The organism is Massilia sp. Se16.2.3 (assembly GCF_014171595.1).
In the GTDB taxonomy this organism is placed as follows: Bacteria; Pseudomonadota; Gammaproteobacteria; order Burkholderiales; family Burkholderiaceae_D; genus Telluria.
In genome coordinates, this window is the sequence record NZ_CP050451.1 from 3,020,643 (window position 1) to 3,076,987 (window position 56,345).

The window sequence follows — 56,345 nt, forward strand, 5'->3', positions numbered from 1 at the left end:
CAATGCGATGGGCAAGATCGAGAAGATCATCCCGCGCACCCGCAACGACGCGCACCGCCTGATCGAGGAATGCATGCTGGCCGCGAACGTCTGCGCCGCCGACCTCCTGATCCGCCACAAGCATCCGGGCACCTTCCGCATCCACGGCACCCCGACCGAGGAAAAGCTGAACCAGCTGCGCACCTTCCTGCGCCAGGCCGGCCTGAACCTCGGCGGCGGCACCAAGCCGACCGCGGGCGACTACGCCGCCGTCATGCGCGAGATCAAGGACCGTCCGGACGCGGCACTGCTGCAGACCATGCTGCTGCGCTCGATGCAGCAGGCCGTCTACAGCCCCGACAACGTCGGCCACTTCGGCCTGGCCTACGAGGCCTATGCCCACTTCACCAGCCCGATCCGCCGCTACCCGGACCTGCTGACCCACCGCGCCATCAAGGCCATCCTGCTGGGCCGCAGGTACGAGCCGAAAGGCATCGACGTCTCGAAGCTCAACACCACCGTCTCGAACGCCGTGCGCAAGCAGGCCGCGAAAGACAAGGCGGAAGGCAAGTCGAAGGAAGAGAAAGACCTGACCATCTGGGACGCGCTGGGCGTGCACTGCTCGGCCAACGAGCGCCGCGCCGACGAAGCTTCGCGCGACGTCGAGAACTGGCTCAAGTGCTTCTACATGCAGGACAAGCTGGGCGAATCGTTCACCGGTGTCATCGCCGGCGTCACCACCTTCGGCATCTTCGTGCAGCTCGACGAACTGTATGTCGAAGGCCTGGTGCACATCACCGGCCTGGGCCAGGATTATTTCCAGTACGACGAAGCGCGCCACCTGCTGCGCGGCGAACGCACCGGCAGGACTTTCGGCCTGACCGACCGCGTGACCGTGCAGGTCGCGAAAGTCGACCTCGAAGCACGCAAGATCGACCTGGTGCTGGCGGAGGAGGGAGCTGCCGCACCGGCGCAGCCGCAAGGACAGCAGAGCCAGCAGGACGGGCAGAATGCACGCGCCGACGGCGGCCGCGGCAACCGCGGCGGTAACGGGAACGCCAGCAACGGCGGGCGCGGCGGACAGCAGAAGCAGGAAGGCAATCGCGATGGCGGCCGCGAAGGCGGCGGCAAGCGTTCGCGCCGCAACCGCAGGAATGGCGGCGCCGCCAACCTGTCGACGCCTGGCCACCTCGACGAGCCGGCGGTCGACACGCTCGCACTGACCGCCGTGGCGGTGCCGCAGCCGCAGGTCGACGAAGCCGATCCGGACCAGCCGTCCGCGAAACCATCGCGCCGTGCCCGCAAGAACGCCGCGGCCGCGCGCCGCCGTGAGGAAGCGGAGACGGAATCGGCCGCGCAGGCAGCCGCAGCGGTCGTGGCCGCGGAGCCGGTTGCCACACCGGCGGCCGACGCACCCGCCGCAGGGGAGCAAGCCATCGCGCAAGGGACGCAAGAGCGCAACAGCTGATGCCGCCGCGTCGCGCCAGCGCGATGCCGAGGCCGCGGACGAGCCGGCGCCCCAGCCGGCCGCCGAGCCAGCACCTGCACCGGCAGCCGTCGCGGAAACGCCGCCGGCCGTCAAGCGTGCGCGCCGTACCAGGGCGCGCAGGCTGCCGAGGACAGCGTTCCAGGCCCGGTGCCAGCTGCCGCGCCGGCAGCACCTGCGCTTGCCGAACCGGCAGCGGACACGCCAGCGGCCAAGCCGCGCCGAGCCCGTGCGGACAAGGCCGCCTCTCCAGCGTCGGAGGCCCCGGCAAAGAAGAGCACCGCAACAAAGAGCGCCGCGACCAGGACGCCTGCAGTCAAGACCGCGGCGACGAAGAGCACCGCAGCCAAGAGCACCGCAGCGAAGAGCACCGCAGCGAAGAGCACCGAAACCAGGAGCGCCGCCACCAAGAGCGCCGCCACCAAACCCGCCGCGAAGAAGTCGGTCGCGGCAGGCAGCACCACCTCCAAAACGAAGAAGAAGTAAGGCATGAAGAATAAAATGATTTTCGGCTTCCACGCGGTGACCTCGCGGCTGCGCCACGAGGCCCAATCGGTGGAAGAGATCTTTGTCGACGCCGAGCGCAACGACGCCCGCATGAAGGCCCTGATCGCGAACGCGAAAGAGGCCGGCGTGCGCGTCATGCCGGTCGACGCCGCCCGTCTCGACAAGATCGTCGGCACCCGCCGCCACCGGGGCGTGATCGCCTTTGCCAGCCAGCTGGCGCTGGCGCGCAACCTCGACGAGCTGCTCGATGCCATCGACGGCCCGCCGCTGCTGCTCATCCTCGACGGCATCACCGACCCGCACAACCTGGGCGCCTGCCTGCGCGTGGCCGACGGCGTTGGCGCGCATGCGGTCATCGTGCCGAAGGACCGCGCGGTTGGCCTGAACGCCACCGCGGCGAAGGTCGCCAGCGGCGCCGCCGAGACGGTTCCCTACATCACGGTGACGAACCTGGCGCGCACCATGCGCGACCTGAAGGACCGCGGCATCTGGCTGATCGGCACCTCCGACGATGCCGACAAGGGCCTCTACGAAGCCGACTTCACCGGCCCGACCGCGCTCGTCATGGGTTCCGAAGGCGAGGGCATGCGCCGCCTCACCCGCGAAACCTGCGATTTACTGGTGTCCATCCCGATGTTTGGCTCGGTCGAGAGCCTGAACGTGTCGGTGGCGTCGGGCGTCTGCCTGTACGAGGCACGCCGCCAGCGCGGAGCCTGAACGGGCTTGCGGAACCGGACCTTCCCGCGAGGTCCGATGCCTCCGGCAAATGGGCTGTCCGATTCTGTCGGCAGCCCATTTTTCGTTTTGGCGCCGTGAACATGGCATGCGGCCGTGCAAAATGTGGCCGGCACGCTACAGCCTGCTCATGCATGGCAAGTGTTGCGTAGGTGCAATTTGTGCCGCTGCCAGCGACGGATAATGGGTGCGCCTTGCCCCCCATTCCGACCCCGCTGGAGGAAACATGACTTCGCCTTGCTATCGCCCTTCAGGCCGCGTGCCGGCAGTGGCGTATCCGATCGCCTTCATCGTCTCCAGCGCACTGCTTCCGTTTGCGTGGCTGTACGCATGGCTGATCATCCATGCGCCTGTCGTCATCAAGGTGTTCATCGCCTTCGGCATGTCGTTCGCGATCGGCTGGCTGGTGAAATTCCTTGTTGCGCAGGGCAAGGTGCGCAATCCGGCCTGGGCCAGCCGCGCCGGCACCGTCCTGGGCCTGGCAGGCTGGTACCTCGGGTGGTGCGCGTGGGGAGCGCTGACGATGTGCGCACTCGGCCGGGAGGAGCTGGGCGTGATCGCCGGCCAGATATTCGTGAAGCTCGCCACGCAGCCGTGGTTGCTGTTCCGGCTTGCAGCCGACACTGTCCCCACCGGCACGACGAACCTGTCGGGCTGGCCGCTCAGCGGCATCTGGCTGGCCGGCGTCTGGCTGCTCGAACTTGCCATCCACCTGATGCTCCCGCCCTTGTTGGCACGCATGCGCGCGGAGGAGCCGTTCTGCGAAGCGACGAACGCCTGGGCCGAAAGAATCTTGGTCCGGCGCAGGTTCCATCCCGTCGACGCCGCCCGGACCTCGGCCTGGCTGGAAGCCGATCCCCAGGCCATCCGTGCCGTCCTGAGCCCGTCAGCGGCGGATGGGACCAAGAGCCACGCCGAGGTGATTCTTTACCGCGGCGGCGGGCTTGACGCCCATGTCTCGGTCACCAACGTGCATGTCAGTCTTGGCGAGAAAGGCCAGGTGAACAAACGGCGCGAAGCCGTGGTCGAGTACCTGCGCCTGCCGCACACGAACGTCGATGCGCTGGTCGGGGAGTTGCTTGGCCAGGCGCTGGGCGAGTTGGGCAGCGAAGCCGCTGCGGCACTGCCGGTAGCCCCGGGGCTTGCTGCTGCGCTCGCGCACCTGGAAGCGGGACGGCATGCCGAGGCAAGCGAGGCGGCGCTGCCGCATGTGGCCTCCGGCGATGTCGCCGTGCGCTCGGATGCGCGCAGGATCTGCGCGCTGGCCTGCTCGCGCCTCGGTCACTGGACGAGCGCGGCCCGCCATTTCGAGTCCCTGTTCGACGAGGAGCCGAGCGCCCACAATGCCCTGCAGCTGGCGACCACGACGGTCATGGCGGGCAGCTTGCAGGATGGCCTGGAGTGGATCGAGCAGGCCCTGGCGATCAATGCGCAATCCGGCGAATTGCCGCGCATGACGCTGCTGACGAGTTTCGTCACCGCCTTGAAACAGGCCGGACGCGCGGCTGAGGCGATGCCCTACGTCGACCAGATCCGCCTGGCCTACACCGAGCTCGGTTCGACCGACCCGACCGTCCTTTACGCGCGCTCGATGCCCTTCTTCAGCGCCTTCCTGGCCAACAGCCTCGGTTTCGTGCGCGCCGCGCTCGGGCCGGAGCAGGGCAGGCGCTGGTATGCCCACATGCTGCCGAGCCTGGACGCGGCCGGCAGGGCAGAGCTGGACGCATGGCTGGCCAGCGAATTCGGCCCGGCGCTCAGCCAGGCCGAGGACTGCGGCGGCGACGGGCGGCCGCACCGACCCACGCTTGCCCGGGAGGCCGGTGGCGCGCCGAATCGCCGGCGTCGAAATCGGTCCTGTCCAAGCGGCCCCGCGGCGGATAAGCTACCATTGCCGCTGTTTTCATTCTGTCCTCATTATGTTTTACTCGTTGCGCGAAGATATCAACAGCATCATCGAACGCGACCCGGCCGCCCGCAACGGCTGGGAAGTGCTCACCTGCTATCCCGGCCTGCATGCGATCGTCCTGCACCGCTGGGCACACGCATGCTGGCGCATGAACCTGAAATGGCTGGGACGCTTCCTGTCCTACCTGGCGCGCGTCGTTACCGGCATCGAAATCCACCCGGGCGCCACCATCGGCCGGCGCGTCTTCATCGACCACGGCTTCGGCGTCGTCATCGGCGAGACCGCCGTCGTCGGCGACGACTGCACCATCTACCAGGGCGTGACCCGGGCGGCACGACGCTCACCGCCGGCACCAAGCGCCACCCGACGCTCGAGCGCGGCGTGATCGTCGGCGCCGGCGCCCGGTGCTGGGCGCCTTCACGGTGGGCGAATTCGCCAAGATCGGCTCGAATGCCGTCGTCGTGAAACCCCTGCCGGCCGGCGCCACCGCGGTGGGCAACCCGGCCCACATCATCCGCAAGGAAGACCAGTCGAGGAGTGCACGCATGTTCGCCGCCTATGGTGTCACGCCCAACGGCGACGATCCGCTCTCGAAAGCCCTGCGCGGCCTGATCGACCACGTCGCGCGCCAGGACGAGCAGCTCGAACGCCTGACGGCCACCATCCAGGCCGCCGGCATCGCCTGTCCGAACATGCGCGAGGGTGATAAACTCGATTCCGCCGAACTGAACCGGCTGGTCGACTGAGGAAATCCATGACTGACGAATCCATGAGCGCGGCGGCGGGCGATGCCGCCAATGCCGCCAATGCCGGCGCGAACGTGCTGGACCCATTCGAGATCCGCGTGCTCGCGGTGCTGGCCGAGAAAGAGGCGCTCACGCCCGACAACTATCCGATGACGCTCAACGCCATCGTCAACGGCTGCAACCAGCTTTCCAGCCGCGATCCGGTCATGCAGCTGGGCGAAGATACCGTGCAGGACACGCTGCAGCGCCTGACCGAGCGGCGCCTGGTGAACGCCGTGAGCGCGGCCGGCGCGCGCGTCATCAAGTACGAGCACCGCATGCGCATCAAGTGGACGCTCGAGCAGGACAAGGTGGCGGTACTCACCGTGCTGATGCTGCGCGGCCTGCAGACGGCCGGCGAAATCCGCACCCGCAGCGGGCGCCTGCACGAATTCAGGACGGTGGCCGAGGTCGAGGCCACGCTGCAGTTTTGATCGACAAATACCCGCCGCTCGTGGCCAGGCTCGAGCGCGCCCCCGGCACCAAGGAATCGCGCTATGGCCAGCTGCTCGGCGGCGAAATCTCCGCCGCGCGCGACGACTCCGCCTTTGGCGCCGCGGCGCCTGCTGCTGCGCCCGGCAGCCGCATCGGCCAGCTGGAAGCAGAAGTCGCCGGGCTGCGCGGTGAAATCGCCGAGCTCAAGGCACAGTTCGAAGCCTTCCGCCAGCAGTTCCAGTAAGCGGCGCTCCCCGCGTCAGCGCCCGGGGCGCTTGTCGGCCGCGGCCATCACCTTCTCGACGGCGGCGATCACGAGTTCCGGTTCTTCGAGCTCGATATTGTGGCCGCTGCGCGCCGTCAGCACTTGCGAGCCGTCGCTGAACTGGCGCAGGAAGTTTGCGTGCAGGCCCTGCTTGATCGCCACCGCTTGCGGGGCCTGGACGAAGAACTCGGGCTTCTCGGTCTGCTGCACCGAGGTCAGCACCACGGTCGGCACGTCCGGCAGCTTGCCTGCCAGCGCCAGCTTGCCGCTATCGAGCACGGGCTGCAGCAACCTCAATTCCGCCTGAAACCTGGCCGGGACAATGGCTGCGAACTGGCGGTCGTCGTTTGCGGCGCGTTCCGCGTCGAGCTTGCGCAAGGCTGGATTCAATCCCTCGTCGCTCGGGTCGACCAGCACCATGCCCGCCACCTGCTCCGGATGGCGCGCGGCGTAGCTGCGCACCAGCAGGCCGCCGTAGGAGTGGCCGACGAGGATGAAGGGCGGCGCCAGCTTCGCCGCTGCGACCAGCTGTTCCAGTTCCACGCTGTTCTGTTCGATGGTGCGCGGTTCCGGCCGCGCCTCCGAGCCGCCATGGCCGGCGCGCGAATAGGTGAAGACGCGCGCCTTGCCGGCCAGCGCAGGCGCCACCTTGCGCCAGGCGCGCAGGTCGGTGCCGAAGCCGGATTCGAAGATCACGGTGTAGCGGCCGCTGCCCGCGGTGGCGACCTGCGCCACGGTAGCTGGCGCCTGCCGCGGCGACCTGCTGGCTTGACGTCGGCAGCGCCGCCGGCGGCGTGGTCTGGGCCTGCGCCATGCAGGAGCACAAGGCCAGGACGCAAAAAAGCCTGCGATGCATGAATGTCATATCGTCTCGATTGTGTGGGAGGGGAGAGCGGCGGGAGCGCGGCGAGTCGCCGCGGTCCGCCAGGTGCCCCCACCGGATGGGCGGGGGCGGGAAGCGCACATCGCCGGGATGTGCGCGGGGAAGATCAGCCTTCGTCGCGCCAGCGGCGCAGGCGAATCGCACCGGCGATCATCGCCACCCCTGCCACCACGCCCGCCCACAGGTCCGGCTGGGCCAGGGTCTTCCAGGAGTAGGCCAGGATGCCCAGCATGTCCGCGCCATGGTCGCCGCGCGGCAGTGCCGAACCCGCGTCCATCAGCCAGGTGCCCGGCACCAGTCCGAACAGGCAGATCTCGATGACCTGGTCCACCAGCCAGTCGGCGTTGATGGTGGTGCCGGAATACATGCCCAGCAGGTAGTCGAGCCACTTGAGCAGGACCGCCGTCATCAGCGGCACGCCGACCGCCCACAGGAACACCTTCGACTTCGCCCAGCTCGACACCAGCATCAGCCAGCCGGCAGTCGGCAGCGCCCACAGCACGTAGACAGGCACCATCGCCACCAGGTACAGCGGCGTCAGGTAGAGCTTGGGGTTGGTCAGCACGGCGCCGAACAGGTGCAGGCCGTGGTAGCTCGCCGCCAGGCCGGCCAGCAGCAGGATCACGAGCGAGGTCACGACCGCGATGCCGATGCTGATCAGGGGCGCCGCCACCAGCACCGTGGCCAGTTTCGACAGCACGGTCTGGGTGTCCGATATCGGCAGCGACTTCCAGAACAGGATGCTGCGGTCGCGCCGGTCGTCGTAGAGCGCGGCCAGGCAGTAGAAGAAGGCGACCACCGGCAGCACCACCAGGATCGGGGCGCCGACCGCGACGTAATTGCCCGCGGCCGTGTCCGCGATCTGCTCGCGCACGACGGACGTGATGGCCTCGCCGGCGTGCGACCCGTGCACCTTCGCATTGCCAATGGAAATGGTGACGTCGTCCCCGGCCATCTTGCCGCTGGCGATGCCGTAGCCGACGACACCGCCGATCAGCACCACCATGATGATGGCGGCGATGAGCGGCGCCCAGACGAAGCCGCCCTTGTGCTCCCAGAACTCGCGGCGGAGCAGCCATTTCATCGTATTCATGCGTAGGTTCCTTTCATCGTTGCCACAAACAGGTCGGCCACGCTCGGGTTGCGGGTCTCGCCCAGGGCTGCCAGCTGGGCGCGCGACACGCCGCCGGCACGTGCCGAATCGAACAGCATCACCGACTTGCCGAACACGGTGCGCTGGTCCAGCGGCTGCAAGGCGTTGGCGGCGGTGACCTTGTCGGCGGCGACCATCACTTCCACATAGCGCTCGCCGACTTCGTCCATCGAAGCGGCCAGCACGATCTTGCCGTCGCGGATGAAGAGCAGGTCGGTCAGGATGTGCTCGACTTCTTCCACCTGGTGGGTGGTGATGACGATGGTCTTGTTCTCGTCAAAATAGTCCTCGAGCAAGTTCTGGTAGAACTGCTTGCGGTAGATGATGTCCAGTCCAAGCGTCGGTTCGTCGAGCACGAGGAGCTTGGCGTCGATGGCCATGACGAGCGCCAGGTGCAGCTGCACGATCATGCCCTTCGACATTTCCTTGACCTTCATGGTCGGGGTCAGGCGGGTGTTGGCGATATAGCGTTCGGCGCGGGCGCGGTCGAAGCGCGGATGCACGCCGGCCACGAAGTCGATCGCATCCATCACCCGCAGCCAGCGCGGCAGGATGGCCACGTCGGCGATGAAGCAGACGTCCTGCATCAGGGCGTCGCGCTGGGTGCGCGGGTCCAGTCCCATCACCGACAGTTCGCCGTCGAAGGGCACCAGGCCCAGCGCCGCCTTCAGGGTGGTGGTCTTGCCGGAACCGTTGGGGCCGATCAGGCCGACGATGCGCCCGGCCGGGATCTCGAAGTCGATGTTGTCGATGGCGGTGCGCTTGCCGTAGCGCTTGGACAGGCCGCGGGCGGAAATGACGGCGCTCATGCCGATCCTCCCGGCTGCGCAGTGTGCAGCAACTGTTCGATGTTCAGGCCCAGCAGGCGGATGCGTTCCACCATGGCCGGCCATTCTTCGCGCAGGAAGCGCTCGCGTTCGCTTGCAAGCAGTTTCTCGCTCGCTCCTTCAGTGACATACATGCCTATCCCCCTTCGTTTTTCTACTAGGTTTTCGTCCACCAATTCCTGGTATGCCTTGGATACGGTGATCGGGTTCAGTTGGTACTCGGCCGCGACCTGGCGAACCGAGGGCAGGGCGTCGCCTGCCTTCAGGACGCCGTCGAGCATCATGCCGATGACGCGGTCCTTGAGCTGGCGGTAAATGGGTGCGTTGTCGTTCCAGCCGATATTCATCGCCGGTCCTCCTGTCGTCTCGTCCTTGCGGCGTGTAAGCGCATCGCTGTCTCCTGTGGTGGGTATCGCTGTGGTGTTGTAGTGAACTATAACAGCGCCACTCTTTACAGCAGCCGCAACGCGACGAACTGCAGGAAAACGGACATGGACGGTCGAAATTCGCTGCCGGGACGAAACGCAAGCGCTCCTGACAACGCTTTCAATGTCTTGCATCAGGACTCGATCATGTTCCGGATAACAACAAGCCATTATGGTCGATTTTTCCACTGGAAAACTCACCAAGGATTGCATGCCCCGTACAGCGCGCAAATGGCAGCTCATCAATAGAAATATTCAATCGATTTTGCGCGCACGATTGGACACACATTTGTCATTTTTATATTTCTCTTTTACTATTTTTTCCAGTAGGAACAGCGCACGTTGCGCCGTCCGGAAAGCGGAGAAAAGAATGATCATGAAGCGAACAATGAAGCCCATCGAATTTGCAGTCGCCACGGTACTGCTCGGCCTGTTGGGTGGTTGCGGCGGTGGTGGTGGTGGTGGTGGTGGCGGTGGTGGTGGCGGTACGACCCCGCCACCACCGGTCGCGACCGACTTCACCCGGGCGGTACCGTCAGCGGCCTCGACCAGGGCGCCAGCGTGACCCTGGCCAACGGCGGCGAGACCCTGCCGGGCCTCGCCAACGGTATATTCACCTTCCCCACCAAGCTCAAGGCTGGCGCCACGTACAACGTCACGGCGACGCCGCCGGCCGGCTACACCTGCAAGGTCAGCAACGGCGCGGGCACGATGGGCAGCGCCAACAACACCTCGACCGCGGTTGCCTGCGCACCGGTGCAGCTGGCCGGCGCCATCACCGCCCTGCAGGAACCGCAGGGTGTGACCGGCGACGCCAATGGCAACCTGTACGTCGTCGACGGCGGCCCGAACGCGGTCCTGAAGATTGCGCCTAACGGCACCGTGACCACGCTGGCCGGCGGCACCGCCAAGCCTGGCTACGCCGACGGTCCGGGCGCCACCGCGCGCTTCCGCTTCCGCCTCGGCAGCGACGTGCTGGTCGATCCGCAAGGCACCCTGTTCGTCTCCGACGAGTGCAACGGCATGATCCGCAAGATCGCCGCCGACGGCACCGTGTCGACCCTGGCCGGTTCCGGCACGACCCTGTGCAACAACGTCAACCCGGGCGCCATCGGCACCGGCAGCGCCGACGGTGTCGGTACCGCCGCCAAGTTCGAGCGTCCGAACCGCATGGTGTCCGACGGCGCCGGCGGCGTGATCGTGATCGATTCGCTGGCCCGCGCCTCGGTGCGCCTGGTGAACGCGAACGGCACCGTGACCACCCGTAGCTGGCCTGTTCCGGTCGGCCTGAACGCTGCTCCGACCTTCTATGCGCTGGCACGCGGCCTGGACGGCACGCTGTACTTCTCCGACTTTGAAAGCCGCATCTGGAAAGACGTCGGCGGCACCCTGCAACTGTTCGCGGGCGGCGCGGTCGGCATCGGCTCGCAGGACGGTACCGGCGCCGGCGCGCGCTTCTCCGCCATCACCGACATGGTGGTCGCGCCAACCGGCGACCTGTACGTCGGCGACTTCGCGATGGTGCGCAAGGTGACCACGGCCGGGGTCGTCACGACCGTTGCCGGCAGCCCGACGCGCGGCTTCGCCGACGGCCAGGGCACGGCCGCACGCTTCAGCTCGATCCGTTCGATCGGCCTGGACGGCGCCAACCTGATCGTGGTCGACAATGACCAGAACAACCTGCGCCGCGTAGGCATGGACGGCACCGTGACGACCCTGTCGGCAACCCCGGCACTGCGCGGCTCGCAGGACGGCACCGGCGCGGCAGCCCGCTTCAACTGGCACACCTCGCTGGCAGCAGACACGGACCGGCAACGTCTACATGGTCGACAGCATCACCCACGTCGTGCGCAAGACGACGCCGGACGGTGTCGTGAGCACCATCGCCGGCAAGTCGGGCGTGGCAGGCGGCGCGGATGGCGCGGCGGCTAGCGCCACCTTCAACAGCCCGCGTGCCATCGCGGCAGGCAAGGACGGCTCGCTGTGGGTGGCCCAGGCGACGGGCCTGCGCCGTATCCTGAACGGCACGGTCAGCACCGTCGACCCGGCCATCTCGGCAACCAATGTCGCGGTCGACCCGGACGGCAACGCCATCGTCGTCTCGAACGGCCTGGTGCAGCGCGTGACCCCGCTTGGTGCCAAAACCGTGCTGGCAACCGCGGCGCAGGTGGCGACCCTGGTCGGCCAGCCGACCGTCAACTTCGCGCCGCAGGCCGTGGCCGTGAACGCCGCCGGCGACGTCTTCGTCTCCGACACCGGCACCGTGGCTGTCTACCGCATCACCAAGGCTGGCGTGCTGAGCGTGTTCGCCGGCACCCCGCTGAACGAAAAGGGCGATGTCGACGGTCCGGTGGGTACGGGCACGCTGGGCTTCTACGAGGTCGAATACATGACCATCGACGAAGCGGGCAACCTCTACCTGAGCGGCCAGGGCAGCGTGCGCAAGATCAGCCCGGCCGGCGTGCTGTCGACGCCTGACTACGGCTGGGGCAAGACGGTCATCGGTGCCGTCGCCTACTCGGGCGGCAAGCTGTACGGCATGACCCGCTACGCGCTGCTGCAGTCCTACCTGCCGTAATCCTGCAGGGTAAGTAGTCCGGCCTTCGGGGGAGTGGCGTGCAGGCGCCGCTCCCCCGAAGGTTTTTTTTCGCCTGTAGCGCCGGTTTTGATCGGGCGAGCGCAGGCGGCGCCAGGGCCGCTGGCTGCCGGGCTCGCTTTACCGCAAGTCTTGCTCGGGTGGTCTAGAGGGGCGTGCCGTCGACGGCGCGGCGGGTGATGGCGCCGTCGATCCCGACCGCGATCCAGCCGCCGCGCGCCGGGGTGGCGTCGCTCTCCCAGTCGGGCAGCACGTAGCGGCGACGGCTGCCGTGCAGGTGCAGGGCAGGGCGGTGGGTGTGGCCATGGATCAGCACATCGGCGCCGGTGGTGGCGAACACCGTCTCGATCGCTTCAGGCGTGACGTCCATGATGTCGTAGGACTTGGTGGTATGGGCTTCGCGGCTGCCTTCGCGCAGGCCGGCGATGATGGTCTTGCGCTGGGCCAGCGGCATGGCCAGGAACTGCGCCTGCCATGCTCGATTGCGCACCATCTTGCGAAACTCCATGTAGTTCGCGTCCAGCGTGCATTCGGCGTCGCCGTGCACGAGGGCGATGCGCTGGCCTTTGACCTCGACCACGTGCGGCTCGGCCAGCAGCGTCAAGCCCGCGGCCCGTGCAAAATCCGCGCCGACCAGGAAGTCGCGGTTGCCGGCCATCCAGTAGAGTTCGACGCCGGCGTCGGCGAGCGTACGCAGCGCCGCCACCACGCGGGCGTGGAAGGGCGTATCGAGGTCGTCGTCGCCGGCCCAGTATTCGAAGATGTCGCCCAGCAGGTAGAGCTGGCGGGTGTGCGCCGCGTGTTCGTGGAGGAAGCTGAAGAAAGCATCCGCGGTCGCGGCATGCGATTCCTGCAGGTGCAGGTCGGAGATGAAGAGCGCAAGCGTGCGCGCGGGAGTGGACATCGTGGTTCGGCTCCCGCGCGTGCGTGGTTTTACTGTACGACTTCGATTTTCTCGATGATCACCGGTTCGGCCGGCACGTCGGAGTGCATGCCCGAACGCGAGGTCTTGATATTGTTGATCTCGTCGACGACTTCAAGGCCCGAGGTGACCTTGCCGAACACGGCATAGCCCCAGCCGTCCTGGCCCGGGTAGTTCAGGAAGTCGTTGTTCTTGGTGTTGATGAAGAACTGGGCCGATGCCGAGTGCGGCGCCGAGGTGCGGGCCATGGCGATCGTGTACTTGTCGTTCTTCAGGCCGTTCTTGCCTTCGTTCTCGACGGTCGCGTCGGTCGGTTTCTGCTTCATGCCCGGCTCGAAGCCGCCGCCCTGGATCATGAAGTCCTTGATCACGCGGTGGAAGATCGTGTTGCTGAAGTGACCCTTGTTCACGTAGTCCAGGAAGTTGGCAACGGTCTTCGGTGCCTTCTCGGCGTCCAGTTCGACGGTGATGTTGCCCTTGTTGGTGGTCATGAGTACGGAGGTCATTGGGTGTCCTTTTTTGTTGGGATGCGAAATGTGCAACCGTTATTTTACAAGCTTATCGCCAGTGAGGATGGTCGCGGACCGAATCACGATCGGCGTCACCGGCACGTCCTGCATGCCGCGCATGTCGTCGGTGACCACATTCTTGATCTTGTCGACCGTCTCCTGGCCCTTCACCACGCGCCCGAACACGGTGTAACCGTGACCGTCCTGGCCCGGGTAATCGAGGCCGGCATTATCGTTGACGTTGATGAAGAATTGCGAGGTGGCCGAGTTCGGGTCGTTGGTGCGCGCCATCGCCACCGTGTAGGGCTTGTTCGACAGGCCGTTCTTCGCTTCGCTCGGGATGGCTTTCCTCACGCCGGGCTTGTCGACCAGCTTCTCGGTGTAGCCGCCGCCCTGGATCATGAAGTCGTTAATGACGCGGTGGAAGACCGTGCCCTTGTAGAAGCCCGACTTCACGTATTGCAGGAAATTGGCTGTGCTCTTGGGCGCCTTCTCCTGGTCGAGTTCGAGCACGATCTCGCCCATCGTCGTCTTGATCGACACCTGCGGGTGATCGGCCGCCAGGGCGGTGCCGCCCAGGCTGAAGGCACATGCCGCGGCGGCAACATAGGTCAGGAAGGAGCGGCGAATCTGTTTTTGTGCATGCATGGTGCATCTCCTTGGTGGACGTGGCGCAATGCCGTGTCAAGTCTTTTACAGAAAAATAAACCTGAGCCATATGCGGCCAGTCCGGATTTTATCAATGCTATACTTTGTCCAGAACGTCCCATTCTATCAAATAAGAACAACACAGAGGGTCAGGCGATCTCGACGCAAAGATGACTTTCCGGTGCCCGTCCATGCGGCGTAGCGCCTGTCTTCCGTATTGCTATGGGCGTCCGATCCCCTCTCGATTCATCACCACCAATGAGCCAATTAAAGATCTATAACACGCTGGCGCGCGAGAAGCAGGTTTTCGTCCCAATGCAGGCCGGCAAGGTCGGCATGTATGTCTGCGGCATGACCGTCTACGACTACTGCCACGTCGGCCACGCGCGCATGATGATGGCCTTCGACGTCATCTATCGCTGGCTCATGGAATCCGGGTACGAGGTCAAGTACGTGCGCAACATCACGGACATCGAGGACAAGATCATCAAGCGCGCCGCGGAAAACGGCGAAACCATGTCCTCGCTGGTGAACCGCTTCATCCAGTACATGGACGAAGACCTCGCCACGCTGAACATGCTGCCGGCAAGCATCGTGCCGCGTGCCACCGAGCACGTGCCGGGCATGCTGTCGATCATCGAGAAGCTCGAGGCCAAGGGCCTGGCCTACCGCAGCGACGATGGCGACGTGAACTACGCCGTGCGCCAGTTCGAAGGCTACGGCAAGCTGTCGGGCAAGTCGCTCGACGACCTGCGCGCCGGCGAGCGCGTCGACGTCAACACCGGCAAGCGCGATCCGCTCGACTTCGTCCTCTGGAAAGCGGCCAAGGAATCCGAGCCTGACGAAGCGAAATGGGATTCGAAGTGGGGCCGCGGCCGTCCGGGCTGGCACATCGAATGCTCGGCCATGTCCTGCGCCCACCTGGGCGAGCAGTTCGACATCCACGGCGGCGGCCAGGACCTGCAGTTCCCGCACCACGAAAACGAGATCGCCCAGAGCGAAGGCGCCTTCGGCAAGCCGATGGTGAACTACTGGGTCCACAATGGGTTCGTGCGCGTCGATAACGAGAAGATGTCCAAGTCCCTGGGCAACTTCTTCACCATCCGCGACGTCCTCAAGAAATACGACCCGGAAGTGGTGCGCTTCTTCATCGTGCGCTCGCACTACCGCAGCCCGCTGAACTATTCCGACGCCCACATCGACGACGCCAAGGGTGCGCTGACGCGCCTGTACACGGCGCTGGCCGCCGTCGACCTCGGCGACGAGCAGGTGCAGGTGGATTGGGACGAGGCGCATGCCGCGCGTTTCCGCGACGCGATGAACGACGACTTCAACACGCCGCTGGCCGTGGCCGAAATGTTCGACCTGGCCAGCGAAGTCAACCGCAGCAAATCGCTCGCCGCGGCGCGCCAGCTCAAAGCCCGGCCGGCGTGCTCGGCCTGCTGTACCGCGCGCCGCAGGATTTCCTGCGCGGCGGCAGCGGTGATGGCGGCATGGATGCAAGCGCGATCGACGACCTGATCGCCCAGCGCGCCGCCGCCAAGAAGGCACGCAGCTTTGCCGAGGCCGACCGCATCCGCGCCGAGCTGACGGCGGCCGGCATCATCCTCGAAGACAAGCCGGATGGAACGACGGGTTGGCGTCGCGCATGATGGCAGCGGAAAAGGACAACGGCGGCGCAGCCGGGGACGACGCGCCCGGCCTCGAAGTGCCCGCCTACTGGGCCGAGGCCAGGCTGAACTGATGCGGCGCGACCGCATCATGAAGCGCCTCATCCCCAGTTCGGCGACATGCACCTGAAAGGGCATCCCGACCCGTTCACCACGCTGGCACGCTCGATCGTCGGCCAGCAGGTCACGCCAAAGGCGGCCGATGCCGCCTGGACCAAGCTCAACGCGGCCCTGCCCAAGTTGACGCCCAGCGGCGTGATCAAGCTGGGCGCCGAGCAGCTGGGCGCCTGCGGCCTCTCGAAACGCAAGACCGAATACATCCTCGACCTGGCCGACCATTTCAAGGCCAAGCGGGTGCACGCCAACCTCTGGTCCGAAATGGACGACGAGGCGGTGATCGCCGAGCTGGTCCGCATTCGCGGCATCACGCGCTGGACAGCCGAGATGTTTTTGATATTTAATCTGTTGAGGCCCAATGTCCTGCCGCTCGACGACGCAGGCTTGATCCAGGGCATCAGCCAGAATTATTTCTCCGGTGAGCCGGTCTCGCGCAGCGATGCACGCGAGGTCGCGGCGAACTGGGAACCCTGGCGCACCGTCGCGACCTGGTACCTGTGGCGCAGCCTCGACCCGGCCGCCGCGACCGCCACGGCGTCCACCGGCACCGCCGGTACGGTAGAATAACGCCTGATCGCCGCAGGCTGCCGCACGCCGCGGCCACAGAACAACCCGGAGGTACAATGACTAAAACAACTTTCCTCAGCTTCGAGCAGCCTATTGCCGAGCTCGATTCGAAGATCGAAGAACTGCGTTTCGTCCAGGACGATTCGGCCGTCGACATCTCGGAAGAAATCGACCGCCTGGCCAAGAAGAGCCAGCAGCTCACCAAGGACATCTACGCCAAGCTGACGCCCTGGCAAGTCTCGCAGATCGCGCGCCACCCCCAGCGTCCGTACACGATGGACTACGTGAACGAGATCTTCACCGACTTCCATGAACTGCGCGGCGACCGCAGCTTCGCCGACGACCAGTCCATCGTCGGCGGCCTGGCACGCTTCAACGGCCAGGCCTGCATGGTCATCGGCCACCAGAAGGGCCGCGACACGAAAGAGCGCGCGATGCGCAACTTCGGCATGCCCCGTCCGGAAGGCTACCGCAAGGCCATGCGCCTGATGAAGCTCGCCGAAAAGTTCAACCTGCCGATCTTCACCTTTGTCGACACCCCGGGCGCTTTCCCAGGCATCGATGCCGAAGAGCGCGGCCAGTCCGAAGCCATCGGCCACAACCTGTACGTCATGGCCGAACTGAAAGTGCCGCTGATCGCCACCATCATCGGTGAAGGCGGCTCCGGCGGCGCGCTGGCGATTGCCGTGGGCGACGCCGTCCTGATGCTGCAGTACGCCACCTACTCGGTCATCTCGCCGGAAGGCTGCGCCTCGATCCTGTGGAAGACCTCGGAGCGTGCATCCGACGCCGCCGACGCCCTCGGCCTGACGGCGCACCGCCTGAAAGCCATCGGCCTGATCGACAAGATCATCAACGAACCGCTCGGCGGCGCCCACCGCGATCCGAAAGGCATGGCGCAGATGCTCAAGCGCGCGCTGGCCGATACCCTGCGCCAGTTCCACGGCATGAAGACCCGCGACCTGCTCGAAGCCCGTCACCAGAAGCTGATGGCCTACGGCAAGTTCAAGGAAACGACGCCGAGCGAAGAGTAAGCGGTAGCAGCCGTACCGAGAAAGTCGTAACGCGTGAGTCGTCCCCAAGCCGGGTCCGTCCCGGCCACCTTCGCGCGCGCCCTCGCGGCGCTGCGCGCGCAATCCTTCCTTCCTCCATTGCGGTAGGTGCAGCGGCGGCCTCGATTCGATGGTCCTGCTGCGGCTGGCCGCCGATTGGTGCCGCGAGCAGGGCGTCGCGCTGCACGTCTTCCACGTTCACCACGGCCTGAGCCCGAACGCCGATGCCTGGCTCGGCCACGTCGAGTCCGGCGCGGCGGCGCTGGGCCTCGCCTGCGACCATCGCCGGGTGACGGTGGAGAAGGGCGGCGCCGGCGTCGAAGCCGCGGCGCGCAAGCTGCGCTACCGCGCGCTCGGCGAGATGTGCGCGGCGCACGGCGCCACCGTGCTGCTGACCGCGCATCACCTCGACGACCAGGCCGAGACCGTGCTGCTGCAACTGCTGCGCGGCTCCGGGCCGGCAGGCCTGTCGGGCATGGACGGCGCCAATGCCGCCCCGAGCTGCTCGGCAATCCTGACCTCATCATGGCGCGTCCGCTGCTGCCGCACGCGCGCGCCGAGCTCGAAGCCTGTGGACGCCAGCAGGGATTATCCCGGGTCGAGGACGAATCGAACCTGGATGCGCGCTACGCCCGCAACGCCTTGCGCCACACCGTGATGCCGGCGCTGGCGCTGGCCTTTCCGGGCTTTCAAGCCCGCTTTGCCCGTAGCGCGGCGCATGCGCAGTCGGCCCAGCGCCTGCTGGACGAGCTCGCCGCCCGGGACCTGGTCACCTGCCTGATCGATGACGCGCTCGACGTCGCCCGGCTGCGCGCCATGAGCATCGACCGCGTCCATAACCTGCTGCGCCACTGGTTCAAGCAGCGCGCGCTGGCGATGCCCTCGACCGCATGGCTGGAAGAGATGGTGACGCAGCTGTTGGAAGCGCGCGAGGACGCCCAGCTGCTTGTGACCCATCCGGCCTGCCACATCCGGCGCTACCGCGAGCGCCTGTACATCACCTCGAAACTGCCGGCGCTGGCCGGCATGCGCGACCCCGACGACGAGGGCGTCATCGAGAAGCTGGGCGAATCGTTTGTCTGGCGCGGCGAAGCCCGGCTGGCGTTTCCCAGCTATGGCGGCGTGCTGCACTTCGAGCCTGCCGGGCAGGGTTTCGAGGCAGCCTGGCTGCGCAGCCAGCGGCTCGTCATCGACTTCCGCAAGGGCGGCGAGCGCCTCAGCTTGCCGCCAACCGGCCGACGCGCAGCCTGAAGGCGCATTACCAGGCCTGCGACGTGCCAGCCTGGGAGCGTATGCGCCTGCCCATCGTCAGCAGCGGACCGGACCTGCTGTACGCGGCCGGCCTCGGCATGGATTGCCGCCATTTCGGCGCGCCAGGCTTAGCGCTGATCGCTCTGCGCTGGGAATCAAGCGAGGCTTGAGGTCCGCCGGCAGCGGGCGTTCGCCCCGCCGCACCGCCACATTGTTGCGGATCGGGAGCCACTCCCGCGCACGCTCGTGCCCGCTAATATCCGAATAGTTTCTATGCGAAAAACGTATTACCTTATTTTCGTTTCGTATAGCTTTTGGAATTTCCTCTCTTGTGATTTTGCGATGCAACATGTTATTGTAGTTGCTCCCTTTTGATCTTCTACAAGCTGGAAAACATCCTGTTATGGCTTTAATTGTCCACAAATACGGTGGTACGTCGATGGGCTCGACGGACCGTATCAAGAACGTTGCGGCCCGCGTCGCCAAGTGGCATGACGCCGGATACAAGATCGTCGTGGTGCCCTCGGCAATGTCGGGCGAAACGAATCGCCTGATCGGCCTGGCGAAGGAAATCATGGCCGAGCCGGACCCGCGCGAACTGGACATGATCGCCTCCACCGGCGAGCAGGTGTCGGTAGGCCTGCTGGCGATGGCGCTGCTGGCCATCGGCAAGGATGCCGTGTCCTATACCGGCTGGCAGGTCGGCATCCGCACCGATTCGTCGTTTACGAAAGCGCGCATCCAGTCGATCGACGACTCGCGCGTGCGCGCCGATCTCGATGCCGGCAAGATCGTCATCATCACCGGTTTCCAGGGCGTGGATGAGCAGGGCAATATCTCGACGCTGGGCCGCGGCGGTTCGGACACCTCGGCCGTGGCAATCGCCGCCGCGCTGAAAGCCGACGAGTGCCTGATCTACACCGACGTCGATGGCGTGTACACGACCGACCCGCGCATCGTGGACGAAGCGCGCCGGCTGGAAAAGATCACTTTTGAAGAAATGCTGGAACTGGCTTCGCTTGGCTCGAAAGTGCTGCAGACTCGCTCGGTCGAGTTCGCGGGGAACTATCAGGTACCGACACGCGTGCTGTCGTCCCTGACCGACCCGCACATGCCGCTGCAAGAAGAAGCCAACTCCGGCACCCTGATTTCGTTTGAGGAAGAAACCAACATGGAACAAGCCGTCATCTCCGGTATCGCCAACCACCGTGATGAAGCCAAGATCACCGTCATGGGCGTGCCGGACAAGCCAGGCGTCGCCTTTCACATCCTGGGCCCGGTATCGGACGCCAACATCGAAGTGGACATGATCATCCAGAACCAGTCGGTCGACGGCAAGACCGACTTCACCTTCACGGTCTCGCGCAACGACTACCAGCGCGCCATGTCGGTGCTCGAAGCCCAGCGCGAACAGCTCGGCTACACCCGCCTGGTCGGCGACGCGAAAGTGTCGAAGGTCTCGGCCGTCGGCGTGGGCATGCGCAGCCATGTCGGCGTCGCCTCGGAAATGTTCCGCACGCTGGCGGAAGAGGGCATCAACATCATGATGATCTCGACTTCCGAGATCAAGATTTCGGTGCTGATCGACGAGAAATACATGGAACTGGCCGTACGCGCCCTGCATAAAGCGTTTGGCCTGGAGAAAGCTTAACTTTTTCCCATATTTTCCGCCGTGCGCCTTGACCAATCCGGCACCGGCGATTAAGATGCTTGCACTCAGCGCTAGCGCAGTCTGCTGGAGTTGATTGGAGACGTGGCCGAGTGGCCGAAGGCACATCCCTGCTAAGGATGCATATGGCTTATACCCGTATCGTGGGTTCGAATCCCACCGTCTCCGCCAGAGTTTCAAAGATAAAAGCCACCGCAAGGTGGCTTTTTTCTTTCCTGCGGCAGTTATTCTACCCGCCAGCCTCATTCCTTCACCGGCGCCCCCAGCGGCAAATAGCCCTCGAGCTGCCTGGTCGAGAAATCGCGCAGGCACACACGGCCGCAACTGGTCGAGGCCTCGTAAGCCCGGATCGAGCCGTTTCCCGTCGGGCTGAGCGAGACGAACAGTCGCACGTGGCTGCCAGGCTTGTTCATCGCATCTCCGGGCCTGAGTTCCGCGTAGGAGGGAAGTGGGCGGGCTACTTCCTTCAGGCGTGCCGTCGTACGGCGTTTGACATTCCAGGTCTGCGAGACAAAGCCCGAGCAGTCGACCCCGGCGGCGCGGCGGTCGACGCAGTCGCCCTTCCTGCACGTACAGATATTGCCCCCTGCATAGCCCTCGGCGGTGCGCTGCATGAACGCGGCGATTGTGATGTAGCCGCCCCAGTTGTAGGGGATACCGGTAACGCGCTTGCCCAGCTGGCCCTCGAGGTAGGCCGGCCTCAACCAGCGCTTGCCGCGGGCGGGTACGCAGGCGGAGACGGCGTCTGGCCGGTAGTTGGCGGAAGTGACCTGCCACTGCGCGGTGCGGTAGGCTTCCGCGGTCGACAGGATGGCGGCGCGGGTCAGGCCGGCGCCGGTCGACTCCCCGGAGCCGGAGTCGCGCTCGCGGGCGTCACCGCTCGAGCGGATTGGACCCTGCTGGGCGGCGATGCGCCGTATCGTTTCCTCCTGGCGCCGTGCGAACTGCGCGTGCGGGAAGGGGTTGAGCGACCACAGCCGCGTGCGATCGGGGTGCGATTCCATGAAGTACAGCGTGCCCGTGCGCGACAGGGCCAGGTAGCGGTTTGGCACGAGCTCGAGGAATTCGTCGGGAACGTCGTAGCCGCCGTCGAAGCTGCCGTCGCGTGCATAGCGCAATACCCACACCTTCGCCCGGCCCACGCCTTGCTGCTGCGCGAACTGCTCGGCACGCACATAAAAGCGTCCATCCTCATCCGTCCCCAGCAGGGCAACCGAGCCCAGCAGAGCGGGCGCAATGGCGATGGGCAGGCGCGTCATGCGTGGCGGCTCCCCCCTGCGCACTTCCACGCGCACTTTGCCGTCGTCGCCGCGCACGGTGCGGTATTCATCCGGTTGGCCCTCGCCTGACGCGGCGCGCAGCCAGCGCCCGGTGCCGGGTGTGCCGCCGCTGTTTTCCGGGGTGCCGTCGGTCTCGCCGATGCTGTCCTCCGGGACCGCGCCGTTCGCCTCGAACATGGCGGTGGCGGCGGCCGCGGGCGCGGAGCTCGCTTCCGTCGACGCTCGGTCGAGCAGCTTGCCGGCGCCCGTGTCGCTGCCCACATACACGGGCTTGTCTTCCAGCACGTACACGGCCCGCCCCTGGCGGACGATGTCTTGCGCCAGGCTGTGTGGACGCAGCGGCGCGGCCAGTTCGGCCTTGCCCGTGGGCGAGACGCGCAGGACGCGGGCGTTGACTGCGTCCGGGATCAACACGCCCTCGTTCCCGGACTCGACCAGGCCGGTCGGGCCGACCGCCGGCGCCTCCGGCGTGTGCTGGGTAATGCCCAGCTGCTGCGCACCGCTGCCGCGCGGGAAGGTCTTGATCACCGTGCCGCGCGGGTCGCCGGTTGTCGGTGCCGCGGCCGGGGCCGCGCACGCGTCGCCAAGGCAGAGCAGGGCGGACAGGAGCCACAGTGAACGGTTCAGTTGGCTTTTCAGGATGATGTTCAGACAATTCATTTGTCGAGCTCCTCGAGTACTTGCTGCATCCGTTTGACATCGACCGCCGTGTTGTAGAACTTCTCGCCCGCAGTCAGGCGCCGGGTGTATTCGCTCATGGTGATATTCGGGAAGCCCTTCACCTGTACACCGACGACGCGGCCGCTCGCGTCGAACAGGGGCGATCCGGAGCTGCCGCCCGCGGTATGGCAGGTATGCCGCAGGTTCGCGGCCGTCGCTTTGTTGTCCACGGCCTGGCAGTCGCGCGACAGCATCATCGGCAGGCCGCCGGGGTGATGGATGAGCTCGACCTTGACGGGCAGGGCCGCATTGACGTCGGCGAAGCGTGCCACGGGCCGCCCGGCCAGCAGGGGCAGGTCGGCAGGGGCGACCCTGAGCACGGTGATGTCCGGTGTCTTGTAGGTTTTCGCATCCAGGCAGCGCAGCGTCACTGGCGGCCTGGTGTCGCTCAGGTAATCGAGCAGGATGTCGACGTCGGCGCACGACTTTCCGCTGCGGCTGAACGCGGACGACGCTTCGATGCAGTGGTGGTTGGTCATGATCTTGCCCGGCGCCACCAGGAAACCAGTGCAGGAAGACATGTCGGAGGTGAACAGGAGCTTGACCACGCCCCGTGCGCGCTGCTGGGCCGGCGCCGCTTTATCCAAGTCGGCAATGCTGGCCCAGGGCTGGTCGACGGCGCCGATCGACAGCGGCCGCGGATCCCTGCCGCTGTCGGTGAAATAGTCGGACAAGGTGAGCCGCAGCGCGCGCGGCCGCGCCGGCGCTTCGACATATGCGCTGACCTCGCTTGCCTGGAAGCGCATGGTGACCAGCGGCCGCTCGGGATCCACGTCCAGCAAGGACAGGCGTTGCAGTTCATTGCCGGCTTCGTCGCGCACTACGATGAATGCGGTCTCCTTGCGGGGATTGCGCAAGCTTGTGAACTTCAGCCGGATGAAGCTGGCGTCGTTTGCCTTGATGGGCGCGCTGCGCCACCACACGGTGCCGCCGTAGTCGCTGTAGGTGGCCGTCAGACCGAGCGGATGGCGCTGTTCGAAGCTCGGTTCGCGGCCGCTCGCCGTCGTGACAGTCGAGGCCAGCATGAACAGGCAGAGCAGCGCGGCAAGGGTTCTTTTCATGGCAGGAGGTCTCCATCGCAGCCTTTGGTGAAGGAACAAGCCGTGTAGTCCTCGACATCGGCTACGGCCACCTTGGGCAGGCCGGTGAACGAAATGTAGGTGTCGCTGAACATCGCTGCGCTGTAGCGCTTGAGGACCTTGTTCTTGCGCACCACAACCCAGAAGCGCTGCTCTCCGTTCGGCAGCCTGGTGGCCTGCAGGCGCTTCACGTCGCGCATGACCAGCGACAGGCCGTTGACCGTGTTGCCCTGTTCGTCGAGGGCATAGGAAATGTTCACCGAGGTGCTCGGGCTGGCGTCGCCACGCAGTATGCAATTGCCCCTCGGGCAGGTGCCGGGACGCAGGCGCAGCACATCCTGGCTGAAATCGAGTGCCCTGGCAAAGTCGATCCGGCCAAAGCGCATCTTGCTCTCGAGCCCGTCGATGAAGGTGGATGTGAAGAGGATCCGGTGCTTGATCCGCCTGGCGTCGATCTTGGCCGTATCGCGCTCGACGCGCTCGAACAGGAGGGCCGCCAGGGCGGACACGTAGGGCGCGGCGAACGAGGTGCCGGCGTAGCGGGCGTAGCCGCCCCCGAACACGGCGCCGGTGGTATCGCCCACCGCCGCGACGTCGAACTGGATGCCGGAATTGGAAGAGCCGAGCAGCCTGCGCCCGCCGGCATCGAGAGCAACGACACTGATGACCGCATTCGCACCCTCGCCCTCGTTCGACCAGCATGCCGGTATGACCCGGCATGCGACGCCCTGTTTGTTGAAGTCGGTTCCTTCGTTGCCCGCCGCGGCCACGAACACGACCCGGTGGCCATAGCCTTCGACCGGCGAGATCACATGGGCCAGCTGGGTCTTGATGCCGTCCTCCTTCGCTTCATAGGCCTGGCTGATATTGACGACGCGCACGTCAGGCATGCCGATCTTGTCGGCCTCGGTCACGAACAGGTCCTTGTTGAGGTTATCCCCCACATGCTCGACCTGCCAGATCACGGCATCGGGCGCGGCACCGACGACGAAAGGCGGCGTGCTCTTGCCGACGATCAGGCTCGAGACAAAGGTCGCGTGATCGAAGGCGTCGCTCAGAAAATTGCGCAAGCTGCCGCACGTGGGCGAGGACGGTACCTTGCCCATTTTCGATACATCGATCGGCAGGGGCGTGTAGAGGACGATGGCGCTCTGGCCGCCGCGCTTGAACACACAGTGCGCTTTGTCGGCATAGCCATCCCAGACCCCGACGCCAAGGGGCTTATTTGGCATCACGCGCTGCGGGCCGCGCACGTAGTTCATTACCTGCAAGGGGTTGGGCGCAGGGCCCCGCGCCGCTGCCGCTGCCGCTGGGCGCGCGGACGGCGGGGCACTCTGCTGCTTCAGGTGGATGGGCACGGTGGCGCGCATGTCGGAGCTCAAGCCGGACAAGCCGTTGCGCGCGCGAATGGCGTCGACGACAGTGTTGAAGACGTTTTCGATTTCCTTGCGTCTGGCGGGGTTGTCGCGGATGTGGATCTGGATCGACTTCGCCGGGAGCATCATGGTGGTCACGCCGTCCCGCAGTTCCGGCTTGCCGCCGGGATTGAGCCGTTCGATGACGCGCTTGCACCGGGCATCGAAGACGTCGCATCCGCGCAGGTCCCTGGTGACCTTCAGGGGAATGTTGTCGAGCTCGGGGTTCGCGACCACGCGCTTGCCGGCCAGGTAGGACTTGATCGGCACCTCGGGCAGGCAGATGATGTAGCGTGGCAGGCTGGCGTCGTCGCAGCTGAACTCCTCCGGCGAGACCGTGGTCGACCAGGGCAGCTTCTGCATGCGCCAGCTTGCCCGGCCCTTGACGACGGAACAGATGTGGCCGTTGCGCCTGCACAGCGATAGGCTCAACAGGTCGGTGACGACGCCTTTGGGCCAGCCGAGTTCAGCCTCGATGAGTTCGGCGGGATTCTTCGCCGACTTGTTGAGGAAAGCCTCCATGCGCAACAGGCCGCGGTCCACCAGTGCGCCGGTCACTTCCGCGGTGTTCTGCTCGAGGTTGCCACCCTCGAAACGCAGGTTCAGGCGATCGTCGTCGTGGGACGGACCCTGGGCCAGGGCGCCCAGCTGCAGCACAACCGGGGCGAGGGGCGGCGCAGGCCCGGCGCCAGCCGCCTCCACCGAACCCGGAACGACGCGTCGACATACGAGCCACCTCGCCGTTGGCCGTTAACGATGGACCTTGATGGAAATGCTGCCGCCGGCCACGGGCCGGTCCGGGGAACGGAAGGCAGGCCGCCGCCGTTGCGTTCCGGCGTTTCTTCGGTTCCCGAACCGGCACCGCCTGCGCCGGCATTGCGCAGGCTGGCCACGAGTGCCGCCAGCTTCGCCTCGCCGCGCTCGACGATCGGCGCCAGTACGCGCTTGATCCGGTCCCTGTCTTCCGGCGACAGCGGCTTGAGCTTGCCATCGCTGCCGACGAACAGCGCCAGCCCCTGCAGGTTCTTCGCCAGCAGCGCCTGCTCCGCCGGGGTGGGTGCGCCCAACACCAGCCAGTAGATCAGGGCGACCTGTTCGGTTGTCACGGTCGGCTCGCCGATGGCACGGGCGATTGCAAAGCGGTCGGCGGCCGACAGCAGTTCCTCGCCCGTGGTCGAGGCGACAAACCTGGCGGTGCCGACCGACTCGTTGACCAGGCGGCGGATCGTTTGTACCTCGCACAGCTTGTCGTAGTCGCGCAGGATGCCGACCGCCGCGCCATAGCTCATCGCCGTCACCGGCGGCATGGCCGCGCGATAGGTAGTTTGGGCACCCTCGACCAGGTCCTGGATGCCGCTGATGTCGGGCGAAAACAGGAACACGTCCGCATAGGATTCGGTCGAGGCGCTGCCAAACGAGAACATGCTGGACGTAATCGCAATCGCCTTTGCGGAGACCCCGGTCACGCCTTGCAGGCCCGCGACCAGGCCGCCGGTCAGGCCCAGCTCCTTGCGGCCGAAGGCATAGCGCTGCGCGGCCAGGCCAAGGTTGCGGAAATACGCCTTGCACCCGATATCGGCCATGGCCATGCCGGTCTCGATGAAATTGCGCACGACGGTCGCATCCGAACGAGCCGCCTGCGGGGCGGACAGCGCCGCGTTGATGTCTTTCAGGGAGCTGTCGAAGGAGCGCTGCAGTTCGGCCACGGTGCTGGCCGAGATCGTTTCCGCCGGAGGCTGGATCGATGCGCACCCGGGCAAGAACATGAGGGGAAATCCGAACAGGATGGAACAAACGAACCGGTCGCCACGGAGTTTCATCACGCTTCCTTTGCCTCTGGTTGCGTTTCCCGGCTGGCGCCGGGGGCGCAACGCAGCTTGAGCCATCGATGCCGCACTGGCGCTGCTGGCAGGCCGAAGCGGTCCCACAGTCTGTATGCAGTCGAACTGGAAGTACTGGATGCGAAATCCAGTCTAATGTAAATACGGTAAAATTGTAGGACTGCGCCGACAAAATTTCGTCAAGATGTTGTTATTTCGACGTCACTGCCGGTCGCTCCCAAGGACTGCCGGGCGCGGGCGCTGGGAACGGCAAAGGCGCCGGAGATGTACAGGAAGGGCGCGAGCTCAGCGCGGACGGTGCTGGCGCCCGCTCGTCCGCATGCGGCTGGCGCGCCCCGGCAACGGGCGCGCCTGGGCCACCGCGAGATCGGTGGTCAGGCGGTGCAGCGACAGCAGATCGGCGCAGGCGGCCATCGCTGTGCGGCCGAGTTCGGCATCGCCGGCCTCGACGCGGGTTTCGATCGCGTGCAGCGCGCCGAGCAGGAAGGCGTTGTCGGCGCGCCGCGCCTGCAGGCAGTCCAGGCCCAGCATCTCGATAACGGCTTCCTCATGCGCCAGCTCGGCCTCGATGATGGCGACCACCCCCGCGAAGCCGCGCACGAATGCCGCCTCCGGTTGCTGGAAGAGCCCGTGCAGGCGCGCGAACAGCAGCTTGCGTGCACGGCGCAAGGCATGGGCGGCGACATGGGGCGCCGCGGGCATGTGCGGCGAAGGCATCTGGCAGACATGAACCGGCGTGGATCGGAAAGTTTGCGTCGGTCGGTGCAGGCACCTTTGATCTAGATCAAAGGTGCCTGTCGCCAGCAGCGCTCGCCCGCGTGTTCAGGCAAGCGTGGGCGCATCGCGAAACGGGCGCGCATCGATGGGGATGTCGATCAGGAAGGTGGTGCCGCGCTCGCGCGCACTGTCGAGCGCGATGCTGCCGCCATGGCTCTCGGCCACGCCGCGCACATATGGCAGGCCGATGCCCCAGCCTTTCTGCTCGCCGGCCCGGGCCGACTGGGCACGGCGGAACATCTGGAAAATCGATTCCTGGTCCTCGACCGGAATCGGGTTGCCTTCATTGTGGACCGACAGCAGCAGGCGCTCGTCGACGGACCGGACCCTGATGCGGATGGTGGTTCCCGGACTGCCGTATTTCACCGCATTGCCGACCATGTTCTCGAGCGCGCGCTTGAGCGCCGGGCGCGACCACCAGCCGAGCACCGGTTCGCCGTCCGTTTCGATGTGGTGATCGCGGGTGAGGGCGGCATCGCGGCACACTTCGCTCACGACCTCGCCGATGTCGAAGCGTGTCAGCTCCAGCTCGGGGCGTCCGTTACCGTGGAACAGCATCGAGTCGAGCAATTCGCGGATCAGGCCATCGGCGCGCCGGATGTTGCTCAGTACCTTGTCGGCGAATTCGCTGGTCCGCGCGGGGTCGGCGTTGCGTACGATGAGTTCGGCGGCCAGCGCGGCGGCATTGAGCGGATTGCGCAGGTCGTGCGTCAGCGCCGCGAGGAAGCGCTCGCGCAGGGCGCTGTGCACCGGGGTGAAGGCGTTGACCGCATCCTTGATGCCGCCATCGATCGCGTGGTGGATGGCCGCGGTTTCCCTGAGCGTCAGCGTGGCGCCGTCCTCCTGCAGCACCTCGAGGGATGACACTGCGCAGGATCTGGTATTCGCCGATCAGCGCCTCGTGGTCGTAGGCGGACAGGCGTGCGCGCTCGCCGCCATGTTCGGCCGCGATCGTGGCGCCCGCCACCGCGTCCGCGCGCGGATAGCCGGGCGTCACCGCCTCGCAGATGTTGTCGTAGAAGGCCGGCAGCGTATCGACCAGTACCGGATGGCGCAGCGCATCGGCTTCCCCGATGGCGGCGCGCACGCGCTCTTCCCAGCGGGCGAACACCCGGTCGCGCAGTGCGAGCATGCGGCGGGAAGTGGGAGCAAGGTCTTGCTGGTCGGGTTTCTGGTCGCTGGCGAAAGTCATCGATTGGGCAGGACGCCGCCACCTTGCCGGTGGCGCATCTGTTTGATAATTATTGGAAAATTTACCACGGTGCGGCCGGAAGGCGGCGCCCGCCCTGCAGTGTGCGCCCGCCATGGGCAAGCAGCGGGGCCATGCCGGTGCCGGCAGGTACGCATGCCGGGATCGGGACGTGCATTCTTGCTGCTTGTCAACGCCAAGGGCCGGCCGCGATGGGAGCATGGATTTCGGTCCCGGACGCGTGGAGGAGAAATGGATGAGCTGCTACGGTATTTCGAGGAGGAGCTCGGCGTGTTTGGCGGCTACGCGCGCGAGTTCCGCAAGCGCTTCCCGAAGCCGGCAAGCGACCTGCACCTGGCCGGCGAAAGCTACGAAGACCCGAGCGTCGCGCGCCTGATCCAGTCGGTGGCGCTCCTGAGCGCGCGCATTCACAAGCGCCTCGACGACGACTACCCGAAGTTCACCGAGTCGCTGCTCGAGAGCCTGTATCCCCATTACCTGCGCCCGTTGCCCTCCTATTCGGTGGCGCAGCTGCTGGCCCCTGGCGCGGACGCTTTCTCGCTCATCGCGCGGGGAACTTCGCTGCGCAGTCATCCGGTGGGGGGCACGGTCTGCCAGTTCCGTACCGTCTATCCGGTGCTGGCGGGCCCGCTGCGCATCGTGCAGGCGTCCTTCAGCGTCCATGGTGGCGCGGCCGGGGCGCGTCTGCCTCGTGGCGCGAACGCCTTCATCGCCGTCGGCTTCGAGATGAAAGGTTCGCTGCGCGAACTGTGCGCGCGCGGCCTGGCGCCGATACGCGTGTTCGTCGAGGGCGACCCGTCGCTGCGCGCGGACCTGGTCGACACCCTGTGCATGCGCGCCAGCCAGGCCTGGGTGCAAGGCGCGGACGGGCCATGGCTGGCGCTCGATGCGGTACCGCTGCGGCTGGCGGGGTTCGGCCAGGACGAGGCACTGCTGCCATTGCCGCAGCGCTCGCATCCGGCCTTCGGCCTGCTGACCGAATACTTCAGCTATCCCGAAAAATTCAACTTCATCGACATCGACCTGGAACAGGCGGCGCACCTGCTGGCGCCCGGCTGCACGCGCTTCACCGTGCACCTGGCGCTGTCCGGACTGCCCCTCGATTCCGACGCGGCGCGCATGCTGTCGGCGCTGTCGCCTGCCAACCTGCTGCTGGGCTGCACGCCGGTGGTGAACCTGTTCCGCAAGGGCGGCGACCCGATCCAGCTGTCGCATACGCGCGCCGAGTACCCGCTGGCGGCCGATGCGGCGCACGCGGCAGCCTTCGACATCCACAGCATCGACCGGGTTTCCCCGGTGCGCGAACTGCGCGGCGCCAGCATCACGACCGAGTTTGCGCCGCTCTACGCGCTGCGCCATGGCCAGGGAGGCGATCACGGCCACTTCTGGGTCGCCCGGCGCGACGACGAGGCGCTGGCCGGGGTCAGTCCCGGCCACGAGATGCGCCTGGCCCTGCTGGACGCGGATTTCAATCCGGGCGATGCGGCCGGCGCCACCATATCGACCGAGCTGACCTGTACCAACCGCGACCTGCCTTCACAGCTGGCCCACGGCCTGCCCGGCGGCGACCTGGTGGCCGAGGCCGCCTCGGGCAGCCTGCCGCTGCGCCTGTTGCGCAGGCCGACGCCGAGCTACCGTTTCGGCAGCGGCCACGGCGCGCACTGGCGCCTGATTGCCCACCTGTCGCTGAACCACGCGGGCTTGAGCACGGCGAGCCTGCCGGAGCTGCAGCGCATGCTCGCGCTCTACGACCTGGCCCGCTCGCCCGTCGCACGCCGGCAGATCGCCGGCATCGGGGCACTGGAACACGGCACCGTGCGCGCCTGGTTGCCTACCCGTCCCGTGGCATCACTGATGCCGGGCGTGGGGATCCGCATGCGCGTCGACGAACGCGCTTTCGTGGGCAGCGGCCTGTACGTGTTTGCCCGGTAATGGACCGCTATTTCGGCCTGAACCGGCAGCTGAACTGTTTCAGCCGGCTCCAGATCGTCTCGAGCCAGACTGGAGAGGAGATCCTCGCATGCGCCCCGCGCACCGGCGAAACGCTGCGGCCGTGATCGAGCGCCTGCTCGCCGCGCCCCACGAGTTCGAATTCGTGCAGGCCGTGCGCGTGCTGCTGGCCTGGCTGGCGCGGCAAGGCGTGGCGCCCGAGGCCGCCTTGCGCGAGCACCTGCGCTTCGAAAACAGCCTGCGCCCGGGCTTTCCGCCGGCGCAGATCGAGGCCCCGGTATGCGAGTCCGGGACCAGCCTCGTTGGTGTGGACGATGCTGGCGAGCCGGCGCCGCCGCGCCTGCGCATGACGCCTGCCTTCATGGGCCTGCTGGGCACCCAGGGCAGCCTGCCGGCCCATGTAACCGAGCGCATCGCTGCCTGGCAGGCCGGGCACGATGACGAGGCGCCGCGCGCCTTTCTCGACATGCTGTCGGGGCGCATGCTGGCGCTCTTTTACGAGGCCTGGTTCAAGCATCGCATCGAACTGGCGCCTGCGGGCGGCGCGGAGCGCCTGCGGCCCTTGCTGCTGGCACTGGCGGGATTCCCGGACGACAGCCGCGCCCTGGCCGGCAGCGTGCCCGCGCCGGAGGCCGGTGAGAACCGCCGCGCCCGCGGTACCCGCCGACCTGGTGGCGCACTTCGCCGGCCTGCTGCAGGGACCCCCGTGTCGGGTGTGGTGCTCGAGCGGGTGCTGGCGAGTTACTTCGGGGTCGCCATCGCACTCGAGGAAGCCGTGGGCCACTGGAGCCGACTGCTGCCGGCGGAACAAAGCGCGCTGGGGACACACGCGCTGCTGGGCCAGGACACCGCGCTCGGCGAGCGCAGCTGGCGTCCCGACCTGCGCGCGCGCCTGCGCATCGGCCCCTTGCGGCGTGCCGCATTCGAGCGCTTCCTGCCCAGCGGCGAGTCGGCCGCGACGCTGCGGGCGATCCTGCGGGTGCTGGCGCCGCCTTGCGTCGAATTCGAAGTGCAGCTGGTGCTGTGCCGGAGCAGCGTCGGCCCCAGCTTCCTTGGCGCTGGCGGGGACGCGCCGCGTCTCGGCCGCGACAGCTTCCTCCTCACCGGCGCGGTGGCCTGCGACCGCGCCGACATGCGCTACGTCATCGCGCCGATGGCCGCGCTCGCGCCCCTGAGCGGACGGCAGCAAGGCAGCAGGGCCGCCCGGTGAAGCGGCGGCCCCGCTATCGGCCACCGTGCCGGCGGCCATGGCGCTACTGCCCCTACTTCAGGATCAGGTTCGCAAAGTTGATCGACTCGCCGATGAAGGCGACCGCACATCCTTCCGCCGGATACTCGAAGTCGAAAGCGACCTTGCCCGCGGTGTCCACGCCGATCAGCTTGGTGACGGTTCGGCCGGCGGCGACCGAGTAGGTGACGAGGAAGTGGCCGGGCGCGCTTTCATAGACGCTCGAACAGATGTCGGAAAAAATCGCCGGTGTCGGCGAATAGGCCCAGGTCTCGGCGGCCGTGCGCGCCGTTTCATCGATGGTGTAGCGCGAAGGCGTGCTGTAGTCGCGCGTGACGCCCGGCGCGGTACCCGGCGGCTGGTTGGCGCTGCCCAGCCCGTTATTGAACAGCAGCAGCTCGCCGTTCGATGCCATCGACAGCGCGTGCTGCCCGACCGGCGGCTTGCCCGCCTTGAGCTTGAGCGCCAGTGCGCGTAGCGAAGGGTAGTCGACATACCAGTGCTTGCTGGTGTCGCCCAGCAGCCACTTGATGCGCCCGCTGGCGTAATCGAGCTTGACGACGAAGTTTTCGCGGCTGGAGATCAGGAGCGAATCGTCGGCCGGGACATAGACCGCCGAATTCATGTGGAACCAGTCGACGCCGTCGCGCACGAAATTCGACGGATCGTCGCCGCCGGCCTGCATGGTCGAACGGAAGATGGCGTTCAGGTCCCATTCCTTCAGTACCTCGCCGCCCGGGCCGACCTCGGCCAGGATGGACTCGATCTTCCGAATGCCGCCATCCTGCGCGTCGACTTCGGCGAGAAGCCCAAACTTGCCCAGCGCGAGGTCGTGGTGGAAGTTGGTATAGCGCGCGGATGCGAGCCGGGCGGAGGTGTAGGTGCCGTCGAGCCTCAAGCGGAAGAGCTCGGGCGCCGTCTGGCTACCGACGTAGAAGGAATCGGGCTTGAACACCGAGCTCAGGGAGTCGCCCGCGCGCGCGCCGAGCCAGCGCAGGTTGCCGTCGGTGTCGAGCACGGCTGGCGTGGCGAGGCCGTTCTGCAGCATCATGTAGTCGAAGCCAGGCACGGCTGTCGCGCTGCGCGCGGTGCGCACCTGGGGTGTACTGTAGCGCGCCCCCGGTCCCGTGTACGCGGGCGTGGCCACCGCCACCTGCAGGGCGTGGGTGGAATTGTCGTGGAAGGTGGCGGTGATGGAAACGGCGTTCTGGTACCCGGCGTACAGGCCGAACACGGCAAAGGCGAGCCGCTTGTCCGCCGGGCGCCAGGCGCCGTTGCGTTCGAGCCAGGCGCGGGTGTAGGTGACGGCGACCGGCTTCGAGAACGTTCCCGGCTTGGGCGCCACGGTGAATGCAATCCGGTCGAGGTCGTCGAAGTCCTTCATTTTCAGGGCGACGTTGGCGATGAACGGTGTCGGGCCGGCGCTTTGTTCGGCAAGGCCGACTTCGGCCTCTTCGGCCTGGTCTTCATCGAACTTGCTGCAGGCGCTGGCCAGCAGGCAGGCGCCCAAGACCATACAATGGCGCAAATGATGGCGAATAACGGGCTTCATGCATCCTCCAGGTTGACGGCATACGGATGGGTTATCTCTTCGATTTCCGCGGCCTGGCCGCGTTCCCCTGGCCGGCTCGCGATAGCGAATGGCGCAAGAAACCCGGCTGTCTGGCTTGACCTTCCCATCGTGGGAAGGACCAGGCTGGATGGATCGCAAGGAGATTACCTATGGAAAACAACACCCACCAGCATGAGGCTGCCCCTGCGGCAAGCTTTGATATTTCCGGCATGACATGCGCTTCATGTGTCGCGCGTGTCGAAAAAGCCCTGCGCGCGCTGCCGGGCGTGACCGACGCTGCCGTCAACCTGGCGACCGAACGCGCGACCGTGCGTGGCAGCGCCGCACCCGAGGCCGTCCTCGCGGCCGTACGCGCGGCCGGCTACGACGCCACGCCCGCGCCGGCACGCGGTGCTCCTCCGGCCGCAACGGGAGCGGCCGCACCGGTCCGCCATGCTGTTGCGCGGTGGTGGCCCGTCGCCGCGAGCGCGCTGCTGACCCTGCCGCTGCTGCTGCCGATGCTGGGCGGCCTGCTCGACCTCGAGTGGAGCCTGCCCGGCATCCTCCAATGGCTGCTGGCCACGCCTGTGCAGTTCTGGCTGGGCGCGCGTTTCTACCGCGCCGGCTGGAAGGCACTGCGTGCCGGCAGCGGCAACATGGACCTGCTGGTGGCGCTGGGCACCAGCGCCGCGTACGGGCTGTCGGTCTACCTGCTGCTGGCCGATCCACATCCCGGCCATGGCGCCCCGCACCTGTATTTCGAGTCCTCCGCTGTCGTCATCACGCTCGTCCTGCTCGGCAAGTGGCTGGAACGCCGCGCCAAGGGCCAGACGGTCGAGGCCATCCGCGCGCTCGAGGCGCTGCGCCCGCTCCAGGCGATCGTGCGGCGTCCGGGCGGCGACGAGCCCGTTCCCATCGACGCGCTGCGCGTAGGCGACCGGTTGGTGGTGCCCCGGGCGCCCGGATTGCCGCCGACGGCCGCGTGCTCGAAGGCCGCAGCGCCGTCGACGAGTCGCTGCTGACCGGCGAAAGCCTGCCAGTGCCGAAGGCGCCCGGCGACAAGGTAGCGGGCGGCGCGATCAATGCCGACGGCGTGCTGCTGGTCGAGGTGGGCGCCGTCGGTGCCGATACCATGCTGGCGCGGATCATCCGCCAGGTCGAGGATGCCCAGGCGGTCAAGGCGCCGGTGCAGCGCCTGGTGGACCGCGTCAGCGCGGTGTTCGTCCCCATCGTGCTGCTGGTCTCGCTCGTAGCCTTCCTCGGCTGGGGCATGGCCACCGGCGACTGGCAGGCGGCGCTGCTGCACGCGGTGGCGGTGCAGGTGATTGCCTGTCCCTGTGCGCTCGGGCTGGCCACGCCGACCGCGATCATGGTCGGCACCGGCGCCGCCGCCCGCCACGGCATCCTGATCCGCGATGCCGAAGCGCTCGAGCTGGCGCACGCGGTGGACACGGTGGTGTTCGACAAGACCGGCACCTTGACCGGGGGCGGCCGCGCGTGCTCGCCCTCGAAGGCGACGACTCCCGCGCGCCTGCTGGCGCTGGCCTGGGCCGTGCAGCGCCACAGCGAGCATCCGCTGGCGCAGGCGGTGACCGAGCATGCACGCGCGGCGGGTGCGGCATCGCCCGACGCGCTTGAGGCGCAGGCGCTGCCGGGGCGCGGGGTGCGGGCGGAAGTCGAGGGCGCGACCGTCTGGCTGGGCAGCGAACGCCTGATGACCGAGTTGGGCGCGGCGACCGATGGCCTGCGCGATAGCGCCCGCCGGCACGAAGAACTCGGCCGCAGCGTGTCCTGGCTCGCGCGCGCGGACGCCACCGGCAAGGCCGGCGTGCTGGGCCTCATCGCCTTTGGCGACGAGATCAGGGAAGGTGCCGCGCAGGCGGTATCGAGCCTGCAGGCAAAGGGGTGTGCGCGTCATCATGCTAACGGGCGACAATGAGGGCGCGCGCGCGCGGTGGCGGAGGCGCTCGGCATCACGCACTACCAGGCCGGCGTGCTGCCGGAAGAGAAAGCCGAGGCGGTGCGTGCGGCAATGATGCGCGGAGCGACCGTCGCCATGGTCGGCGACGGCATCAACGATGCACCGGCGCTCGCCGCGGCCCATGTCGGCATCGCCATGGGTGGGCTGGACGTGGCCATGCACACGGCCGGCATCACGCTGATGCGTCCCGATCCACGCCTCGTGATGGACGCCATTGTGATGTCGCAGCAGACCTACCGCAAGATCCGCCAGAACCTGGGCTGGGCCTTTGCCTACAATGTCGTCGGCATCCCGCTGGCGGCCTTTGGCCTGCTCAACCCGATGCTGGCCGGCGCCGCCATGGCATTCAGTTCGGTCAGCGTCGTGAGCAACGCCTTGCTGCTGCGCCGCTGGCGCCCGGCCGCCGTCCAGCTACCAGTCACCACGGGGGCCGAAGCGCCCCAAACCAAAGGAGAACAGAGCATGTATGAACTGACCGTCGAAGGCATGAGCTGCGGCCACTGCGTGAGCCGCGTGACGAAAACCGTGCAGGAGATCGACAGCGGGGCGCAGGTCGCGGTCGACCTGCAATCGAAGAAGGTACGCATCGACAGCGCGGCCGACCTGGAGCGCATCGCGGCGGCGATCGACGCGGCCGGCTATCCAGTGACGGCGCGCTCGGCGGCGTAGGGTGGACGGCTCCGTGGTACTGCATGCGCACCTGTACCGGAAGAGCCGTCCACGCGTTCAACACCGGTAAGCAGGCCGCGCGACTCCCGTCACCCGTGGCTGTGCTTCACAGGCTTGCGTACTGACACCGCGCCAGTCGGGGCGGCCTGGCCGTTTCCGGGCGCTTGCGGCGCCGGCGGCAGTTCCCCGGTCCACTCGCGCGCGACGGTCCCGGCGGGATGCTGGTACCAGCCCGGGTCGCGGTAGTCTCCGCGCGCCAGGCCCTGGCGCACCTTCAGCGTCGTGAACATCCCGCCCATTTCCAGGTTGCCGAAGGGCCCGCGCCCGCTCATCATCGGCAGCGTGTTTTCCGGCAGCGGCATCTTCATGTCGCCCATCGAGCCGCCTTTTTCGCCCATCACCATGTAGCCCGGGATCAGGTCGTTGATCTTCTTCGCCACGCCGCGGTGGTCGACGCCGATCAGGTTCGGCACGTCGTGCCCCATGGCGTTCATCGTGTGGTGCGACTTGTGGCAGTGGAAGGCCCAGTCGCCCGGGTTGTCGGCCACGAACTCGATGGCGCGCATCTGGCCGACACCGATGTCCACGCTCACCTCCGGCCAGCGCGCCTCGGGCCGCACCCAGCCGCCGTCGGTGCCGGCGACCTCGAAGCGGTGCCCGTGCAGGTGGATCGGGTGGTTCGTCATCGTCAGGTTGCCGACGCGGATGCGGACCCGCTCGCCCAAAGTGGCCACGAGCGGGTCGATGCCGGGGAAGACACGGCTGTTGAAGGTCCACAGGTTAAAGTCGAGCATGGTGTTGGTGCGTGGCGTGTAGCTGCCCGGCTCGATGTCGTAGGCGCCCAGCAGCATCACGTAATCGCGCCCGACCGCATGCTGGCGGATGTCCTTCGGATGCGTGACCCAGAAACCCATCATCCCCATTGCCATCTGCTGCATTTCATCCGCATGCGGGTGGTACATGAAGGTGCCGGCATGGCGCGCGACGAATTCGTAGACGAAGGTCTTGCCGGGTGCGATGCCGGGCTGGGTGAGACCGGTAACCCCATCCATCCCGCAGGGCAGGATCTGGCCATGCCAGTGGATGCTGGTGTGCTCGGGCAGCTTGTTGGTAACAAAAATGCGCACCCGGTCGCCCTCGACCACTTCGATCGTCGGGCCCGGGCTCTGGCCGTTGTAGCCCCACAGGTTGGCCTGCATGCCGGGTGCGAGTTCGCGCACGACGGGTTCGGCCACCAGGTGGAATTCCTTGACGCCGTCCTTCATGCGCCAGGGCAGGGTCCAGCCGTTGAGGGTGACGACCGGGTTGTAGGGACGGCCATTGGGCGGCGCCAGCGGCGCGGCGGTGGCGCCGGACGCCTGGGTCGGGGCTTCCGGCAGCGTGGCGGCGCCGGCCTTGCTGACCTGGGCGGCGCCCACCAGCGCGGCGGCGCCGCCGAGGAATGTGCGACGTGATGTCATTGTGCGTGTTCCTTGTCGTGCGAATGTTGGGTGGTCGGGGCGGCAGGCGCAGGCGGGGCAGCCATCGCCGGCCCGAGCGGCCCGCCGAGCGCCTCCTCGAGGTCGGCCTCGGCGCGCCAGTAGCCCTCCAGCGCACCGATGTAGGCGTTGACGGCGCCGGCCTGCTCGCGTGCATCGGCCAGCAGTTCGAATGTACTGGCGAGCATGCCGTTATAGCGCAGCAGGGTCTCGTGCGAGATCTGCTTCCTGAGCGGCAGGACGGCGTCGCGGTAGTGGCGCGCCAGGTCCCGGCGGCGCGATAGCCCGGTAGCGCTCGCGCGCCTGGCTGCGCGCCCTCACCGCGGTGTCGGCGACCTGGCGCAGCGACTGCATGTAGAGGGCTTCGGCCCGCGCCACGCGTGCGCCGCCCCAGTCGAACAGCGGCAGTTCCAGCGCGATCTCGTAGCCGCGTGCGCGTGGCTCGCCGGTTTCGCGTTTGGTCTCGACGCCCAAGTCGAGCACGTTCACGAAGCGCGTGGTGCGCGTCAAGCCCAGGCTGGCGGCCAGGCTGGCGCTTGCCTCGCGCGCGGCCTGCACGTCGAGCCGGCGTGACAGTGCCAGGCGCTCGGGTTCCCTGGGGATCGAGCGGCGCCGCCGGCAGGTCGGGCAGGCGCTCGGGCAGGGTGAAGGAGGTGTCCTGACCCCACATGCCCAGCTGCCGCGTCAGCGCTTCGCGCGCGGCGACGGCTTCCTGGCGGGCGCGGGTCAGGCTCGCGCTGGCTTCGGCATAGAACACCTGCTCGCGCGCTTCGTCGAGTTGACTGGCATTGCCGGAGCGTGCCATCCGCCCCATCAGCTCGGCACTGGCGTCGGCCGCGGCATTCACCCGGCGCGCATAGTCTTCGCGCTGGCGCGCGGCCACCGCCTCGACCCAGGCGCGCCGGGTTTCATAGGCGTGTTTTTCGATTTCCAGGCCGACCGCCAGCTTGGCTTCCTCGAAGCGCCGCCTTTCCATGCGCGTCGACAGCGGCAGGGTCAATGCCTCCAGCAGGCCAAAGCTGAGCGAGCGTTCGATGTCGACGACCCCGCCGCCAGCCAGGCGCTTGAACCCGAAGGAGGGATTCTGCAGCCGCGCCGCCTGCGCCAGCTCGGCCTGGGCGATGCCGACCTTCCAGTAGCTCGCCTGCAGGCCCGGATGGTTCAGGAGGGCGATGCGCACGGCGGCATCCTGGTCGAGCGGCCGTGCCAGCAGTGCCCGCACCGTGTCGGCCACTTGCCGCTCGTCGGCCGGGTTGCGCGCCAGGACCGGCTGCAGGTTGGCGCGCGTGCGCGCGGCGTCGGCAACGGTGTCGAAGCCGCCGTCGGGCGTCACGCTGGCGCAGCCGGCCAGCAGCAGGGCGCCGACGAGCGTGGAAAGCGCCGCGCGCGTCACGGCTGCGCTCCATGGGCATGTGCGCCGCCAGCGGCCGGCGAGCATGTCGACGCGCTCGCCATGTCTTTGCCAGCGCAGCAGCCGGACTGGCAGCAATCGGGCTTGCAGCAACCGTCTGCGCAGCATCCGTTCGAAGCGCCGGCAGCTTGACCAGCCATGCACGATGGCGGTGCGGCCGCGTTCAGGGCCGCCAGTACTTCAACTGGCCCGGCCTTCTTGCAGCAGCCACCGCAGGAAGCAGCTTCGTGCGCGGCGGCCATGCGATGGGCCGCATGCGGATCGGGAGTGACGTTTGGTGCGGCCCGCGCGGCCATCCCCTGCAGCAGGCGCAGCCGCCATGCGCCGCGCCGCTTCCATGCATGGCGTGCGTGCGATGGCCGGCGTGCGGCTCGGCTGCCGCGACCGGAAGAGCGGGGGCAGCCCCGTGTGCGGTATGGGGATCCGGGAGGGGCCAGCAGCATGGCCGGCGTGCGGGTCGGGAGCGGCTGCCGAACCGTGTCCGGCATGCCCGGGGGCGGACGCCGGAGCCGGCGCAGCGGCGCCGTGGCCGGCGTGGGCATCGCCGTGACCCGCGCCGCCCATGGTCAGCATCATCGAATTCGTGGCCCCGACGATGCGGTTCTGTTCGCGCCAGCCGCGATCCGGGCTGGCGGCGGCTGCGGCAGGTGCGCGGTAGCGGGCGGCGTCGACGTAGCGGACGGCGGGGACCTGGGCGTCGGCCGCGGCGGCTGGAATCGACGGCTGGGCGGGTGCGGCGTGGGCAGCGGCCGCCAGCAGGCAGGGCGCGGCCACGCGGAAAAGCGTGCGTGCGAAAGTCATGACATCCTCGTGTGAGACGATTGGTACGGCCGCGCGTGCGCTGACAGCGCAGCCACGGGCGGAGCGAACGGCAGGAGAATCAGGCGACGGGGAGGCGGGGAGGTCGTTCGGGCAGGGCCAGGTCGACCGAAGGCACGTCGCCGTCGGCGAAGGGCACCGTCCAGGCCGGCGGCGCGTGCACCGCGAGCGCCGGCAGGGGGGAGCCGGGACAATGGCGGCGCCGATCGAGCAGGCCGCGCAGGCGCTGCACTTGCCGGCGCCATGATGGGTGCCGGCAGCGTCGTCGTGCATGGCGGCCATGGCGGCGTGATCCATGCCAGTGGCCATTGCCTGCATGTGCTCCGCATGCGCATCGCCGTGCGGGGCGGCAGCGGCAACCGTACGCGCGCCGTGGCCCGCTGCGCAGCCGAGCATGGCCGCCGAGGCGAAGCCCGGAAAGGGCAGCGCCAGCAGGACGAGCCAGACGATCAGTGTACGCAGGGTGGTGTTCACCGGATTATTCTAGCACGCGCCGGCAAAGCGAAACCCGGCGGTTGCCAGCGTCAATACGGGCTGTTACTATCTTGCTTTTTAGATAATCCGCATTCGGAAAGAAGCGAGGACGCCCGCATGGCCTGGATTGCCCAGCTCTTGTTTCCGCGCCGCAGGAGAAACCGGCGCGAGCTGGCCGCGCGGGCCATGGAAGTGGTCGCGCGGGTGCTGTTCGACGTCGGCGTCGACCGTTTTCGCAAGGGTTCCCTGCTGGTCGACGCCGAATTCCGCGTGCGTTTCGTCAGCGGCGACGTCCCCGGGCCCGTCCTTGCCGCCGTCCAGGTCGCCAGCCTGGCACAGGCGCGCGCGCGCCTGCCTCTTGAGCTCGACCGGTCGCCGCTGGGCGCGGCGCTGCTGAAACGGCGCGTGGCGCTGGTGGTGCAGGAGTGGCTGGGCTGCGTGCTGGCCCAGTCCGCCGAGCTGCGCGCGCGCTGCCGGCGCGGCGTCAGCCGGTGCTTCTGCGGAAGGCCGCGGCCTCGAAATAGACCCGGCTGATCGCGGGGTCGAAGGCGGCCACCGTCGCCTGCAGGCGCTCGATCGCCACGTCCACCTCGTCGATGCGCATGCCGCGCCGGAAGCGCACGGCGGCCGTCAGCAGCACGTCGTCCGGCCCCAGCTGCATCGTCATCAGCTGGCCGACCTTCTCGATGTCGGGGTCTGCAGCGAACAATTCCTTCAGTTTCCCGGTCTGCTCCACGCCCACGCTTTCGCCCACCAGCAGGCCGCCCGTCTGGCGTGCCAGCGTGAAGGCCGCGCCCACCAGCAGCAGGCCGATCAGGATCGAGGCGATCGGGTCGATGGTGGGATTGGCCAGCAGTTGGCCAAGCAGGATGCCGCCGGCCGCCACGACGATGCCGAGCAGGGCCGCCGTGTCTTCGATGAAGACCGTAAACACCGAGGCATCCTTGCTGGCCTTCACGGTCTGCCACAGCGTGGTGCCCGGCTGGCGGCTGCTGTTCAGTGCGCGCCTCGACACGTTCCAGCTGTATCCTTCGAACACGAAGGCCACGCCCAGCACGACATAGTTCCAGAACGGGTCGCCCGCCGGCGCCGGTTCGCGCAGGCTGTGGATGCCGTGGTAGATCGACAGGCCGCCGCCAAGCGAGAAGACCGACAGCGCCACGATCAGGGCCCAGAAATACACGGCCTTGCCGTAGCCGAAGGGGTGGCGCGCATCGGGCTTGCGGGCGGCGACCTTTTCGCCCACGAGCAGCAGCAGTTCGTTGCCGGTGTCGACCGCCGAGTGGATGCCTTCGGCCAGCATCGCCGCGCTGCCGGTCAGGGCGGCGACGACGAATTTGGCGGTGGCGATGCCGAGGTTGGCGACGATGGCGGCGTAGATCACCTTGCGGCTGTCGCCCGCGGGCGGCGTTTCCTTGTTTGCGGTCATGGATGAGCGGGGAGGTTCGGTTGAAGCCTAGTCTAGCCAATTCGCGGTTCTCGACGAGCGCGGCTGGAAATGACGATCGCGTCCGGGATAGCTGCGCGGTTCGCTCGTCCTCCGGCACAGCAGGCATGGCGGGGGCGGCATGAGCGTACGCAACCTGAACCGCCTGCTGGCGCCGCGTTCGGTGGCGCTCATCGGTGCTTCCGAGCAGCCGGGCAGCCTGGGCGCGACCCTGCTGCGCAACCTGGTCGCCGGCGGCTTCAAGGGCGGCATCCACCCGGTCAATCCGAAGTACACGGAGCTCGGCGGCCTGCCCGCGGTGGCAAGCGTCGCCGAACTGGACACGGCGCCGGACCTGGCCGTGATCTGCACGCCCCCGGCCACGGTGCCGGGCATCATCCGCCAGCTGGGCGAAAAGGCACGCGCGCGCGGCCGTCGTGCTCAGCGCTGGCCTGGCGGAAGCGCGCGACGAGCGCGGGCGCTCGCTCAAGCAGGTGATGCTCGACGCCGCCAACCCCTACCTGCTGCGTATCCGGGCCCGAACAGTGCCGGCCTGCTCACGCCCGGCCTGGGCCTGAACGCGAGCGTGGCGCACAGCGGCGCGCTCGCCGGGCGCATCGCTTTCGTGTCCCAATCAGGCGCCCTGATGACCGGGGTGCTCGACTGGGCGCGCTCGCGCGGCATCGGCTTTTCGCACTTCATCGCGCTGGGCGACTCGAGCGACGTCGACCTTGGCGACGTGCTCGATTACCTGGCCAGCGACGGCGCCACAAGCTCCATCCTGCTGTACGTCGAAAACCTGCGCTACGCGCGCAAGTTCATGTCGGCGGCGCGCGCCGCGGCGCGCAGCAAACCCACCGTGGTGCTCAAGGCCGGGCGGGTGAACGGGGGCGTACGCGCCGCCGCCAGCGAGAGCGGGGCGCTGGCCGGCATGGATGACGTCTTCGACGCCGCCATCCGCCGCGCCGGCATGCTGCGCGTGCCCACCACCGAGGGCCTGTTCGCGGCCGCCGAAACCCTGGCCCACGCCAGGCCCTTGTACGGCGAGCGCCTGGCCATCGTCGCCAACGGCGCGGGCCCGGGCGTGCTGGCGCGCGACGCCCCGGTCTGCGGCGGCGGCAGCGCCGCCGTGTTCGCGCCCGAGACGGCCGAACGCCTGGCCGCGTTGGTCCCGGCGGGCGCGGCGCCTGCCAACCCGCTGAACCTGCACGGCGGGGCCGAGCCGGAGCGCTACCGCCAGGTGCTCGAAGTATTGCTGCGCGACCCCGGGCTCGATGCGGTACTGGTGATCCATGCCCCCACCGCCACGGTCGACAGCGCCGACGTCGCCGACGCCATCGCCCCCGTTGCCCGCGCTGCCTCGCGCAACGTGCTCTCGTGCTGGCTGGGAGGCGACTCGGTGGCACCGGCACGCGCGATCGCCTCGCAGGCCGGCATGCCGACCTATGCCACGCCCGAGGATGCCGTCGCCGGCTTCCTGCAGATCGTCCACTACCGCCAGAACCAGAACCTCCTGATGCAGGTGCCGCCCTCGGTGCCCAGCGCCCTGGCGGCCGAGCGCAGCACGGCGCGGGCACTGGTGCGCGAAGCCCCGGCGAGCGGGCGCCACCTGCTGTCCGATCCCGAGACCAAGGCCATCCTGCGCCTCTACGGCATGGCGCTGGTGGAGACCCGGCCCGCGTCCAGCGTCGAGGAGGCGGTGCTGGCCGCCCGCGGCATCGGCTTTCCCGTCGCCGTCAAAATCCTGTCGCCGGACGTGATGCACAAGTCCGATGTGGGGGCGTGGCGCTCGACCTCGATTCCGAGGAAGCCGTGCGCGCCGCCGCGGGACGGGTGCGCAGGCGCCTGGCCGAGCTGCGCCCGGATGCGCGCTTCGAGGGTTTTTCTGTGCAGGCGATGGCGCGCCGCCCGGAAGGCCACGAGCTCATTTTGGGTGCCGCACTCGACCCCGTCTTCGGTCCGGTCATCCTGTTCGGCCAGGGCGGCATTGCCGTGCAGGTGGCGAACGACCATGCGGTGGCCTTGCCGCCGCTGAACGCGGTGCTGGCGCGCGACATGGTCGAGCGTACCCGCGTGGCGCGCCTTCTGGCCGGCTACCGCAACCGCCCGCCGGCCGACATGGACGCCATCCTGGCCGCGCTGGTGCAGGTGTCGCGGCTGGTGGCCGACATTCCGGAAATCGTCGAACTCGACATCAATCCGCTGCTGGTCGACGCCAGGGGCGCCATCGTGCTCGACGCGCGCATGCGCCTGGCGATGGCCGACCGCTCCGGCAGCACCCTCGACCGGCTGGCAATCCGCCCTTATCCGCGCGAGCTGGAGGAAACCATCGCCTGGGACGGCGGCAAGCTGCTGCTGCGTCCCGTGCGTCCCGAGGACGGGCCGGCCCACCTGCGTTTTTTCGACGCGCTCACGCCCGACGACGTGCGCTACCGGATGTTCGTGCGCATTCGCGAGCTCCAGCCCTCGCAGCTGGCGCGCTTTACCCAGATCGACTACGACCGCGAGATGGCCTTCATCGCCACCCGTCCGGGACCCGACGGCCTGCCCGAGACGCTGGGCGTGGGAAGGGTGGTGGCGGACCCCGACAATATCAGCGCCGAGTTCGCGGTGACGGTGCGCTCGGACCTGAAAGGCCTGGGGCTGGGACGGATCCTGATGGAGAAGCTGATCGCCTATTGCCGCTCGCGCGGCACCCGCGAAATCGTCGGCGAAGCGCTGCCGCAGAATAACCGCATCATCGGGCTGGTGAAGAAGCTCGGCTTCCAGGTGATGCCGGCGGGGGAAGAGGGCGTGCGTTCGTTCAAGCTGACTTTGTAATGAAAGAACATTTCATTGGTGGCCGGGGGATGAAATAATGTTTCGCTCTCGTAGGGTGGGCTCCGCCCACGCGGAAACATCGGTTGAAAGATGGGAACGGGGCCGCGAGCTAGCAGAGGCTGCATCCGCGTGGGGCATTGAAGCCGGGGGGGGGCTTGAATGCGAAGCCCACCCTACGGGAGGGCGCGGGCTGTTGGAACACGACCGCAGCCACATCAACGCCGGAAGCGCACGTCCTCGGTCACCACCTTCATCTCGCCCTTGGGCTTCTTGGGCTTTTTCGGCTTCTTGACGACCTGGCCGCTGGCGTTCGTTTCGGGCACGCGGTGGTCGGGCTCGAAACCGGCTTCCTCGACGCGTTTCAAGGTCTGCCCCGTCAGCAGCTCGATGGCGGCCAGCTGCTGCACCTCGTCGGCGCAGACCAGCGAGACCGCTTCGCCGGAAGCGCCGGCTCGGCCCGTGCGACCCGAGCGGTGGACGTAATCCTCGGCCACGATCGGCAGGTCGACGTTGACCACCACCGGCAGGTCGTCGATGTCGAGGCCGCGCGCGGCGACGTCGGTGGCGACGAGCACCTTCACTTCGCCCGCCTTGAAGCGCTCGAGCGCGCGCAGGCGTGCCGGCTGCGGCTTGTCGCCGTGGATGGAATCGGCGGCGATGCGCTTCGCCTGCAGCAGCTCGACAAGTTCGTCGACACCGCGGCGCGTCTTGACGAAGGCCAGCACCTGGCTCCAGCCATGTTGTTTGAGCAGGTGCAGGAAGAGCTCGGGTTTCCGCTTCTTGTCGACCGGCACCGCCCACTGCCTGATCGCCTTGACCGTGGTGTTGCGCGGCGCCGTCTCGATGCTGACCGGATCAAGCAGCAGCTTTCCCGCCAGCGCGCGGATGGCATCGGAAAAAGTAGCGGAGAACAGCAGCGTCTGACGGGCCTTGGGCAGCGCCGCCAGCACCTGGTCGAGCTCGCGCGAGAAGCCGAGGTCGAGCATGCGGTCGGCCTCGTCCAGCACCAGCATGCGTGTGCTGCCGAACTTGAGCGCGTTCTGGCGATACAGGTCGAGCAGGCGGCCGGGCGTGGCCACCAGCAGGTCGACGCCCTTGCGCAGGCGCATCATCTGCGGATTGATGCTGACGCCGCCGTAGGCCACCATGGTCCGCAGCGGCAGGGCACCGCCATAGGCCTTGAAACTGTCGTGCACCTGTTCGGCCAGTTCGCGCGTGGGCACCAGCACCGGGGCGCGCGCCGAGTTGCTGGCGAGCGGGTCGCCTTCCATGGTCAGGCGCTGCAGCAGCGGCAGGGCGAAGCCGGCGGTCTTGCCAGTGCCGGTCTGGGCCGCGGCCATGACGTCGCGCCCGGCCAGCACGGCGGGGATGGCCTGGGCCTGGACCGCGGTCGGGTTCTTGTAGTTGAGCGATTCGAGGGTGCGGACGATCTGGTCGATCAGGCCGAGCGAGGCAAACGACATGGAAACCTTGGAGCAAATTGAACAGCCGACAGTGTAGCCTGCCGTGCGCGTGCGAGCACGGTTTCCAGCACGCGCCTGGGCACACGACGGTCGCAAGCGCCCAGGTTCACAGATATGTCTGGCGTGCGCGGCGCCACGTGCATGCCTGGCGCACGTAGGGCGGCCGGCGGCGCTGTCCTTAGAGCCTATCCCGGTAGTCCGGAGTCGCTGCTGGCGCGCCTGACAAACGCGTGCTGCGTTGCTCGTCGTTGCATGGCCAGCCATGCGGCCTCCTCGCGCCTTGCCCGCGCTTGCCATGCATCGCCACCAGCTTTCCCCGGACTACCGGGATAGGCTCTTAGAAATCGACGAACGAAGCAAGCACGCAGCCCGTGATCGGCTTGACCGGTTCCTGGCGCCCCTGGCAGCCACCGATGACGAGACAGGCGAGGGCGATGGCGCCCCAGCGCAGGACAGGTTTCATGACGCTTCCTCCTCCGACTTCATGATAGCGCGCCCCGTGCGCCACGCAAGCGCCGCACGTCAGAAGCGGTAGGACAGGCTGGCCCGCAATACCGGATAGACCTTGTAGTCCGATACGTCGCCGGCCAGGCGCGCCTGTTCCTCGGCAACGTCGCTCGCCAGGCGCTGGCATACGGCGGTCGCCACCGTGCAGTTGAGGCTGCGCAGGCTGACGCGCGCCGAGCCCTGGTAATAGGCGCCCAGGTCGCCGCCGAAGCTCCAGCCGCGCTCGTCGCTCAAGGCATTGCCCCAGCCGATGCCGAGGTAGGGCGCGGCCTTGCGGAAGTCCACCTTGCCGACCAGGATGCCGACTTCGGCGATGTTGTACTGGGTGCCGTTGAGGCGGAAGGTCGACAGGCCGTTCGGCTCGGCAACGGCGTCGAAGCGCGTATTGTTATAGATGACGCCGCCCGTGAGCCGGAAGCTGCTGCCGGCGCGCGGATACCAGTCGAGCAGGGCGTCGACCGTCTGCAGCTTGCCGTCGAGGTCGTACTCGAGCTGGCCGGAACTGCGGGTGAAGTCGTGCTTGAAGTAGTTGACGCCGAGCCGGCCATTGAGCGAGGAGGCCAGCGGAAAGCTCAGGTGGGCGCCGACGCCGGTGCTGCCGGCATCGAGGCTGGCCCCGACCTGGGCCGCGGCGGGCGTGGCGGCCATGAGGCAGGCCAGCATTGCAGGAATGAACGGATGTTTCATGAAGACCCTCGTCGCATGACATGTCGTTGGGGTGATTCTAGCGGCGACCCTGTCGTAAGCGCACCACTGCGCCTATTCCGCGCGACAAGTCGACGCGCCAAGTCGGCGCGCCAAGTCGGCGCAACAAGTTGTAAATGTGTGTTGCAGCGAACAAAGTTTTTACTTTGGGCCTGATACAGTACGCCTTACATGACAACGAGAGGACCTTTCATGAAATCCCCACTTCGCTTCCTTCTTGGCGCCGCCTTGCTGGCTGCAGCCGCCACGCCGGCCCTGGCCCAGACCAATGTCAGCATCAGTATCGGCCAGCCCGGCTTCTACGGCCGCCTGGACATCGGCGACTTCGGCCAGCCACCGGTCGTCTACACCCAGCAGCCGGTGGTCGTGGTGCGCGAAGTGCGCCACGTGCGCGCCGAGCCGATCTACCTGCGCGTGCCGCCCGGCCACCGCAAGAACTGGTCGCGCTACTGCGGCCGCTATGGCGCCTGCGCGCGCCCGGTGATGTTCGTGCGCGACGACTGGTACACCAACACCTATGCGCCGCGCTATCGCGAGCGTCACCACGGCTACCGCGAGCCGGTGCGCGAAGTGCGGGAAGTCCGCGAAGTGCATTATGTCGAACACGATCGCCATGACAGGCACGACAAGCACGACAAGCACGACAAGCATGACAAGCACGGCGGCGGCCACGGCCATGGCAACGGTCACGGCCGCGGCCATTAAGTAGGCAGCCCGTCCCTGCGTCCGCGCCCACGCCGGCGCGGATTTTCCTCCGGGTGTACACTTGCCATATCGCCAATGTGCTGGCATTGCCGGCGGGCGCAACGGACGGAGGATGGCTTGCAAAGCGAAATCGTGATCGTCGGAGGCGGGGCGGGCGGACTGGAACTGGCCTGTAAACTGGGACGCAAGCTCGGTCCCTCGAAGGTGATGCTGGTGGACTGCCGGCTCTACCACATCTGGAAGCCTTCGCTGCACGAGGTGGCGGCCGGCACGCTCGACATCCACCAGGAGGGCCTCTCCTACCAGATGCTGGCCCACGATAACGGATTTACCTTTGTCTACGGCCCGATGACGGCGCTCGACGGTGCCGCGCGCAGCATCACCGTGGGCGCCGTGCGCGCCGCCGATGGCGAAGACGTGCTGCACGAGCGCCGGATTGCATTCACTTCCCCGGTGATCGCCGTCGGCAGCACCTCGAACTACTTCGGCGTGCCGGGCGCACGCGAACACACCATTTCCCTGAACGCCACCGAAGACGCCGAGCGCTTCCGCCTGCGTCTCCTGCGCCTGATGGCCGTGGCCGAGCAGGCGCGCGAGGAACGCGAGCGCGCTGGCGGCGGACAGGACGACGCCCCGCTCGACATCGTCATCATCGGCGGCGGCGCCACCGGCGTCGAACTGGCGGCCGAATTGCGGGAAGCATCGGGCGTGTACGCCACCTACGGCTTCACGCGCCTGCAGGTGCAGCGCGACGTGCGCATCACCCTGCTCGAGGGCGCACCGCGCATCCCGGCGCCGCTGCCCGAACGGGTCTCGAGCGCTGCCCTGAAGCTGCTGGGCGAACGCGGCATCAAGGTCGTGAACGACTGCCGCGTCACGGCCATCGAGCCCGATCGCGTGCTGGACAATGCCGGCAACGTCTATCCAGCCAGCCTGTGCGTGTGGGCTGCCGGCATCCGCGCCCCGGAGCTGCTGGGTTCGCTCGGCCTGCCGACCAACAAGGGCGGCCAGATCGAGGTCGACACCCACCTGCGCGTGCCGGGTCACCCGGGCATCTACGCTTTCGGGGATTGTGCCGCCTGCATCGATGCGGAGGGCAAGCCGGTGCCACCGCGCGCCCAGGCCGCGCACCAGCAGGCCGACTACCTGGCCGACGGTTTCCTGCGCCGCGCCGCCGGCAAGCCACCCAGGGGACCTTCCCTACCGCTACCGCGACTACGGCTCCCCTGGTTTCGCTGGGCAAGACGACCAGCGTCGGCAACCTGATGGGTTCGCTGCGCGGGGCAAGCTGGTTTGTCGAAGGGATGATGGCGCGCCTGATGTACACCAGCCTGCACCTGCTGCACCACAAGGCCGTGCTCGGCACGATGCGCACCGGCGTGCTGGCGCTGGCGCGCTTCCTGGTCAGGCGCGCGACGCCGCTGGTGAAGCTGCATTGAAGGAACCGGCACGCCTTGCCGGCGTGCCATGGCCGCCCGAGGGATTCAGGCCGGTGCGTGGCGCGGCAGGATCATCGTCAATGCCGCGCCGCCCTCGCGCCCCGTTTCCAGGCTGACGCTGCCGCCGAGGGCACGGGCGCGTTCGCGCAGCAGGCGCAGGCCGTGGCAGCGGAGCGACTCTGGCTGGCCGTTCGCCATGCCGGCGCCGTCGTCGCGCACGGTCAGCATCAGCTGGTCGCCATCGTCGTCGAGGATGACGTCGATCGTGCGCGCATTCGCATGGTGCAAGGCGTTGCGCAGCCCTTCCTCGGCGCAGCGCAGCAGGGCGACGTTCTGGGGGCGCGTATAGGCGTCGTCGTCGTCGGGCAGGCTGACGCGGGCCGTAATGCCATGCTCCAGGCTGAATTCGGCCACCAGTTCGGTCAACGCGGCCTTGATGCCAAGGAACTCCAGCTTGTCGTTCCACAGCGTCAGCTGCACCTTGCGGTTGGTCTCGATGATGCCGTTGAGCAGGCTTTTCATCTGGTTGGCCCGGTCCACCGCCTTGGCATCGGTCAGGCCTTTCGACAGCAGGCCCAGGTGCATGGTGAGGGCCGTCATCGACGAGCCGAGGCTGTCGTGCAGCTTGCGCGCGAGCAGGCGCCGGTCGTCGTCCCAGCAATTCATCAGGTGGGCGACCAGCTCGGTCAGCGCGGCGGTGCGTTCGGCAACCTGCCGTTCCAGTTCCGGGTCGAGGTGCTGCGGTTCCGGTGCGGTCATCGTGGGCTCGGTGAATGTTTCCCAAATCATACAACAGCTTCGCAGAGGGAGTGCGCACTGAGGTGCTCGGCGCCGCGTGTCACGCCCCGGAGTGTGGAAGGGCAGGCACAGCGTGCGCTGCCGAACGGTGTAACGCGGCATTTGGCCTCACGCTGGAGCCCTGGACTTCTTATTCAATAAACAACTCTGGGAGCTAGCATGCCAAACAATACCGAGACGCCCATCGACGCCATCACCCTGCTCACCAAGCAGCACCGCGAAGTCGAGGACATGTTCGAACAATTCGAAAAGATGACCGACCGCGCCAAGGTGAGCAAGAAGAAGCTTGCCGACCAGATCTGCAATGCCCTGATCATGCATACCACCATCGAGGAAGAAATCCTGTATCCGGCTACCCGCGAAGCGAGCGAGGAAACCGAGGACATGGTCGACGAGGCCGTCGTCGAGCACGCCTCGGCGAAAGACCTCATCGCCCAGGTACAGGAAATGGATCCAGGCGACGAGCTGTACGACGCCAAGGTCAAGGTGCTGGGCGAAATGGTCGAGCACCACGTCAAGGAAGAAGAGGAAGAAATGTTCCCGAAACTGCGCGAACTGAAGCTCGACCTGGCCCAATTGGGCGCCGAGATGGCGGCCCGTGCCAAGGAAATCCAGGCAACGATGTAAGCGTCCTGCGCCTGCCGGACAAAACAGAACGGCGCCCTCGGGCGCCGTTTGTTCGTCTCGGGGATGCCGCGCTCAGCCGGCGGGGGCCGGCAGCGGTGCCGGTTCGCCCAGCGCGCCCAGCAGCTGGGCGATGTCCACCGGTTTCACCGGTGCATGTCGAAGCCTGCTTCCAGCACGCGGCGCTGGTCCTCGGCCAGGCCATAGCCGGTCAGGGCGATGAGGCGCATCGCGCCCGTTGCCGGGTTGGCGCGCAGGCGCCGGGCAACCTCGTAACCGTCGATGCCGGGCAGGCCGATGTCGACCAGCGCCACCTGGGGCAGGTGGGCCGTGGCCAGGCTGACGCCGTCCAGCCCGTCGGCGGACTGCAGTACCGGGTAGCCATAGACGTCGAGCATGGTGGCCATCATCTCGCGGCCGTCTTCGTTGTCTTCGATCAGGAGCACCGAGGGCTTGGCCGCTTCGTTTTCCATGACCATGGCGGCAGGCGCGGGCTGGTTCACCTGCTGCGCGCGCGGCAGGCGGATGACGAAGGCACTGCCGGCGCTGGCGCCGCCGCTGCTGGCGCTGACGCTGCCGCCATGCAGTTCGACCAGGCGCCGTACCAGCGACAGGCCGATGCCGAGCCCCCCGGGCGCGGTCCAGGCTGATCGTGCCCTGCACGAACACGTCGAATACGTGCGGCAGCAGGTCGGGCGCGATGCCCACGCCGGTATCGCGTACGGAGAGGAGCACTTCCTCGTCCTCGGCGGCGATCGCGATGTCGATGGTGCCGCCGGCCGGCGTGTACTTCAGGGCATTGTCGATCAGGTTGGTGGCGATCTGCTCCAGGCGGGTCGGGTCGCCGTCGACCCAGTTCGGCGCCAGGTCGACGTTGATGCGGTAGCCCGGCGGTGCGGCCGGTGGCGCGGAAGGTATCGAGGCAGGCGCCGACCAGGCTGGCCATGTCGACCGGTTTGCGTGCCAGCAGGATCTTGCCCGACATCGCACGCGACAGGTCGAGCAGGTCGTCGACGATGCGCGAGAGATGCTGGCTCTGGCGCTGGATGATCTGGCGCGCGCGCGAAGCCATTTCGGCGCGGGCGCCCGGCATGTCGATCAGGGCGGCGGCGCTGGCAATGGCCGACAGCGGGTTGCGCAGCTCGTGGCCGAGCATGGCGAGGAATTCGTCCTTCGCATGGCTCTTGCGTTCGGCGGCCTGGCGGTCCTCGATCTCGCGCATCAGGCGCTCGTTGGTACCGGTCAGCTCTTCCGTGCGCTGCGACAGCTTCTCGGTCTGCCGGCGTAGCTGCTCGTTCTTGTTGGCCAGGGCAACGAAGACCGACACCTTGGCATGCAGGATCTGCGGGATCACGGGCGTGAACAGGAAGTCGGCGGCGCCGCGCTGGTAGGCCTTCAGGCGGTCGATCTCGTCGGCCAGGAAGGCGGTGACGAAGATGATCGGGATGTCGGCCGAGCGTGCGCGCTGGTGGATCGCCTCGGCGGTCTCGAAGCCGTCCATGCCGGGCATGTTGACGTCGAGGATGATGACGGCAAAGTCATGCAGCAGCACCTGGCGCAGCGCTTCCTGGCCGGAACGCGCGGCGAGCACCGAATAGCCGGTTTCGTCGGCCCATTGGTCTAGCAGGCTCGTCAGGGCAAGCAGGCTGGCGGCATCGTCGTTCACGACGAGGATCTTGGGTTTGTCAGTTGTCGGCACGTCGTTCCTGCTGGTTCGTCGGAGTGTGGCCAAAATTATCGCGGGTGTGAAAGGATAGCAGACCGGCTTTGTTTTCCAAAGTAAAGACAGGTCAACGGGACTCGCGCTCTGTTAGAAATGATAGCACGGCAATTTACAATGTCTTGTGGCAATTGAGGGCGAGTGTTGCGCGGCTGTCGCCCAAGCCTGTGGTTTTCGTGTTCGACACCGCACATACGGTCCCGGCCCGCTATGCGATAGTGGAACCGTGTCCGGTTCAACCGTGTCTACGGTGGATGACAGGCCGCTCACTTAAGAGGAAAAACATGGATATCAAAACCATCGTAAACGAGCAGTACCATGGCAAATCGCTGGCCGAACTGGCCGATAGTCCGCTGACGGCCCTGGTTGGCGTCGGCGAGAAGGAGGCCAACGCCCTGCGCGAGGCCTTCGGCGTGACGACCGTGCGCCAGCTGGCCCAGGTCAAGATCGTCGCCAACGCCGTCGCCATCGACATGATGGCCGATGCCGAAGCGGCCACGCCTGGCGAAGTCGCCAAGGAAACCCTGCTCGACGACGCCGTCGAAATGACTTTCCCTGCCAGCGACCCGATCTCGGTCGACGCCGGCATCACCCGCATCGAAGTCGCGCCCGAAAAGGTCGAGGCCTCACGCGACCACCAGAGCGCCGTGTCGATCGCCGCGCACAACGAGGAAGCCTCGGGCCAGGCCAACGTCGGCACCGGCGGCACCGCGTCGAAGGACGTCGGTACGGCCTGAGTTCGATAGTGGATCGGCGCTCACCGGCGCCTGCGCCTGGCAACGGCGCCCTTGTTCCGCGGTAGTTAGCGGGGCGGGGCGCCGTTTGTTCGGGGGTACCGGGGTATCCGGTTTTCGTAGGGTGGGCTCTCGAGCCCACGCGGTCCAGGATGTGGAGGTATCGGTACAGCAGCCAGCGGGACTAGCTGTGAACGTTCGCGTTTCATGGAGTGCCAGCTATCGGCACCGCCGGGGTGATGCGAGCCTTGCACCGCGTGGGCTCGAGAGCCCATCCTACGACGGCAAACGCTGACGCGTTCCGCCGGCATTCCCTCAGCGGTGCGGCACCAGCTCCGCCGCCTGCTTGGCGGGCGTCTTGACCGCCACCTGGCGCGAGCCCGCGGTGGAGCAGAAGCGATTCTTGCCGGCGCGCTTGGCTTCATACAGCGCATAGTCGGCGATGCTGATCAGCGCGTCCACCGATTCGGCGTCGTCGGGATAGATGCTGATGCCGATGGAGGTCGACAGGCGCAGCGTCAGGTCGTTGATGAAGAAGGGCTCGGACAGCGCTTCCACCAGCTTCGAGGCCGGGCCTTGCGCATCCTGCAGGCTGTGGATGTCGCCCAGCACGACCATGAATTCGTCGCCGCCGAGGCGCGCGACCGTGTCTTCCTTGCGCGACGAAGCGAGCAGGCGCTGCGAGACCATCTTCAGGATCTCGTCGCCATAGGCATGGCCGTAGGTATCGTTGATTGCCTTGAAGCCGTCGAGGTCCAGGTACATGATCGCCGCCTTCGCATGGCTGCGGTTGGCATGCTGCAGGGCGGTTTCGATGCGGTCTTCCAGCAGGCGCCGGTTCGGCAGCCCGGTCAGGGCGTCGTGCAGGGCCAGTTCCTGCTGGGCCTTCGAATACTGGGCCAGTTCCTTGTAGAGCAGGCGCACTTCCAGCATGTTGTGGATGCGCTTGTGCACTTCCAGCAGGTCGAAGGGCTTGCTGATGAAGTCGCGCGCGCCGGCCTCGAGGGCCGCGATCTTGAAGCTGGGCTGGGCCGTCAGGGCCAGCACGGGCAGGTAGCCGCCTTTTTCGATTTCCTTCAGGCTTTTCATGACCTGGAAGCCGTTCAGGCCGGGCATCTGCAGGTCGAGCAGGATGAGGTCGTAGTTGTGCTCGCGGTGCAGCGGGCAGACCTGTTCCGGCTCCATGGTCGAGCTGACGTTGGAGTAGCCCTCTTCGCGCAATATCTCTTCCATCAGCTCGATATTGTCTGGCGAATCGTCTACGACCAGGATTTTGGCGTTCAAAATGTCTTGTCTGCTCGGCATGCTTCTTCTCGTCGAAATAGGTACTGGAAGGAAACAAATTTCATACAGGAATCCAACTTTCCCACTCCAGGTAGTCTAGCAAAGACCCAGGAATTTCTTGTAGGACAGCGCCGCGTCGGGTAGTAGGAACTTCACAATCGTGCCCGGCCGCTTGGCGGACGCACCAGAGAAGCGACCGCGGCGATCAATTCGCTCGGTTCGACCGGCTTGGAAATATGCGAAGAAAAGCCCGCTTCCAGGGCGCGCAGGCGGTCTTCCGAGCGGGCAAAGGCGGTCAGTGCGACGGCCGGCAGCAGCCCTCCACGGTCGCGCGGCAGGGCGCGTACCCAGGACAGCAGTTCGAAGCCGTCGACTTCGGGCATGCCCAGGTCGGAGATCAGGAGGTCGGGCATGTCGGCCTGCAGCGAGGCAAACGCTTCGCGCGCGCTGGCGGCGATGCGTACCCGCGCCCGGCAGTCGGTGAGGATGCGGGCAATCAGCTCGCGCGCATCGCGGTCGTCGTCGACCACCAGCACCGAGGCGCCTTCCAGGTCGCGGTAGGTGAGGTCGGGCGCGACCGGCGGTGGCGAGCCGAGAGCCAGGCCGCGGCTGCGCGCCGTGTTCGGAACAATCTTGGCCAGCGGGAGCTCGATCGTGAAGCTCGCACCCCGGCCTTCGCCGGCACTCTCGGCGCGCACGGTGCCGCCGTGCTGCTCGATCAGGTGCTTGACGATGGCCAGGCCCGGGCCCAGCCCGCCGTGGCGGCGCGTCATCGAGGCGTCGGCCTGGCGGAAGCGCTCGAACACGTGGGTGATGAATTCCGGCCCGATGCCGGCGCCGGTATCGCGCACGGTCACCATCACCGAACCGTCGCGCTGGCCCAGTTCGACCGTCACCAGCCCGTCGCGCGGGGTGAACTTGATCGCGTTCGAGAGCAGGTTCCACACCACCTGCTGCAGGCGCGCCGGGTCGCCGGCGATCATGCCCGGACTGGCCTCGTAGCGCTTCTCGATGCGGATGTTCTTGGCCTCGGCGGCCGGGCGCACGGTGTCGATGGCGGCATCGACGAAGCCCTGCGGGCTCAGCGTCTGCATGTCGAGCAGCACCTTGCCCGACGTGATGCGGCTCATGTCGAGCAGGTCTTCGATCAGCTGGGCCTGGGCGCGCGCATTGCGTTCGATGGTCTGCAAGCCGCGCTGCAGGTCGTTCTGGTCCTTGCCGCCGCGGCGCAGCACCTGTGCCCAGCCCGGGATGGCCGAGAGCGGCGTGCGCAGTTCGTGCGACAGGGTGGCCAGGAACTCGTCCTTCATCTGGCTCGAGCGCTCGGCCTCGGCCCGCGCCTCGCGTTCGCTCTCGAGCAGCACCTTGCGTTCCTCGGCCGCCTGCTGGGCCGCTTCGTAGAGGCGCGTGTTGTCCAGCGCGACGGCGGCCTGGGCGGCGATGCCGGCCACGATGCGCTCGGTGCGCTCGGTGAACACGCCCGGTTCCGGATGGCCGAAGAACATCGTACCCATCGGTTCGCCCGAGGCCGCCATCACCGGAACCGAGAGGTAGCTGCGCACGGCGGGCTGGCCGGACAGCGGGGTGAACTGGGTCGGACCCTGGCCATAGCGCGGGTCGTCCGTGATGTCGCTCGAGCGCACCAGGCCGGTGCCGCGGAAGCTGGGGCCGAACAGGGCGGTGGCCTGCGGTTCGCCGAAGCTCTGGAATTCGTTGGCGACGCCGCCGGACAGGGGTGTAGAGCGAGAACGTCGGCCCTTCGGCTTCCTTTGCCGTGATAGAAGAAGCCGGCGAAGCGCGCGCCGGCGATGCCGCTGGCGGCCTCGACGGCCACTTGCAGCAGCGAGCG

General features: G+C 67.2%; 48 protein-coding genes, 1 tRNA gene and 11 pseudogenes (2 of these 60 cut by a window edge). 26 read left to right on the top strand and 34 right to left on the bottom strand.

Features of this window, described 5'->3' with window-relative positions; genetic code table 11:
* Positions 1-1,447, top strand: the 3' portion of a protein-coding gene (rnr, locus tag G4G31_RS13810; protein WP_182988181.1) for a ribonuclease R. 1,289 nt of this gene lie to the left of the window's left edge; only the last 1,447 of its 2,736 coding nucleotides appear in the window; its start codon lies beyond the left edge, outside the window; its stop codon occupies positions 1,445-1,447.
* 110 nt (positions 1,448-1,557) lie between these two features.
* Here rnr and G4G31_RS13815 read toward each other — a convergent pair whose 3' ends face one another.
* Positions 1,558-1,956: a hypothetical protein gene (locus G4G31_RS13815; RefSeq protein ID WP_182988182.1), complete on the bottom strand. Its 399-nt coding sequence runs from the start codon at positions 1,954-1,956 to the stop codon at positions 1,558-1,560.
* Here G4G31_RS13815 and rlmB point away from each other — a divergent pair.
* Positions 1,955-2,689 (top strand): 23S rRNA (guanosine(2251)-2'-O)-methyltransferase RlmB, encoded by a 735-nt coding sequence (rlmB, locus tag G4G31_RS13820; protein WP_182988183.1) that lies wholly within the window; start codon positions 1,955-1,957, stop codon positions 2,687-2,689. The genes G4G31_RS13815 and rlmB overlap by 2 nt on opposite strands.
* A gap of 258 nt (positions 2,690-2,947) precedes the next feature.
* Here the strand turns inward: rlmB and G4G31_RS13825 are convergent, their stop codons facing one another.
* Both G4G31_RS13825 and G4G31_RS13830 read right to left on the bottom strand, forming a co-directional pair.
* On the bottom strand, positions 2,948-3,613 hold the full coding sequence (locus G4G31_RS13825) for a hypothetical protein (protein ID WP_182988184.1): 666 nt from the start codon (positions 3,611-3,613) through the stop codon (positions 2,948-2,950).
* Positions 3,594-4,388, bottom strand: coding sequence for a hypothetical protein (locus G4G31_RS13830; RefSeq protein WP_182988185.1), 795 nt, complete (start codon positions 4,386-4,388; stop codon positions 3,594-3,596). Before G4G31_RS13830 ends, G4G31_RS13825 begins: the two co-directional genes overlap by 20 nt.
* Before the next feature lie 235 nt (positions 4,389-4,623).
* Between G4G31_RS13830 and cysE the strand changes: the two are divergent.
* Positions 4,624-5,359, top strand: a pseudogene (gene cysE, locus G4G31_RS13835) (serine O-acetyltransferase).
* A gap of 8 nt (positions 5,360-5,367) precedes the next feature.
* A pseudogene (locus G4G31_RS13840) lies at positions 5,368-6,077 on the top strand (YceH family protein).
* A gap of 15 nt (positions 6,078-6,092) precedes the next feature.
* Here G4G31_RS13840 and G4G31_RS13845 read toward each other — a convergent pair.
* The 4 genes from G4G31_RS13845 to G4G31_RS13860 form a co-directional block, all read right to left on the bottom strand.
* Complete coding sequence (locus G4G31_RS13845; RefSeq protein ID WP_182988186.1) at positions 6,093-6,833, bottom strand: alpha/beta fold hydrolase; 741 nt, start codon at positions 6,831-6,833, stop codon at positions 6,093-6,095.
* Between the two features lie 254 nt (positions 6,834-7,087).
* The gene (locus G4G31_RS13850; protein ID WP_229424965.1) at positions 7,088-8,065 is read right to left on the bottom strand and encodes a hypothetical protein; all 978 of its coding nucleotides are present in this window, start codon (positions 8,063-8,065) and stop codon (positions 7,088-7,090) included.
* A gap of 5 nt (positions 8,066-8,070) precedes the next feature.
* On the bottom strand, positions 8,071-8,943 hold the full coding sequence (locus tag G4G31_RS13855) for an ABC transporter ATP-binding protein (RefSeq protein ID WP_182988188.1): 873 nt from the start codon (positions 8,941-8,943) through the stop codon (positions 8,071-8,073).
* Positions 8,940-9,308, bottom strand: coding sequence for a GntR family transcriptional regulator (locus G4G31_RS13860; protein ID WP_182988189.1), 369 nt, complete (start codon positions 9,306-9,308; stop codon positions 8,940-8,942). The genes G4G31_RS13855 and G4G31_RS13860 overlap by 4 nt, the downstream gene beginning before the upstream one ends.
* Positions 9,309-9,558: 250 nt before the next feature.
* On the opposite strand from G4G31_RS13860, the gene G4G31_RS13865 reads away from it, so the two are divergent.
* From G4G31_RS13865 to G4G31_RS13875, 3 genes are read left to right on the top strand one after another with little or no spacing between them, the layout of a single operon-like run.
* Complete coding sequence (locus G4G31_RS13865) at positions 9,559-9,951, top strand: hypothetical protein (protein WP_182988190.1); 393 nt, start codon at positions 9,559-9,561, stop codon at positions 9,949-9,951.
* Positions 9,948-11,318, top strand: a complete 1,371-nt coding sequence (locus G4G31_RS13870; RefSeq protein ID WP_182988191.1) for a hypothetical protein — start codon at positions 9,948-9,950, stop codon at positions 11,316-11,318. The genes G4G31_RS13865 and G4G31_RS13870 overlap by 4 nt, the downstream gene beginning before the upstream one ends.
* Entirely contained in the window at positions 11,260-11,964 is a 705-nt protein-coding gene (locus G4G31_RS13875; protein WP_182988192.1) for a hypothetical protein, read from the top strand. The genes G4G31_RS13870 and G4G31_RS13875 overlap by 59 nt, the downstream gene beginning before the upstream one ends.
* A 163-nt stretch (positions 11,965-12,127) precedes the next feature.
* Here the strand turns inward: G4G31_RS13875 and G4G31_RS13880 are convergent, their stop codons facing one another.
* Genes G4G31_RS13880 through G4G31_RS13890 form a run of 3 tightly spaced genes read right to left on the bottom strand, consistent with a single transcriptional unit; the run spans position 12,128 to position 14,061 of the window.
* Complete coding sequence (locus tag G4G31_RS13880; protein ID WP_182988193.1) at positions 12,128-12,886, bottom strand: UDP-2,3-diacylglucosamine diphosphatase; 759 nt, start codon at positions 12,884-12,886, stop codon at positions 12,128-12,130.
* A 29-nt stretch (positions 12,887-12,915) separates the two neighbouring features.
* The gene (locus tag G4G31_RS13885) at positions 12,916-13,410 is read right to left on the bottom strand and encodes a peptidylprolyl isomerase (RefSeq protein WP_182988194.1); all 495 of its coding nucleotides are present in this window, start codon (positions 13,408-13,410) and stop codon (positions 12,916-12,918) included.
* Positions 13,411-13,449: 39 nt separating this feature from the next.
* Complete coding sequence (locus G4G31_RS13890) at positions 13,450-14,061, bottom strand: peptidylprolyl isomerase (RefSeq protein ID WP_182988195.1); 612 nt, start codon at positions 14,059-14,061, stop codon at positions 13,450-13,452.
* A 258-nt stretch (positions 14,062-14,319) separates the two neighbouring features.
* Between G4G31_RS13890 and cysS the strand changes: the two are divergent.
* The 8 genes and pseudogenes from cysS to G4G31_RS13920 all read left to right on the top strand — a co-directional run bounded on the left by cysS (position 14,320) and on the right by G4G31_RS13920 (position 20,558).
* Positions 14,320-15,713, top strand: a pseudogene (cysS, locus tag G4G31_RS13895) (cysteine--tRNA ligase).
* Positions 15,713-16,415 (top strand): annotated as a pseudogene (locus tag G4G31_RS13900) (DNA-3-methyladenine glycosylase). Before cysS ends, G4G31_RS13900 begins: the two co-directional pseudogenes overlap by 1 nt.
* Before the next feature lie 56 nt (positions 16,416-16,471).
* Complete coding sequence (locus G4G31_RS13905; protein ID WP_182988196.1) at positions 16,472-17,449, top strand: acetyl-CoA carboxylase carboxyltransferase subunit alpha; 978 nt, start codon at positions 16,472-16,474, stop codon at positions 17,447-17,449.
* 148 nt (positions 17,450-17,597) lie between these two features.
* Positions 17,598-18,125 (top strand): tRNA lysidine(34) synthetase TilS, encoded by a 528-nt coding sequence (gene tilS / locus G4G31_RS28370; protein ID WP_308621469.1) that lies wholly within the window; start codon positions 17,598-17,600, stop codon positions 18,123-18,125.
* On the top strand, positions 18,008-18,718 hold the full coding sequence (locus G4G31_RS28375) for a TilS substrate-binding domain-containing protein (protein WP_308622170.1): 711 nt from the start codon (positions 18,008-18,010) through the stop codon (positions 18,716-18,718). Before tilS ends, G4G31_RS28375 begins: the two co-directional genes overlap by 118 nt.
* Positions 18,715-18,888: a TilS substrate C-terminal domain-containing protein gene (locus G4G31_RS28380; RefSeq protein WP_308622171.1), complete on the top strand. Its 174-nt coding sequence runs from the start codon at positions 18,715-18,717 to the stop codon at positions 18,886-18,888. The genes G4G31_RS28375 and G4G31_RS28380 overlap by 4 nt, the downstream gene beginning before the upstream one ends.
* 233 nt (positions 18,889-19,121) lie before the next feature.
* Positions 19,122-20,369 carry an aspartate kinase gene (locus G4G31_RS13915; RefSeq protein WP_182988197.1) on the top strand — a complete coding sequence of 416 codons (1,248 nt, stop codon included), beginning with the start codon at positions 19,122-19,124 and terminating at the stop codon, positions 20,367-20,369.
* 96 nt (positions 20,370-20,465) lie between these two features.
* A tRNA-Ser gene (locus G4G31_RS13920) sits at positions 20,466-20,558 on the top strand.
* A 71-nt stretch (positions 20,559-20,629) separates the two neighbouring features.
* On the opposite strand, the gene G4G31_RS13925 is transcribed toward G4G31_RS13920, so the two are convergent.
* The 6 genes from G4G31_RS13925 to G4G31_RS13950 form a co-directional block, all read right to left on the bottom strand.
* Positions 20,630-22,327, bottom strand: coding sequence for a hypothetical protein (locus tag G4G31_RS13925; protein ID WP_182988198.1), 1,698 nt, complete (start codon positions 22,325-22,327; stop codon positions 20,630-20,632).
* Positions 22,324-23,448 (bottom strand): serine protease, encoded by a 1,125-nt coding sequence (locus tag G4G31_RS13930; protein WP_182988199.1) that lies wholly within the window; start codon positions 23,446-23,448, stop codon positions 22,324-22,326. The genes G4G31_RS13925 and G4G31_RS13930 overlap by 4 nt, the downstream gene beginning before the upstream one ends.
* Entirely contained in the window at positions 23,445-25,538 is a 2,094-nt protein-coding gene (locus tag G4G31_RS13935; protein WP_182988200.1) for a S8/S53 family peptidase, read from the bottom strand. The genes G4G31_RS13930 and G4G31_RS13935 overlap by 4 nt, the downstream gene beginning before the upstream one ends.
* A complete protein-coding gene (locus G4G31_RS13940) occupies positions 25,484-26,647 on the bottom strand; it encodes a hypothetical protein (protein ID WP_182988201.1) in 1,164 nt (387 codons plus the stop codon). The genes G4G31_RS13935 and G4G31_RS13940 overlap by 55 nt, the downstream gene beginning before the upstream one ends.
* Before the next feature lie 360 nt (positions 26,648-27,007).
* Positions 27,008-27,424 (bottom strand): hypothetical protein, encoded by a 417-nt coding sequence (locus tag G4G31_RS13945; protein ID WP_182988202.1) that lies wholly within the window; start codon positions 27,422-27,424, stop codon positions 27,008-27,010.
* A gap of 120 nt (positions 27,425-27,544) precedes the next feature.
* Complete coding sequence (locus tag G4G31_RS13950) at positions 27,545-28,366, bottom strand: sensor histidine kinase KdpD (RefSeq protein WP_202033619.1); 822 nt, start codon at positions 28,364-28,366, stop codon at positions 27,545-27,547.
* Between the two features lie 574 nt (positions 28,367-28,940).
* Here G4G31_RS13950 and tssF point away from each other — a divergent pair.
* Both tssF and tssG read left to right on the top strand, forming a co-directional pair.
* On the top strand, positions 28,941-30,641 hold the full coding sequence (gene tssF, locus G4G31_RS13955) for a type VI secretion system baseplate subunit TssF (protein WP_229424966.1): 1,701 nt from the start codon (positions 28,941-28,943) through the stop codon (positions 30,639-30,641).
* An 88-nt stretch (positions 30,642-30,729) separates the two neighbouring features.
* Complete coding sequence (gene tssG, locus G4G31_RS13960; protein WP_182988203.1) at positions 30,730-31,869, top strand: type VI secretion system baseplate subunit TssG; 1,140 nt, start codon at positions 30,730-30,732, stop codon at positions 31,867-31,869.
* A 52-nt stretch (positions 31,870-31,921) separates the two neighbouring features.
* Here tssG and G4G31_RS13965 read toward each other — a convergent pair whose 3' ends face one another.
* A complete protein-coding gene (locus G4G31_RS13965; protein WP_182988204.1) occupies positions 31,922-33,403 on the bottom strand; it encodes an aryl-sulfate sulfotransferase in 1,482 nt (493 codons plus the stop codon).
* 206 nt (positions 33,404-33,609) lie between these two features.
* Between G4G31_RS13965 and G4G31_RS29120 the strand changes: the two genes are divergently transcribed.
* The 3 genes and pseudogenes from G4G31_RS29120 (at position 33,610) to G4G31_RS29130 (ending at position 36,089) form a co-directional block, all read left to right on the top strand.
* The gene (locus G4G31_RS29120; protein ID WP_374011239.1) at positions 33,610-34,461 is read left to right on the top strand and encodes a cation transporter; all 852 of its coding nucleotides are present in this window, start codon (positions 33,610-33,612) and stop codon (positions 34,459-34,461) included.
* Positions 34,422-35,681, top strand: a pseudogene (locus G4G31_RS29125) (heavy metal translocating P-type ATPase); the annotation flags it as partial. The gene G4G31_RS29120 and the pseudogene G4G31_RS29125, both read left to right, overlap by 40 nt.
* Before the next feature lie 225 nt (positions 35,682-35,906).
* On the top strand, positions 35,907-36,089 hold the full coding sequence (locus tag G4G31_RS29130; protein ID WP_374011309.1) for a heavy-metal-associated domain-containing protein: 183 nt from the start codon (positions 35,907-35,909) through the stop codon (positions 36,087-36,089).
* A gap of 89 nt (positions 36,090-36,178) precedes the next feature.
* Here the strand turns inward: G4G31_RS29130 and G4G31_RS13975 are convergent, their stop codons facing one another.
* The 5 genes and pseudogenes from G4G31_RS13975 to G4G31_RS13985 all read right to left on the bottom strand — a co-directional run bounded on the left by G4G31_RS13975 (position 36,179) and on the right by G4G31_RS13985 (position 40,271).
* The gene (locus tag G4G31_RS13975) at positions 36,179-37,549 is read right to left on the bottom strand and encodes a multicopper oxidase family protein (RefSeq protein ID WP_182988205.1); all 1,371 of its coding nucleotides are present in this window, start codon (positions 37,547-37,549) and stop codon (positions 36,179-36,181) included.
* Positions 37,546-37,755, bottom strand: a complete 210-nt coding sequence (locus G4G31_RS26095; protein ID WP_229424967.1) for a hypothetical protein — start codon at positions 37,753-37,755, stop codon at positions 37,546-37,548. Before G4G31_RS26095 ends, G4G31_RS13975 begins: the two co-directional genes overlap by 4 nt.
* 4 nt (positions 37,756-37,759) lie before the next feature.
* On the bottom strand, positions 37,760-38,125 hold the full coding sequence (locus tag G4G31_RS26100) for a hypothetical protein (RefSeq protein ID WP_229424968.1): 366 nt from the start codon (positions 38,123-38,125) through the stop codon (positions 37,760-37,762).
* A 172-nt stretch (positions 38,126-38,297) separates the two neighbouring features.
* Positions 38,298-39,086, bottom strand: a pseudogene (locus G4G31_RS26105) (TolC family protein); the annotation flags it as partial.
* Between the two features lie 72 nt (positions 39,087-39,158).
* Positions 39,159-40,271, bottom strand: a complete 1,113-nt coding sequence (locus G4G31_RS13985) for a hypothetical protein (RefSeq protein WP_182988206.1) — start codon at positions 40,269-40,271, stop codon at positions 39,159-39,161.
* A gap of 117 nt (positions 40,272-40,388) precedes the next feature.
* Between G4G31_RS13985 and G4G31_RS13990 the strand changes: the two genes are divergently transcribed.
* Complete coding sequence (locus G4G31_RS13990; RefSeq protein ID WP_182988207.1) at positions 40,389-40,805, top strand: hypothetical protein; 417 nt, start codon at positions 40,389-40,391, stop codon at positions 40,803-40,805.
* Here the strand turns inward: G4G31_RS13990 and G4G31_RS13995 are convergent.
* Positions 40,756-41,700: a cation diffusion facilitator family transporter gene (locus G4G31_RS13995; RefSeq protein WP_182988208.1), complete on the bottom strand. Its 945-nt coding sequence runs from the start codon at positions 41,698-41,700 to the stop codon at positions 40,756-40,758. The genes G4G31_RS13990 and G4G31_RS13995 overlap by 50 nt on opposite strands.
* Positions 41,701-41,932: 232 nt before the next feature.
* Between G4G31_RS13995 and G4G31_RS14000 the strand changes: the two are divergent.
* Positions 41,933-44,514, top strand: a pseudogene (locus G4G31_RS14000) (acetate--CoA ligase family protein); the annotation flags it as partial.
* Positions 44,515-44,732: 218 nt separating this feature from the next.
* Here the strand turns inward: G4G31_RS14000 and G4G31_RS14005 are convergent.
* From G4G31_RS14005 to G4G31_RS14010, 3 genes are all read right to left on the bottom strand, one after another.
* Positions 44,733-45,980: a DEAD/DEAH box helicase gene (locus G4G31_RS14005; RefSeq protein WP_182988209.1), complete on the bottom strand. Its 1,248-nt coding sequence runs from the start codon at positions 45,978-45,980 to the stop codon at positions 44,733-44,735.
* 337 nt (positions 45,981-46,317) lie between these two features.
* Positions 46,318-46,443 (bottom strand): hypothetical protein, encoded by a 126-nt coding sequence (locus tag G4G31_RS27580; protein ID WP_267873614.1) that lies wholly within the window; start codon positions 46,441-46,443, stop codon positions 46,318-46,320.
* Positions 46,444-46,502: 59 nt separating this feature from the next.
* On the bottom strand, positions 46,503-47,174 hold the full coding sequence (locus G4G31_RS14010; RefSeq protein ID WP_182988210.1) for a hypothetical protein: 672 nt from the start codon (positions 47,172-47,174) through the stop codon (positions 46,503-46,505).
* 210 nt (positions 47,175-47,384) lie between these two features.
* On the opposite strand from G4G31_RS14010, the gene G4G31_RS14015 reads away from it, so the two are divergent.
* Positions 47,385-47,897, top strand: coding sequence for a hypothetical protein (locus G4G31_RS14015; RefSeq protein WP_182988211.1), 513 nt, complete (start codon positions 47,385-47,387; stop codon positions 47,895-47,897).
* Positions 47,898-47,972: 75 nt separating this feature from the next.
* Positions 47,973-49,336, top strand: a pseudogene (locus G4G31_RS14020) (NAD(P)/FAD-dependent oxidoreductase).
* 45 nt (positions 49,337-49,381) lie between these two features.
* Here the strand turns inward: G4G31_RS14020 and G4G31_RS14025 are convergent.
* A complete protein-coding gene (locus tag G4G31_RS14025) occupies positions 49,382-50,095 on the bottom strand; it encodes a sensor histidine kinase (protein ID WP_182988212.1) in 714 nt (237 codons plus the stop codon).
* Positions 50,096-50,293: 198 nt separating this feature from the next.
* Here G4G31_RS14025 and G4G31_RS14030 point away from each other — a divergent pair, with 198 nt between their 5' ends.
* A complete protein-coding gene (locus tag G4G31_RS14030; RefSeq protein WP_182988213.1) occupies positions 50,294-50,761 on the top strand; it encodes a hemerythrin domain-containing protein in 468 nt (155 codons plus the stop codon).
* Positions 50,762-50,904: 143 nt separating this feature from the next.
* Here the strand turns inward: G4G31_RS14030 and G4G31_RS28390 are convergent, their stop codons facing one another.
* The 4 genes and pseudogenes from G4G31_RS28390 to G4G31_RS28400 form a co-directional block, all read right to left on the bottom strand.
* The gene (locus tag G4G31_RS28390) at positions 50,905-51,261 is read right to left on the bottom strand and encodes a response regulator (protein WP_308621476.1); all 357 of its coding nucleotides are present in this window, start codon (positions 51,259-51,261) and stop codon (positions 50,905-50,907) included.
* Positions 51,262-51,327: 66 nt separating this feature from the next.
* A pseudogene (locus G4G31_RS29135) lies at positions 51,328-51,474 on the bottom strand (hypothetical protein); the annotation flags it as partial.
* Between the two features lies 1 nt (position 51,475).
* Positions 51,476-51,748: pseudogene (locus tag G4G31_RS28395) on the bottom strand (ATP-binding protein); the annotation flags it as partial.
* A 49-nt stretch (positions 51,749-51,797) separates the two neighbouring features.
* Positions 51,798-52,457 (bottom strand): annotated as a pseudogene (locus G4G31_RS28400) (response regulator); the annotation flags it as partial.
* 305 nt (positions 52,458-52,762) lie between these two features.
* Between G4G31_RS28400 and G4G31_RS14040 the strand changes: the two are divergent.
* Entirely contained in the window at positions 52,763-53,215 is a 453-nt protein-coding gene (locus tag G4G31_RS14040) for a hypothetical protein (RefSeq protein WP_229424969.1), read from the top strand.
* A 312-nt stretch (positions 53,216-53,527) separates the two neighbouring features.
* Here the strand turns inward: G4G31_RS14040 and G4G31_RS14045 are convergent, their stop codons facing one another.
* The 3 genes from G4G31_RS14045 to G4G31_RS26115 all read right to left on the bottom strand — a co-directional run.
* The gene (locus tag G4G31_RS14045; protein ID WP_182988214.1) at positions 53,528-54,517 is read right to left on the bottom strand and encodes a diguanylate cyclase domain-containing protein; all 990 of its coding nucleotides are present in this window, start codon (positions 54,515-54,517) and stop codon (positions 53,528-53,530) included.
* A 131-nt stretch (positions 54,518-54,648) separates the two neighbouring features.
* Entirely contained in the window at positions 54,649-56,139 is a 1,491-nt protein-coding gene (locus G4G31_RS26110) for an ATP-binding protein (protein ID WP_229424970.1), read from the bottom strand.
* Positions 56,031-56,345, bottom strand: partial view of a PAS domain-containing protein gene (locus G4G31_RS26115; protein ID WP_229424971.1) — the 3' portion only. 1,272 nt of this gene lie beyond the right edge of the window; 315 of the gene's 1,587 nt are visible here — the last part of the coding sequence; the start codon falls outside the window, past its right edge — the gene reads right to left on this strand; it ends in the stop codon at positions 56,031-56,033. The genes G4G31_RS26110 and G4G31_RS26115 overlap by 109 nt, the downstream gene beginning before the upstream one ends.

Coding starts and splice junctions, on each gene's coding strand:
- rlmB (WP_182988183.1), top strand. CDS start 1,955: ATGAAGAATAAAATGATTTTCGGCTTCCACGCGGTGACCTCGCGGCTG.
- G4G31_RS13815 (WP_182988182.1), bottom strand. CDS start 1,956: ATGCCTTACTTCTTCTTCGTTTTGGAGGTGGTGCTGCCTGCCGCGACC.
- G4G31_RS13850 (WP_229424965.1), bottom strand. CDS start 8,065: ATGAAATGGCTGCTCCGCCGCGAGTTCTGGGAGCACAAGGGCGGCTTC.
- G4G31_RS13855 (WP_182988188.1), bottom strand. CDS start 8,943: ATGAGCGCCGTCATTTCCGCCCGCGGCCTGTCCAAGCGCTACGGCAAG.
- G4G31_RS13860 (WP_182988189.1), bottom strand. CDS start 9,308: ATGAATATCGGCTGGAACGACAACGCACCCATTTACCGCCAGCTCAAG.
- G4G31_RS13865 (WP_182988190.1), top strand. CDS start 9,559: ATGGTCGATTTTTCCACTGGAAAACTCACCAAGGATTGCATGCCCCGT.
- G4G31_RS13880 (WP_182988193.1), bottom strand. CDS start 12,886: ATGTCCACTCCCGCGCGCACGCTTGCGCTCTTCATCTCCGACCTGCAC.
- G4G31_RS13885 (WP_182988194.1), bottom strand. CDS start 13,410: ATGACCTCCGTACTCATGACCACCAACAAGGGCAACATCACCGTCGAA.
- G4G31_RS13890 (WP_182988195.1), bottom strand. CDS start 14,061: ATGCATGCACAAAAACAGATTCGCCGCTCCTTCCTGACCTATGTTGCC.
- G4G31_RS13905 (WP_182988196.1), top strand. CDS start 16,472: ATGACTAAAACAACTTTCCTCAGCTTCGAGCAGCCTATTGCCGAGCTC.
- tilS (WP_308621469.1), top strand. CDS start 17,598: ATGGTCCTGCTGCGGCTGGCCGCCGATTGGTGCCGCGAGCAGGGCGTC.
- G4G31_RS13915 (WP_182988197.1), top strand. CDS start 19,122: ATGGCTTTAATTGTCCACAAATACGGTGGTACGTCGATGGGCTCGACG.
- G4G31_RS13925 (WP_182988198.1), bottom strand. CDS start 22,327: ATGAATTGTCTGAACATCATCCTGAAAAGCCAACTGAACCGTTCACTG.
- G4G31_RS13930 (WP_182988199.1), bottom strand. CDS start 23,448: ATGAAAAGAACCCTTGCCGCGCTGCTCTGCCTGTTCATGCTGGCCTCG.
- G4G31_RS13940 (WP_182988201.1), bottom strand. CDS start 26,647: ATGTTCTTGCCCGGGTGCGCATCGATCCAGCCTCCGGCGGAAACGATC.
- G4G31_RS13945 (WP_182988202.1), bottom strand. CDS start 27,424: ATGCCCGCGGCGCCCCATGTCGCCGCCCATGCCTTGCGCCGTGCACGC.
- tssF (WP_229424966.1), top strand. CDS start 28,941: ATGGATGAGCTGCTACGGTATTTCGAGGAGGAGCTCGGCGTGTTTGGC.
- tssG (WP_182988203.1), top strand. CDS start 30,730: ATGCGCCCCGCGCACCGGCGAAACGCTGCGGCCGTGATCGAGCGCCTG.
- G4G31_RS13965 (WP_182988204.1), bottom strand. CDS start 33,403: ATGGTCTTGGGCGCCTGCCTGCTGGCCAGCGCCTGCAGCAAGTTCGAT.
- G4G31_RS29120 (WP_374011239.1), top strand. CDS start 33,610: ATGGAAAACAACACCCACCAGCATGAGGCTGCCCCTGCGGCAAGCTTT.
- G4G31_RS29130 (WP_374011309.1), top strand. CDS start 35,907: ATGAGCTGCGGCCACTGCGTGAGCCGCGTGACGAAAACCGTGCAGGAG.
- G4G31_RS13975 (WP_182988205.1), bottom strand. CDS start 37,549: ATGACATCACGTCGCACATTCCTCGGCGGCGCCGCCGCGCTGGTGGGC.
- G4G31_RS26095 (WP_229424967.1), bottom strand. CDS start 37,755: ATGCTCGCCAGTACATTCGAACTGCTGGCCGATGCACGCGAGCAGGCC.
- G4G31_RS13990 (WP_182988207.1), top strand. CDS start 40,389: ATGGCCTGGATTGCCCAGCTCTTGTTTCCGCGCCGCAGGAGAAACCGG.
- G4G31_RS13995 (WP_182988208.1), bottom strand. CDS start 41,700: ATGACCGCAAACAAGGAAACGCCGCCCGCGGGCGACAGCCGCAAGGTG.
- G4G31_RS14005 (WP_182988209.1), bottom strand. CDS start 45,980: ATGTCGTTTGCCTCGCTCGGCCTGATCGACCAGATCGTCCGCACCCTC.
- G4G31_RS27580 (WP_267873614.1), bottom strand. CDS start 46,443: ATGAAACCTGTCCTGCGCTGGGGCGCCATCGCCCTCGCCTGTCTCGTC.
- G4G31_RS14010 (WP_182988210.1), bottom strand. CDS start 47,174: ATGAAACATCCGTTCATTCCTGCAATGCTGGCCTGCCTCATGGCCGCC.
- G4G31_RS14015 (WP_182988211.1), top strand. CDS start 47,385: ATGAAATCCCCACTTCGCTTCCTTCTTGGCGCCGCCTTGCTGGCTGCA.
- G4G31_RS14025 (WP_182988212.1), bottom strand. CDS start 50,095: ATGACCGCACCGGAACCGCAGCACCTCGACCCGGAACTGGAACGGCAG.
- G4G31_RS14030 (WP_182988213.1), top strand. CDS start 50,294: ATGCCAAACAATACCGAGACGCCCATCGACGCCATCACCCTGCTCACC.
- G4G31_RS14040 (WP_229424969.1), top strand. CDS start 52,763: ATGGATATCAAAACCATCGTAAACGAGCAGTACCATGGCAAATCGCTG.
- G4G31_RS14045 (WP_182988214.1), bottom strand. CDS start 54,517: ATGCCGAGCAGACAAGACATTTTGAACGCCAAAATCCTGGTCGTAGAC.